The 56,554-nt window shown below is 59.4% G+C and carries 55 protein-coding genes and 1 tRNA gene (1 of these 56 cut by a window edge); 29 read left to right on the plus strand and 27 right to left on the minus strand.

Features of this window, described 5'->3' with window-relative positions:
- Nucleotides 1–332: 332 nt before the first annotated feature.
- The 3 genes from VK574_RS12040 to VK574_RS12050 all read right to left on the minus strand — a co-directional run bounded on the left by VK574_RS12040 (nt 333) and on the right by VK574_RS12050 (nt 2,599).
- Nucleotides 333–1,841 (minus strand): DUF3987 domain-containing protein, encoded by a 1,509-nt coding sequence (locus VK574_RS12040; protein ID WP_472800104.1) that lies wholly within the window; start codon nt 1,839–1,841, stop codon nt 333–335.
- Between the two features lie 199 nt (nt 1,842–2,040).
- Nucleotides 2,041–2,117 (minus strand) — tRNA-Pro (locus VK574_RS12045).
- 209 nt (nt 2,118–2,326) lie between these two features.
- On the minus strand, nt 2,327–2,599 hold the full coding sequence (locus VK574_RS12050) for an oxidative damage protection protein (protein WP_472800105.1): 273 nt from the start codon (nt 2,597–2,599) through the stop codon (nt 2,327–2,329).
- Nucleotides 2,600–2,702: 103 nt separating this feature from the next.
- On the opposite strand from VK574_RS12050, the gene VK574_RS12055 reads away from it, so the two are divergent.
- From VK574_RS12055 to VK574_RS12065, 3 genes are all read left to right on the plus strand, one after another.
- Complete coding sequence (locus VK574_RS12055; protein ID WP_472800106.1) at nt 2,703–3,398, plus strand: SOS response-associated peptidase; 696 nt, start codon at nt 2,703–2,705, stop codon at nt 3,396–3,398.
- A 198-nt stretch (nt 3,399–3,596) separates the two neighbouring features.
- The gene (locus tag VK574_RS12060; protein ID WP_472800107.1) at nt 3,597–3,956 is read left to right on the plus strand and encodes a magnetosome magnetite crystal formation protein family; all 360 of its coding nucleotides are present in this window, start codon (nt 3,597–3,599) and stop codon (nt 3,954–3,956) included.
- Between the two features lie 134 nt (nt 3,957–4,090).
- Complete coding sequence (locus VK574_RS12065) at nt 4,091–4,456, plus strand: DUF4870 domain-containing protein (RefSeq protein ID WP_472800108.1); 366 nt, start codon at nt 4,091–4,093, stop codon at nt 4,454–4,456.
- A gap of 40 nt (nt 4,457–4,496) precedes the next feature.
- On the opposite strand, the gene VK574_RS12070 is transcribed toward VK574_RS12065, so the two are convergent.
- The 3 genes from VK574_RS12070 to VK574_RS12080 form a co-directional block, all read right to left on the minus strand.
- A complete protein-coding gene (locus VK574_RS12070) occupies nt 4,497–7,049 on the minus strand; it encodes a ribonuclease R family protein (RefSeq protein ID WP_472800109.1) in 2,553 nt (850 codons plus the stop codon).
- A 150-nt stretch (nt 7,050–7,199) separates the two neighbouring features.
- Complete coding sequence (locus VK574_RS12075) at nt 7,200–9,191, minus strand: DUF3857 domain-containing protein (protein ID WP_472800110.1); 1,992 nt, start codon at nt 9,189–9,191, stop codon at nt 7,200–7,202.
- A 2-nt stretch (nt 9,192–9,193) separates the two neighbouring features.
- Entirely contained in the window at nt 9,194–11,167 is a 1,974-nt protein-coding gene (locus VK574_RS12080) for a DUF3857 domain-containing protein (RefSeq protein WP_472800111.1), read from the minus strand.
- Nucleotides 11,168–11,390: 223 nt separating this feature from the next.
- Here VK574_RS12080 and VK574_RS12085 point away from each other — a divergent pair, with 223 nt between their 5' ends.
- Nucleotides 11,391–13,745 (plus strand): glycoside hydrolase family 31 protein, encoded by a 2,355-nt coding sequence (locus tag VK574_RS12085; protein WP_472800112.1) that lies wholly within the window; start codon nt 11,391–11,393, stop codon nt 13,743–13,745.
- 27 nt (nt 13,746–13,772) lie between these two features.
- Here the strand turns inward: VK574_RS12085 and VK574_RS12090 are convergent, their stop codons facing one another.
- Nucleotides 13,773–14,393 carry a Maf family protein gene (locus VK574_RS12090; RefSeq protein ID WP_472800113.1) on the minus strand — a complete coding sequence of 207 codons (621 nt, stop codon included), beginning with the start codon at nt 14,391–14,393 and terminating at the stop codon, nt 13,773–13,775.
- An 87-nt stretch (nt 14,394–14,480) separates the two neighbouring features.
- Between VK574_RS12090 and VK574_RS12095 the strand changes: the two genes are divergently transcribed.
- Nucleotides 14,481–15,290: a hypothetical protein gene (locus VK574_RS12095; RefSeq protein ID WP_472800114.1), complete on the plus strand. Its 810-nt coding sequence runs from the start codon at nt 14,481–14,483 to the stop codon at nt 15,288–15,290.
- A 27-nt stretch (nt 15,291–15,317) separates the two neighbouring features.
- On the opposite strand, the gene VK574_RS12100 is transcribed toward VK574_RS12095, so the two are convergent.
- The gene (locus VK574_RS12100; protein WP_472800115.1) at nt 15,318–16,274 is read right to left on the minus strand and encodes an isoaspartyl peptidase/L-asparaginase; all 957 of its coding nucleotides are present in this window, start codon (nt 16,272–16,274) and stop codon (nt 15,318–15,320) included.
- A 453-nt stretch (nt 16,275–16,727) separates the two neighbouring features.
- Here VK574_RS12100 and VK574_RS12105 point away from each other — a divergent pair, with 453 nt between their 5' ends.
- From VK574_RS12105 to purK, 5 genes are all read left to right on the plus strand, one after another.
- Nucleotides 16,728–17,066: a hypothetical protein gene (locus VK574_RS12105; protein ID WP_472800116.1), complete on the plus strand. Its 339-nt coding sequence runs from the start codon at nt 16,728–16,730 to the stop codon at nt 17,064–17,066.
- A 155-nt stretch (nt 17,067–17,221) separates the two neighbouring features.
- On the plus strand, nt 17,222–17,623 hold the full coding sequence (locus tag VK574_RS12110; RefSeq protein WP_472800117.1) for a hypothetical protein: 402 nt from the start codon (nt 17,222–17,224) through the stop codon (nt 17,621–17,623).
- Between the two features lie 122 nt (nt 17,624–17,745).
- Nucleotides 17,746–17,967: a hypothetical protein gene (locus VK574_RS12115; protein ID WP_472800118.1), complete on the plus strand. Its 222-nt coding sequence runs from the start codon at nt 17,746–17,748 to the stop codon at nt 17,965–17,967.
- 75 nt (nt 17,968–18,042) lie between these two features.
- Nucleotides 18,043–18,531 (plus strand): 5-(carboxyamino)imidazole ribonucleotide mutase, encoded by a 489-nt coding sequence (purE, locus tag VK574_RS12120; protein WP_472800119.1) that lies wholly within the window; start codon nt 18,043–18,045, stop codon nt 18,529–18,531.
- Complete coding sequence (gene purK, locus VK574_RS12125) at nt 18,531–19,718, plus strand: 5-(carboxyamino)imidazole ribonucleotide synthase (RefSeq protein WP_472800120.1); 1,188 nt, start codon at nt 18,531–18,533, stop codon at nt 19,716–19,718. The genes purE and purK overlap by 1 nt, the downstream gene beginning before the upstream one ends.
- A gap of 174 nt (nt 19,719–19,892) precedes the next feature.
- On the opposite strand, the gene VK574_RS12130 is transcribed toward purK, so the two are convergent.
- The 3 genes from VK574_RS12130 to VK574_RS12140 all read right to left on the minus strand — a co-directional run bounded on the left by VK574_RS12130 (nt 19,893) and on the right by VK574_RS12140 (nt 23,805).
- Nucleotides 19,893–20,258 (minus strand): cupin domain-containing protein, encoded by a 366-nt coding sequence (locus VK574_RS12130; protein WP_472800121.1) that lies wholly within the window; start codon nt 20,256–20,258, stop codon nt 19,893–19,895.
- An 8-nt stretch (nt 20,259–20,266) separates the two neighbouring features.
- Nucleotides 20,267–22,093: a translational GTPase TypA gene (gene typA / locus VK574_RS12135; RefSeq protein WP_472800122.1), complete on the minus strand. Its 1,827-nt coding sequence runs from the start codon at nt 22,091–22,093 to the stop codon at nt 20,267–20,269.
- A gap of 290 nt (nt 22,094–22,383) precedes the next feature.
- Nucleotides 22,384–23,805 carry a cellulose binding domain-containing protein gene (locus VK574_RS12140; protein ID WP_472800123.1) on the minus strand — a complete coding sequence of 474 codons (1,422 nt, stop codon included), beginning with the start codon at nt 23,803–23,805 and terminating at the stop codon, nt 22,384–22,386.
- A 421-nt stretch (nt 23,806–24,226) separates the two neighbouring features.
- Between VK574_RS12140 and VK574_RS12145 the strand changes: the two genes are divergently transcribed.
- Nucleotides 24,227–25,309, plus strand: a complete 1,083-nt coding sequence (locus VK574_RS12145) for a ComEC/Rec2 family competence protein (protein WP_472800124.1) — start codon at nt 24,227–24,229, stop codon at nt 25,307–25,309.
- Between the two features lie 51 nt (nt 25,310–25,360).
- A complete protein-coding gene (locus tag VK574_RS12150) occupies nt 25,361–25,681 on the plus strand; it encodes a cupin domain-containing protein (protein WP_472800125.1) in 321 nt (106 codons plus the stop codon).
- Between the two features lie 32 nt (nt 25,682–25,713).
- On the opposite strand, the gene VK574_RS12155 is transcribed toward VK574_RS12150, so the two are convergent.
- The 3 genes from VK574_RS12155 to VK574_RS12165 form a co-directional block, all read right to left on the minus strand.
- Nucleotides 25,714–26,391, minus strand: coding sequence for a DUF4142 domain-containing protein (locus tag VK574_RS12155; RefSeq protein ID WP_472800126.1), 678 nt, complete (start codon nt 26,389–26,391; stop codon nt 25,714–25,716).
- Between the two features lie 239 nt (nt 26,392–26,630).
- Complete coding sequence (locus VK574_RS12160) at nt 26,631–27,152, minus strand: GNAT family N-acetyltransferase (protein ID WP_472800127.1); 522 nt, start codon at nt 27,150–27,152, stop codon at nt 26,631–26,633.
- On the minus strand, nt 27,152–28,456 hold the full coding sequence (locus VK574_RS12165; RefSeq protein WP_472800128.1) for a glycosyltransferase: 1,305 nt from the start codon (nt 28,454–28,456) through the stop codon (nt 27,152–27,154). The genes VK574_RS12160 and VK574_RS12165 overlap by 1 nt, the downstream gene beginning before the upstream one ends.
- A gap of 155 nt (nt 28,457–28,611) precedes the next feature.
- Between VK574_RS12165 and VK574_RS12170 the strand changes: the two genes are divergently transcribed.
- Nucleotides 28,612–29,301, plus strand: coding sequence for a response regulator transcription factor (locus VK574_RS12170; RefSeq protein WP_472800129.1), 690 nt, complete (start codon nt 28,612–28,614; stop codon nt 29,299–29,301).
- Nucleotides 29,298–30,725 carry a sensor histidine kinase gene (locus tag VK574_RS12175; protein WP_472800130.1) on the plus strand — a complete coding sequence of 476 codons (1,428 nt, stop codon included), beginning with the start codon at nt 29,298–29,300 and terminating at the stop codon, nt 30,723–30,725. The genes VK574_RS12170 and VK574_RS12175 overlap by 4 nt, the downstream gene beginning before the upstream one ends.
- A 318-nt stretch (nt 30,726–31,043) precedes the next feature.
- Here VK574_RS12175 and VK574_RS12180 read toward each other — a convergent pair whose 3' ends face one another.
- Both VK574_RS12180 and VK574_RS12185 read right to left on the minus strand, forming a co-directional pair.
- Complete coding sequence (locus tag VK574_RS12180) at nt 31,044–32,147, minus strand: ankyrin repeat domain-containing protein (RefSeq protein WP_472800131.1); 1,104 nt, start codon at nt 32,145–32,147, stop codon at nt 31,044–31,046.
- Between the two features lie 213 nt (nt 32,148–32,360).
- Nucleotides 32,361–35,699: a caspase family protein gene (locus tag VK574_RS12185; protein ID WP_472800132.1), complete on the minus strand. Its 3,339-nt coding sequence runs from the start codon at nt 35,697–35,699 to the stop codon at nt 32,361–32,363.
- A 197-nt stretch (nt 35,700–35,896) separates the two neighbouring features.
- Between VK574_RS12185 and VK574_RS12190 the strand changes: the two genes are divergently transcribed.
- From VK574_RS12190 to VK574_RS12210, 5 genes are all read left to right on the plus strand, one after another.
- Nucleotides 35,897–36,937: a YncE family protein gene (locus VK574_RS12190; protein ID WP_472800133.1), complete on the plus strand. Its 1,041-nt coding sequence runs from the start codon at nt 35,897–35,899 to the stop codon at nt 36,935–36,937.
- A 178-nt stretch (nt 36,938–37,115) separates the two neighbouring features.
- On the plus strand, nt 37,116–37,448 hold the full coding sequence (locus VK574_RS12195; RefSeq protein WP_472800134.1) for a hypothetical protein: 333 nt from the start codon (nt 37,116–37,118) through the stop codon (nt 37,446–37,448).
- Between the two features lie 28 nt (nt 37,449–37,476).
- Nucleotides 37,477–37,692, plus strand: a complete 216-nt coding sequence (locus VK574_RS12200; protein WP_472800135.1) for a hypothetical protein — start codon at nt 37,477–37,479, stop codon at nt 37,690–37,692.
- 68 nt (nt 37,693–37,760) lie between these two features.
- On the plus strand, nt 37,761–38,456 hold the full coding sequence (locus VK574_RS12205) for a DsbA family protein (protein WP_472800136.1): 696 nt from the start codon (nt 37,761–37,763) through the stop codon (nt 38,454–38,456).
- Nucleotides 38,457–38,535: 79 nt separating this feature from the next.
- Complete coding sequence (locus tag VK574_RS12210; protein ID WP_472800137.1) at nt 38,536–38,928, plus strand: SRPBCC family protein; 393 nt, start codon at nt 38,536–38,538, stop codon at nt 38,926–38,928.
- Nucleotides 38,929–39,100: 172 nt separating this feature from the next.
- Here the strand turns inward: VK574_RS12210 and VK574_RS12215 are convergent, their stop codons facing one another.
- Nucleotides 39,101–40,060, minus strand: a complete 960-nt coding sequence (locus VK574_RS12215) for a radical SAM protein (protein ID WP_472800138.1) — start codon at nt 40,058–40,060, stop codon at nt 39,101–39,103.
- 172 nt (nt 40,061–40,232) lie between these two features.
- Between VK574_RS12215 and VK574_RS12220 the strand changes: the two genes are divergently transcribed.
- On the plus strand, nt 40,233–40,826 hold the full coding sequence (locus VK574_RS12220) for an REP-associated tyrosine transposase (RefSeq protein WP_472800139.1): 594 nt from the start codon (nt 40,233–40,235) through the stop codon (nt 40,824–40,826).
- Between the two features lie 12 nt (nt 40,827–40,838).
- Here VK574_RS12220 and VK574_RS12225 read toward each other — a convergent pair whose 3' ends face one another.
- The 6 genes from VK574_RS12225 to VK574_RS12250 all read right to left on the minus strand — a co-directional run bounded on the left by VK574_RS12225 (nt 40,839) and on the right by VK574_RS12250 (nt 46,188).
- Nucleotides 40,839–41,822, minus strand: a complete 984-nt coding sequence (locus VK574_RS12225; protein WP_472800140.1) for a hypothetical protein — start codon at nt 41,820–41,822, stop codon at nt 40,839–40,841.
- Nucleotides 41,823–42,260: 438 nt separating this feature from the next.
- Nucleotides 42,261–43,088 (minus strand): hypothetical protein, encoded by an 828-nt coding sequence (locus tag VK574_RS12230; RefSeq protein WP_472800141.1) that lies wholly within the window; start codon nt 43,086–43,088, stop codon nt 42,261–42,263.
- A 658-nt stretch (nt 43,089–43,746) separates the two neighbouring features.
- Nucleotides 43,747–44,028 carry a transposase gene (locus tag VK574_RS12235; protein WP_472800142.1) on the minus strand — a complete coding sequence of 94 codons (282 nt, stop codon included), beginning with the start codon at nt 44,026–44,028 and terminating at the stop codon, nt 43,747–43,749.
- A gap of 21 nt (nt 44,029–44,049) precedes the next feature.
- On the minus strand, nt 44,050–44,265 hold the full coding sequence (locus tag VK574_RS12240) for a transposase (protein ID WP_472800143.1): 216 nt from the start codon (nt 44,263–44,265) through the stop codon (nt 44,050–44,052).
- A 162-nt stretch (nt 44,266–44,427) separates the two neighbouring features.
- Nucleotides 44,428–44,823, minus strand: a complete 396-nt coding sequence (locus VK574_RS12245) for a hypothetical protein (RefSeq protein ID WP_472800144.1) — start codon at nt 44,821–44,823, stop codon at nt 44,428–44,430.
- A 936-nt stretch (nt 44,824–45,759) separates the two neighbouring features.
- Nucleotides 45,760–46,188 (minus strand): peptidase inhibitor family I36 protein, encoded by a 429-nt coding sequence (locus VK574_RS12250; protein ID WP_472800145.1) that lies wholly within the window; start codon nt 46,186–46,188, stop codon nt 45,760–45,762.
- A 257-nt stretch (nt 46,189–46,445) separates the two neighbouring features.
- Here VK574_RS12250 and VK574_RS12255 point away from each other — a divergent pair, with 257 nt between their 5' ends.
- From VK574_RS12255 to VK574_RS12275, 5 genes are all read left to right on the plus strand, one after another.
- The gene (locus tag VK574_RS12255; protein WP_472800146.1) at nt 46,446–47,258 is read left to right on the plus strand and encodes a GlcG/HbpS family heme-binding protein; all 813 of its coding nucleotides are present in this window, start codon (nt 46,446–46,448) and stop codon (nt 47,256–47,258) included.
- A gap of 524 nt (nt 47,259–47,782) precedes the next feature.
- On the plus strand, nt 47,783–48,199 hold the full coding sequence (locus VK574_RS12260; protein WP_472800147.1) for a hypothetical protein: 417 nt from the start codon (nt 47,783–47,785) through the stop codon (nt 48,197–48,199).
- Nucleotides 48,200–48,319: 120 nt separating this feature from the next.
- Nucleotides 48,320–48,937 carry a DUF4126 domain-containing protein gene (locus VK574_RS12265; protein WP_472800148.1) on the plus strand — a complete coding sequence of 206 codons (618 nt, stop codon included), beginning with the start codon at nt 48,320–48,322 and terminating at the stop codon, nt 48,935–48,937.
- Between the two features lie 236 nt (nt 48,938–49,173).
- Nucleotides 49,174–49,623 carry a hypothetical protein gene (locus VK574_RS12270; protein ID WP_472800149.1) on the plus strand — a complete coding sequence of 150 codons (450 nt, stop codon included), beginning with the start codon at nt 49,174–49,176 and terminating at the stop codon, nt 49,621–49,623.
- Nucleotides 49,624–49,735: 112 nt separating this feature from the next.
- A complete protein-coding gene (locus VK574_RS12275) occupies nt 49,736–50,389 on the plus strand; it encodes an RNA polymerase sigma factor (RefSeq protein WP_472800150.1) in 654 nt (217 codons plus the stop codon).
- A 68-nt stretch (nt 50,390–50,457) separates the two neighbouring features.
- Here VK574_RS12275 and VK574_RS12280 read toward each other — a convergent pair whose 3' ends face one another.
- Nucleotides 50,458–51,330 carry a DoxX family protein gene (locus tag VK574_RS12280; protein ID WP_472800151.1) on the minus strand — a complete coding sequence of 291 codons (873 nt, stop codon included), beginning with the start codon at nt 51,328–51,330 and terminating at the stop codon, nt 50,458–50,460.
- Nucleotides 51,331–51,489: 159 nt separating this feature from the next.
- On the opposite strand from VK574_RS12280, the gene VK574_RS12285 reads away from it, so the two are divergent.
- Complete coding sequence (locus VK574_RS12285) at nt 51,490–52,023, plus strand: DinB family protein (RefSeq protein ID WP_472800152.1); 534 nt, start codon at nt 51,490–51,492, stop codon at nt 52,021–52,023.
- Between the two features lie 13 nt (nt 52,024–52,036).
- Here VK574_RS12285 and VK574_RS12290 read toward each other — a convergent pair whose 3' ends face one another.
- Nucleotides 52,037–52,606 carry a hypothetical protein gene (locus VK574_RS12290; RefSeq protein WP_472800153.1) on the minus strand — a complete coding sequence of 190 codons (570 nt, stop codon included), beginning with the start codon at nt 52,604–52,606 and terminating at the stop codon, nt 52,037–52,039.
- Between the two features lie 351 nt (nt 52,607–52,957).
- Between VK574_RS12290 and VK574_RS12295 the strand changes: the two genes are divergently transcribed.
- Together VK574_RS12295 and VK574_RS12300 are read left to right on the plus strand one after the other, a co-directional pair.
- Nucleotides 52,958–54,010: a PLP-dependent cysteine synthase family protein gene (locus tag VK574_RS12295; protein ID WP_472800154.1), complete on the plus strand. Its 1,053-nt coding sequence runs from the start codon at nt 52,958–52,960 to the stop codon at nt 54,008–54,010.
- 46 nt (nt 54,011–54,056) lie between these two features.
- Complete coding sequence (locus VK574_RS12300) at nt 54,057–54,782, plus strand: YfbM family protein (RefSeq protein ID WP_472800155.1); 726 nt, start codon at nt 54,057–54,059, stop codon at nt 54,780–54,782.
- Nucleotides 54,783–54,799: 17 nt separating this feature from the next.
- On the opposite strand, the gene VK574_RS12305 is transcribed toward VK574_RS12300, so the two are convergent.
- Entirely contained in the window at nt 54,800–55,351 is a 552-nt protein-coding gene (locus tag VK574_RS12305; protein ID WP_472800156.1) for a hypothetical protein, read from the minus strand.
- Nucleotides 55,352–55,455: 104 nt separating this feature from the next.
- Between VK574_RS12305 and VK574_RS12310 the strand changes: the two genes are divergently transcribed.
- Entirely contained in the window at nt 55,456–55,917 is a 462-nt protein-coding gene (locus VK574_RS12310) for a MarR family winged helix-turn-helix transcriptional regulator (protein ID WP_472800157.1), read from the plus strand.
- 73 nt (nt 55,918–55,990) lie between these two features.
- Here VK574_RS12310 and VK574_RS12315 read toward each other — a convergent pair whose 3' ends face one another.
- Nucleotides 55,991–56,554 carry the 3' portion of a PDZ domain-containing protein gene (locus VK574_RS12315; RefSeq protein ID WP_472800158.1) on the minus strand. It continues 741 nt past the right edge of the window, so only the last 564 of its 1,305 coding nucleotides appear in the window; its start codon lies off the right edge, out of view; its stop codon occupies nt 55,991–55,993.

The raw sequence follows: 56,554 nt of genomic DNA on the forward strand, positions 1-56,554 counted from the left end.
CCTGGAACCTCGCTCCCTCACTCCAGACCCACTCTTCTCAGGCTGCCTAAGACACACTCAACAAGTGCCCACTAACAAATTAGGTGGACACCTGAGAACACACTCTACAGCGCCGTCAAGAGGGCGTCGGCGTACGCTTACTTTTTATCTGCTTTCCCGTCATGTATTAGCATTGCTCTCGTATGTATATGTATATATTTATCAATTACTTACGGTTAACAACGCCGGACAATATAGGGTGCATTTGTCGGCACCTCTCCAACCCGCTTATTCCAAGCCATTTAGCTCTCCAAAGGTGCCGCAAAGGTGCCGACAGTTTCGATATTTTTCATTTATCCATTTTGTTTCAACAGCTTAACTACCTTTGTCTTCTGCCCCGCTTTGGTTGCTTCATCTACGACAGCGATGCGCCCGTCACGCCTCAACCCCGCAATTGCACGCTCCCAAACGGCCGTCCCCGCCCGCGATGCGCCAACAGCCTTTTGCAGCTCCCGGTGTGCCAATGAACGTTTTTGTCGCATGACCTTCATAATGCGGGCTTCCCATTGCGCCTCACGCGTCTCACCTTCAGCCGGGCGATAAAAGTCGCGCATCCTAGCTTGAAAGTCCGCCACTTTGATACCTGCATCAACGTCAGACTCTAGGATGTTCGCGTGACCGCGCAACCACGCCAGATGTAGAGCCACTCGCATTGCGTGTGTATTTAACCGGGCGGCTGGTATATCCTCGTTTTTCAGCTCTTCCGATATTCGAGCAAACCACTTCTTTAGGATCTCCCGCCCATCGGGTGAAAGTGGAATCCGAGCCGGGGTCCGTTCTAGCGCCGAGATGCGCGGTAGGAATCGCCGTTGCATCTCCCCGAAGTCGTATTCAGGCAGTCCGGCTACCGTGCGCTCGTTCTCTGTGCCAATGATGTTGAGCCGTGAGAATAGTCCGCTGCCAACTGATGATGCGCGGGCGAAAATGTTGTCCCATTCCGTCTTGGGGATGCCGCCTAAGATGGAATAAAGCAATCGCCCGGATTTTGCAGAGCGTTCATTGGTTGCGGTTGTGGTGAATGAATCACGGTCATACAACTCCAGAATGGCCGTCTCCAGCCCGCGTCCCGAATTTTCGTTTGCAAAGTTGGCGAACAAGCCGCCTATCTCTTCTTGGATTGTGATGAACCTTGGCAGCTCCCTCCACGTCTCCAGTGGGCTGCGCGCCGATTCACCTTTCTCCAGTTTGCGTGGCTTCGTGGCTTGGATTAACCCCGGCGCACTAGCAGGGCTGACAACATGCGCGCCGATGTACCGGGACGGCCAACACCAATTCTGCGGATCATGGGAATCGTCCCACAGCAAGGGCCGCTCGGATGTGCGTGTCTGACTATCGAAGTCACCTTCCACGAATCGCCGCGCGGCTGTAATCGCCGTTCCCTTGCCGGAGCCTGGCGGCCCAATCAGCACGGTATAGGCGCGGGCGTTTACGCCTTGATAGTCCGTGGACAGTTGTCCGCCGACCACGCTGCCCACCACGGTTCGGAGTGCTTCCGAGAAAAACCGCTTTGGGATGAAGTTCCCGTCTGTGCAGTAGTCAGCAAACTCCCCGTACGGCGTCCCCTTCCACACACTGTCGGGATACACCGGGCGTGCCGTGGTTCCGACCACTTCAAATTCGTCAGCGTCTATCGCTTGAACCTTGGAGCCGAGGACAACCACCGGGTCCGCGCCTGGCTCCGGCTTAAATTCTCCATTAAGCCGCAACATCTCAGCCTTGAGGACCGCTGTATCCCGCTTGGCTGCCTTGCACGTGCCGTGTGAGCACTCAAAGGCAATCTTGCCATCAAGGATGCCAAGCACAGAACTGCTGTCAGCCCCGTCGCCCGAACGGTGCTCCCATGGGCACTTGATTCCCAACCACCAACCGTTTGGCGCTCGCTTTTCATAGTCCCGAAGTGCAATCTTGTTGTGGTCCGCGTATTCACCCTTGCGGAAATTGAGTACTCGCCTTACAATTTCGCTCTGGAAGGTAACCCGCGTAAACTGCTGATCCTATTAATGGTCGGGACGGGCAGATTTGAACTGCCGACCCCTCGCACCCCAAGCGAGTGCTCTACCAGGCTGAGCCACGTCCCGACACAGTCGAGCCGGCTCGGGTGAGCCGGCCCATGGGGTTCTGATTTAGTTTACACCAGCATGCGGTTCGGGAGGGCTGGGCATTCCGTGCGGCGGAAACTCGATTCGTCGTCGAATTCAGGAGTCGCCCGATCTGACGTTCCTGTTTCCTGGTCCGCGACGCGTGGCTGAAGCTCTACAACTTCCCTGGATGCCTATCTACCTCGAACTTAATGGGAAGGGGGGACAAACTCCTGCGGCAGCGCGGAGCCCTCGCCAAAGAAGAACTGTTCCATCTGCTCCACCAGGAACTCCTGCGCCTGCGGAGTCCACGGTTGCAGACGGTACTCGTTCAGCAGCATCTTCTGGCGGTCGACCCACTCGCCCCATGCCGCTTTGGAAACATTCTTATAAATCTTCTGGCCGAATTCCGAGTCGAAGGGCGGCTCGTCAAGGCCCTCCATTTCTTTCTTGTTGCGAACACAAAAAACCATATGCGCCATCGTTCCTGCTCCTGACTCCATTGTATTGGATCGTGCACTCAACCCGTTGGCTGGACCGTTTTGCGCTTGGCTTGAGGGACGGGGCGCAAGCTATTCTCAAGCCATGTGCGGCCGGTTTGCTCGTCGATCTACGCAAGAAGTGCTCGCCGACTGGTTCGGAGTAGAGCCGGAGGACATGCCTTTTTTTGCGCCCACGTACAACGCGGCGCCGCAGAGCACGCAGCCCGTGGTACGTCTCAATACCGATTCGGGCAAGCCCGAGTTTGCGCTGATGCGCTGGGGGCTTGTTCCCTACTGGGCCAAGGATTCCAAGATCGGCTACTCCACGATTAACGCCCGGGCCGAAGAGGTTGCGGCGAAGCCCCTTTACCGCGAGGCTTTCAAGAAACGCCGGTGCCTTGTTCCCGCGGATGCTTTCTACGAATGGAAGCAGATCGGCGCGAAGACGAAGCTGCCATTTGCCTTCGGGATGCAGAGTGGCGAACCATACGCATTCGCTGGGCTATGGGAGCGATGGAGGCCGAAAGAGGGGGAGCCGCTGGAGACGTTCACCATCCTGACCACCGATCCCAACGAATTGACAGAGCAGGTGCACAACCGCATGCCGGTGATCCTGAATCCGCGCGACTACTCCCGATGGATGGAGCCCGGCGATTCGTCGCGTCCTCCACTCGATCTGCTGCGTCCCTATCCCGCTGAGGAGATGCGCTCCTGGCCAGTGAGCACACGCGTGGGAAATGTGCGCAACGACGATGCCGAGTTGATGACGGAGTGCGCGCCCGAAAAGCAACTTTTCTAATGGCATCACGGATTACCGACGTGCGGGCAATGCGATGATTCTGATTGACTTTCGCACACGGCGGCGCTTTTCTTTAAATCAATCCTGTTTGATTTTGTAAGACCCGCAACCTCGGTCGGCCGATCCCCATCCCCGGCCGCCAAAAAAAGACCAAGGCGGAAATCGGGTAGACCTACGGGAGGCAGGAAAGGATTTCCAATGACCGTCGCGACACGATCCGGCATCTCAGACAATGCAGCCGGTGCAATTTCTTACTTCACGTTTCTCCCCGCCATCGCCTTTCTGCTTCTTCCGTCCTATAAGAGCAGCGCGTACATCCGTTTTCACGCGTGGCAGTCCGTTCTGCTGTGTGTGACCGCCTTCGTTTTCGATATCGTTATGGGCTCCATCGCCCTTCTGACTCTGTTTCTTGGGACCGTTGCCCTGGCCTACATCCTCAGAACGTTGTCGTTGCTCTGGCTGGTGCTATGGCTGGTTTGCGTTATTCAGGCAGCAAACGGCAAACGGTTCAGGATTCCCCTTCTCGGGAGTATTGCCGAAAAGCTTGCGATGAAGTAGTCTTTATTCCCACCACGGAAAATGTGACGCGGTGAGCAGTATCCCCGTGGCTCTCTAGCTGTCTTTCTCCCAATATTCGCTCTTTTCTCCGCAGTTCCGGGTATCTTCCAGGTCTAAAGCGAAGGAGCAGAACCATGTCCGATTCTCCGCAGTACACTCCCGTTCCCCCGCAGGCCGCGCAGAGCGGCTTATCTGATACCGCGGCCGGAGCGATCGCCTATATCACCATTATTCCGGCGATCGTCTTCCTGCTCGTGGAGCCTTACAACAAGAATTCCTTTGTGCGCTTTCACTCGTGGCAGTGCATCTTTCTCGGCATCACCGCAATTGCCATTCAGATCGTCCTCGGGATTATCCCGGTCATCGGCTGGATCCTTCTCCCGTTTGCCTCACTGGGCATCCTGATCGTGTGGATCATTGCCCTGATGAAGGCATTGAAGGGCGAGAGATATCAGCTTCCGATTATCGGCAAGTACGCCGCGCAGCAAGCAGGCGCCTAAGCCTGATGCTCGGGTGATTGCGCAAACGCGCGATCGCCTCTCAGCGTCGCTTTTGCTTGTGGATATGGCGGGGTATTCTCTTCGACCCGGAAGCAGTACTTTCCTTTCGCCGATTCTTCTTGGATTTCGGCGGCGGCTTGGACTGCTTCTTGCCGGTCAGCGGGATGCCTTCTTCCACGATGGAAAACTGCAGCCGTCGCTCCTGCGCGAGAATGCGATCGAGGATGACCTGGACACGATCACCGGCGCGGAAGCGGCGGCCCGAGCGCTCGCCGATAATCTCGTGCGTGTTTTCGCGCCAGGTGTAGCGGTCGTCGCGCAACGTGTCGATGGGGACGAGGCCCTCTACAAAGAGATCGGTGAGCTCGACGAAGAGGCCGTACTTCGTGGGGTTGAGCACCAATGCGGCAAATTCCTCTCCCAGGCGATCCTCCATGAAGCGAACCTTCTTCCACTCCACCAATTCGCGTTCGGCTTCGGCGGCGCGGCGCTCGGCCTGGCTTGACTCCTCGGCGATTTGCGCGAGTTCAGCTTCGGGAATCGGTGGTTCTCCGTTGAATCCTTCGCCATGCGCGTGCTTCTTCGCCCGATGAATGACGATGCCCAGGCCTTCGTGCGGGTGCGTCCATGGCGACCCGTGGCGTCCTTCGGCAACTTCGGCTCGGCCATCGACACCGTCCCGCAGCAGCGCCTTGGTGATGCGATGAACGATGAGGTCGGGATAGCGGCGGATGGGCGAAGTGAAATGCGTATAGGTGGGTGCAGCCAGCGCGAAGTGGCCCTCATTGATCTCGGAGTAACGCGCCTGCCTAAGCGAGCGAAGCATGAGGTAGCTGAGAATCCGCTCCTCGGGCTTGCCTTCGATGCGCGCGGCAAGCTTTTGATACATCTTCGGAGTAACGGCGATATCTTCGGGGACTTCGTGGGTGCGGACCTGGCGACCGCTGCGTTGAGCATCCCGTCGATCGCCGCGTGTCTGGATGCGTTTGACGGGGAGTGCACCGAGTCCGAGGGAGTAGCCGAAGCCTGCGGCGAGCTCCTCGAATTGCACGACGCGGCGCGGCTCAGGCTTCTCGTGAATGCGGTAGAGCGAAGGGACGCCGAGGTCTTCAAGCCACGTGGCGACGCATTCGTTGGCGGCGAGCATGAATTCTTCGATGAGCCGGTTGGCCCAGGTTCGCTCGGATTTGGTGACGCCGCGCATCTGGCCGTTTTCGTCGAACTCGATGACTGGCTCGGGCAGATCGAAGTCGATGCTTCCGCGCTCTTCCCGGCGCTTGTTCATCAATCCGGCAAGATAGCGCATGCGCTCGAATTCGGGGACAAGCTGCGCGTACTGCGTTCGTGTCTCGGCATCGCCCTCAAGGATTGCGTGGACGTCGGTGTATGTCATGCGCTCGGCGGAACGGATGACGCCTTCGATAATCTCAAAGCTCTCGATGCGGCCAGCGGAGCTGAGCTGCATGATGCAGCTGAGAACCAGGCGATCTTCTTTGGGGCGAAGACTGCAGATGCCGGTGGAAAGCTCATGGGGGAGCATGGGGATCGCGCGATCGGGAAAGTAGACGCTGGTGCCGCGCAGGCGCGCTTCGAGATCGAGATCCGTTCCGGAGCCTACATACTCGGCGACATCGGCGATATGCACCTGAAGTTCGTATCCGCCGTCGGCGCGTTCGCGCACCAGAACCGCATCGTCAAAGTCTCTGGCGGTTTCACCGTCGATGGTCACGATGGGGAGGCCGCGACAGTCGCGGCGGCGATTGGCTTCAACCTCATCGAGGAAGGCGACGTCGCGGGCTTCAGCTAGCACCTTCTCGGGGAACACGCGAGGAAGCTGGTGCTTGCGGATCATCATTTCGACGTCGACGCCGAAGTCGTCGGGATCGCCAAGCACTTCGATCACACGGCCAATGGGCGGACGCGTTGGCGTGGGCCAGCTGGTGATTTCGACATCGACGACGAGGCCTTCGAAATCATCGTGGTGCGCAGCGGTTGCGGTTTCGCTGCCGAGGACGCGGTGGGGCGTTTCCTGATCCTCGGGCCCGGGCAGCGCTTGTCCGAATGGGATCACGATGTGCTGCGTCATCCGTTCGTCGAAGGGGACGACCTTGTCGCCCATCTCGCGATCGGACTTTGCATAGTGAAAGATGCCGACGACCGTGGGATTGCGCCGTTCGAGAATGCGGGCAATGCGGCCGAGACGGCGCCCGTCGGCGCGCGGAGGGGCAAGTTCCACCAGAACCTGGTCGCCCTGCATGGCGCCGTTAATCTCATCGGGCGGGATGAAGACGTCCTCTTCTTTTTGAGAGCCTTGGCGAGCATTGGGACGCACAAAGCCGTAACCGTCGCGATGGAGATCGAGGCGGCCGGCCATGAGATTGTCGCGCGTGCCGGCGCCGACTCTTTTCGGAATACTCCAGTGCTCCCGATCGGCTTTGATCAGGTCTCCCCGCGCCGTCATGCGGGCAAGCTGCTCGAGCAGCAGGCGACGTTCGCGGCCGCCGCCAAGGCCAAGCTCGCGCACCAGTTGCTTGTATCCGGCTTTGCCGCCGGCGGAGCGTGCGATCTGCGCCAGCAGGTCACGATCGGTCATAGCTTTAGAGTAGGACAACCGAGCGGCTTTTGCCTTCCACAGTTCCGAGCGCAAAGCATTCGCCGGCTTCCGCAGTCGCTGCATATGCCGCAAAAGAACAGGCCGCGCGTATCGAGCCGCACGGCCTGCATCCCCCCAGGGTAAATTCGCTTACTGCTTTTTCAGGACCGCTGTTCCCTTCTCGTCCCGCAGAATGGCGCTTTCGAGCTTGCGGAAATCCGCAGCTCGCTCCGCAGGAAGCTCGACCTGGCGCACAACATATTCGCGTTCGTAGTGGAGATCGTCGCCTTTCGTGGTGATGTTCGAGTGATAGCTGGCAAAATCGAGATCGAGGTCCACGGGATCCGGCGTTTCATCCACCACATAACCGGGTGGAAGTTTGATATCGAAGCTATCGTGCCAGCGCCCGGTCGCATTCAGGTCGATGGGCACAGTGCGCGGTTTGTCATTGAAGGCCATAGCATGAGAGCCCACCACCCGCGGCCGAACCAGCAGTAGCGACCCGGCCTGGTGAGCGTATTGGGCGGCGGTCAGCTTGTATTCCACCTCGAGCGGCTTGTCGAGTTCAGAAGGCTGCATGAACTGAAACGAATTCAGCACCACCCCGGGCACGTCGTGGGAGACGTCGGTCTCAAGCGACGCACGCCTTTCCTTCTCATCGGAATACTTGAGGATCATACGAAGGTCGGCGCCCTCGGGGCCGCTGTGGGTCGTTTCGACCTCGCCGGTGAGAGTGCCATCGGCGGCCAGGGCGAATTCGCCTTTGCGCACGGTGCCATTAGCTTCAGGCGGCAGGATTGGCAATTCAATCACCTGACTGGCAGAGCCGGCAGCGAGTGTTCCATAGCCGCCCTGCAGGTACGAGGGCAGATTGCCGACAGGTGTGCGTTCGTTAGTGGGGTCGAAGATGAGGTAGCGCTTGCCATCGTGCGCCTTCACGATCGCAATCAGGCGCGGATCGTTCACGTCTGCCGGCACTTCGATCGCAGTGATCATGTGATCGCCGTAGAGCGATGGATCGCCAGGATCGACGATGCCGCGGCGGTCATCCACCGGAACGTAAAATGCGTTGATGCCGGCGACGCGCAGCATGGCGATCAGCAAGGTCGTTTTGTCTTTGCAGTCGCCGTACCGGTTGCGAAAAATATCGGTGGCGTGATTCGCCTGCAATCCACCAATGCCGCGTTCGACGATGAAGTAGCGGATGTTTTTCTGGATCGAATCGGTGATGCGGCTGAGCCTGGTGTAGAAATCCGGCGAGCCCGCAAGCAGGGTCTGCGTATAGGACGTGATCTCAGGCGAGGGCGTGGGCCGGTCAGCCTCGAGCGTCGTCACCCATTGGCCGATTGCCTTCCATTCATTGTCGGTTCCATCCACTGCCGCATCGCCCCATTGCACGCTCATGCGCGCAGCGAGTGCTCCCCAGTCAGGATGTGACGGTATATCGCGGAGATCAAGCGCGGGCATGTCCTTCAGTTCCCAGCGCCAGTGGCCTGGTGCGACCTCCACCGCGGGAACTGATTTGAAGCTGTGCCATGACTGGGAATGCGGATGTCCCGGCGGCAAATCCACTTCCAGTGCCTGAAACACTACAGGGATTCCGTTCTGAATTCGCCAGATCTTCTCCTGAATGTAGGGTTCGAGAACTTCTTCCGATTCGCAGACGATTGTGGCACCCACATCGACAGCAGGCGGATGAGCAACGCGCGCCTTGTAAGTCGAGAGCATGATGGGAACGCTGGTATCACCTACCTCCGCGAAATCGGTATCCTGCGCCATATATTGTTTTTCGTCGGCGGCAATAGTCCACACGCGAAAATAGTTGACCTTTTCATCGACGTCGTAACCCAGTTCGCAGGTGTTATGCCGTCCTTGTGGTTTCAGAACCCGGATCGCTTCACGCTCCCGCTCGATCGCACGGCCATTTGCATCGACTGTATCCACGTACTCGTCGTAAAGGATCAGCGCGGATGCGTCCTTCGCATAGTCAGGCGTTGGAGTCTTATTGGCTGCGATGGCCCAGTCCGGCAGGGGCTGATTCTTGTTGAAAATACCCGCTGACCCCGATGCGGGAGCAACCGCAAGAAGCAGGGCAACCAAAACGGGCTGCAGACGAACACCGGTCCCTGGCCTGATTCGCATGATCAATTCCCTTTGGCGACCTGCGCGTGAGTAAGCACCAGTTGCTCTTGATCGGCAGTAGCAACCTTCTGATAGAAGTCATGAAGATCGCCATAATCCTTTGAGGGAAGAATGGAGAAATTGAAGGCCACAGTACGGATCACAGTCACGTCGCTCCCCGTGGCACTGGTCTTCACCTTGAAAACCGCATGGGAGGGCCAGGAGATATCGGCAGCCTGTGGCAGGGTCTCAACTGAGAATCCAGCCGGCAAATGGTAAGTGACCTGGTCGCTTTCCATCTTCGGATAATGGACATCGACCAGCGTGGTGCGCTTGTCCTGCGCCACGAAGGGATGGCGCGCGTGAGCCTGGAAGAAGAGTCCGGGCAGGAAGTAGCGTTTACCCGTCGCGGTGCCAATGTTTCCCGTTATGTCGACCATGGCGATCAGATTTGAGTTGAAATCAGGAAGCGCAACGAAATGATTGAAATCGGCCTGGACCCCATCGGGGAGATAGCCGCGAATGGCCTCGTTGAACTGCTTCTTTACTTCGCTTTCGTCATTTTGAATCGAGAGTTGACGCCAATACAGAGCTTCCTGACCCGTCAAAATGAAGCGCGTGATTCCCTTGACGCCTCCGGAGTCATCGATTTGGAGGTCGGCGATGCGGTCGAAAGCGGTCGCGGTATATGCCCCCAATGGGGTAGTTCCCGCGTTCGGGCCAGCGTCGGTAAGTCGAACACCCGATGCGAAAGTATGCTTCCAGTGAAGCAGCCCGAAAGGACACATCTTCTGGCCCGGATCGAGGTAAACATCTTTGCCGTTCAGAACGACAATCGCAATGTAATCATCAAGCTGGCTCAAGGTGAGGTAGTTGGGATCGAATATAGCCCGATTCCGGTTGACTACCTGCATGGGATAAACATGCAATCCGGCGGCGCGCGCCAGGGCAACATATAAAAGCGCTAGATCGTCAGACGAGCCACTCTTTTGGAGCCACACATCCTCGGCATTCTTGATTGCTTTCAGCTTCTCAGTCTTCCGCTCCGCACTCGATTTTTCGCGCGTGAAATCGGTATTGTCCAGCTTCATCACTGCGTCATATAGCTTTCGCGCCTTCTGCTCCTCGGAATCACCGGAACCGACGAGCTCTGCAACCGCATTCTTCAGAGTCTTGTCTGGGTCGGCAAATCGATCCGTCTCCTTGACCCAGCGCTTACCCTCTTTCTGCCAGAACTCGCCTCCACTTGAGTATGGGGAGTAGTAAAACTCGGCTCGCCAGTTGATGGAATTCATCGGCGGCATCCAATCATCCGTTGGGATGGGCGGAACATCCTCCACGTCGAGGGTGTAACGGCCAGAGACATCGTGCTTCATCTTGGAGCCATCGCTCAGGATCAAGGCATACATCAGGTTGTTGGCCAGATTGCCGCGGGAGTCCGTAATGTATTGAAGATCTTTGGAGGGTTCGAACTGATAGTGCGCCTTGTGGACAAAATAAGGCCGCTGGATCTGCCACGTTGGTGAAGAAACGGTGCTGTCTTCGTAGCGAATCTGCAATCGATACTCGAGAATGCTGCCGACTTCCACGTTCGGCAACGTAAACACCATTGAATTGACCTGGTAATCCTTGGTCTTGATATCGGTCAGGTCGGATGGTTTGGCTGTGAGGGGAATCACCGTCCCATCGCGATGAATGGTGCGGCCCTGGATGTCAGTCACCTTGAAGCCACGGCGTTCGTACGGCGTACGCACGGTCGCCAGTTCCTTGCCCTTTTCCGTGAGAACTTTAATGCGCACGTAGTCGCTGTGGTAGTGGAGATTATCGTCTGTCTTCTCTTCGCGATAGAGATATACAGCATCGGCGCCCGGCGCCTTCGGGTCGGAGGTCATCTCCAACTCTTCCTTGGAGGGTGCCTGGAATTGTGCGGAGAGGAGGGTAGGAAATACACAGGTCACACAGCAGAGCGTAACCAGCAGGGCGCTTTTCGACCGCATCGGTTGAATCCTTGATGAGAATTGATGGAAGTGTAGCGCATTATTGATGTGCCTACCCGCCGATGTTTGACACATTTGGGCTATTTTCAATTCATTCGAAATGCTTAACCCCTGTTCATACCGCGGCTTTCCCGGCCCCAGCCCTGCCTGAAGAAGCGGTTGCCGCAGCCCGGCGTTACACTTGATGCGTTTGGATCCTGCGCGAAAAAGGAAAACGTATTCAATGAGCAATCGTCGGTGGGCAGAGGCATTTCTTTTGGTGTGTGCAGCGACATGGGCACCGCTCGGGGCCGTGGCACAGTGGAATCCGCCGAATCCGGTGCTGAGCTTTGACAAGCTGTCCAACGGCGTCGAAATACATCAGAAGAACGGAGTGCTGAAGCTCGAAGTGGATGCGCCGGATGTGCTGCATGTCAGTTACTCGCCGCTCGACGCCTCCTCAGAAGTTCGTGCCTCCGATCACGTCGTTATCAAACAGGATTGGCCGGCAGCTTCGTTTGATGTCACCGACAATGAAAAAGCCATCACGCTGACCACCGGCAAGCTGAAGGCCGTGGTGGAACGCGAATCGGGCGCACTGCACTATGTAGGCGCGGATGGCAAGCAACTGACCACCGAAGGCTATCGCTCCCTGAGGCCGGTCGAGGTCAACGGCGAGAAGACCTATCACGCCGAAGTATTCTTCCCTATCTATGGATCGCCTGAAGGCCTTTACGGACTTGGGCAACACCAGGCCGGCGTGTGGAACTACCGTGGCGAGACAGTCGACCTTTCGCAGGAGAATACGCAGATTGCAATTCCGCTGCTAGTCTCGACCAACGGATACGGCATCTTCTGGAACAACTCCTCGCGCAGCCGCGTGAATAACCGATTCATTCATTCGCTCTACATCAGCGGCGAAGTCGCGGATCGCATCGATTACTACTTTATTTACGGGCCGGAAGCCGACCAGATCATCGGGAAGTACCGCGAGTTGACGGGCGAAGTGCCGCTCTTCGGGCGCTGGGCTTATGGCTTCTGGCAATGCAAGAACAAATATCAGGCGCAAGCAGAGATTGAGGGCGTTGCGGCGAAGTATCGCGCGTTGCATATCCCGGTCGACAACATCGTGCAGGACTGGTTCTGGTGGGTCACGATGGGCGAGATGAAATGGAACCCTCACTACCCCGACCCGCAGGCCATGATTGACAAGCTGCATGACGAGCATTTCCATCTGATGGTGTCGGTGTGGCCATTCTTCCGACCGGGAACCAGTGTCTACGACCAATTCGACAAGAACGGCTGGTTCATTGCGAAAACTTTGACAGGCGGTTTTCATCCCGTGGGCCAGGCGCTCTACGATCCGACGAACCCGCCTGCCCGCGCGGAGTATTGGAACAATATCAATACCGCACTCTTTCAGAAAGGCGTGGACGCGTGGTGGCTCGATACCGATGAGCCTGAGACGGAGGGCAGCGAAGACAACCTTCTCGTCGACCACAAGTTGTACATTGGCTCTGGCGCGCGGTTTGCGAATGTTTATCCGCTGTTTCACACCGAGGGTGTCTCGGAGGGCCAGCAGAAAGCGTCGGACAAGAAACGCGTCTTCATCCTTTCGCGTTCAGCCTATGCCGGAACACAGCGCCTGGGCGTGACGGCATGGTCCGGCGACGTGCTCAGCGACTGGACAACATTTGCGCGGCAGATTCCGGCCGGGCTGAATTTTTCCATCTCCGGCATGCCTTATTGGACGACGGACATCGGCGGGTTTATCTCGGGCGGCAACTTGAACGATCCCAAGTTCCGCGAGTTGTTTGTGCGCTGGTTCCAGTTCGGCACATTTTCGCCGATCTTCCGCGTACACGGCACTCGCTATCCCGATGAGAACGAACTTTGGTCGTATGGGCCGGACGCGCAGAAGATCCTGGTGGATTATGACAACCTGCGCTATCGCCTGCTGCCTTATATCTACTCCGAGGCATGGCAGGTGACGAACAATCACGGCACCCTGATGCGGCCGCTCGTCATGGACTGGCGCAATGACGTGGAAGCGCAGAATACGGGCGATGAATATTTGTTCGGGCCGGCGATCCTGGTGAGTCCGGTGACGACGCAGGGAGCAACAAAGCGCACAGTGTATCTGCCGAAGGCGACCTGGTACGACTTCTGGACCGGCGCCAAGGTCGAGGGCGAGAAGCGAATCGAAGCGGATGCGCCGCTCGCGAAGCTGCCCCTGTTTGTGCGCGCCGGCTCGATCATTCCCATGGGTCCGACGATGGAATGGTCAACCGAAAAACCTGCTGACCCGATTGAGGTTCGCGTCTACCCTGGAACGGACGGCGACTTCACGCTCTACGAGGATGAGAATGACAACTACGACTATGCCAAGGGCCAACATGCAACCATACCGTTGCACTGGGATGACGCGGCGAAGACGTTGACTTTTGGTGCGCGTGAGGGAAGCTTTCCGGGGATGCTCGAGAAGCACACCTTCAACGTGGTCGTGGTTGGTGAGGGAAAAGGCGTCGGCATTGGGGACGGCGCTGGGCAGGCACACGCGGTGATCTATAAGGGTGATCGGGTGGAGACAAAGCTCTAAAGCCGCCTAGGCAACAGCCTTCAGCTATCAGCTTTCTGCTTGTTCGAGCATCGTGGCTACAAGCGCCAGCGGCAAGCCGACGACGTTGTAGTAGCAGCCTTCGACGCGGGGAATCCACTTGGCGGCGAGGCCCTGAATTCCGTAGGCGCCGGCTTTGTCCATGGGCTCCCCAGTGGCGACATAGGCGGCGATCTCTTCGTCGCTCAGCGTTCGAAATTGCACACCTGTGACTTCCGCGGCAACTTCAACCCCCTTTGCGGTTGCAATCGCGACGCCGGTTATCACGCGATGTGTTTGGCCCGAGAGCATCCGCAGCATGCGCGCCGCATCGGGGGCATCTTCAGGCTTGGCGAGAATGTGGCTATCGAGCGTGACGGTCGTGTCGGCGCCGAGGACGATGAGGGATTGAGAATCGGAGCTTGTCCTTTCCCAGGTCTCAGAGTCGAGACCTGGGGCACCCACCTTCGAGAACTGGTTATAGACGGCTTGCGCCTTGTCGCGCGCAAGGCGGACGACGTAGGCAGTCGCCTCTTCCCCGAGCCGCAGATCTTCATTCACATGCGCCGGGTGCACCTCAAATGTATATCCCGCCTGCGTGAGCAGTTCGCGGCGGCGGGGCGAGGCGGAGGCGAGAATTAGATGGGGCATGTCGGCTTCTCTAGGGTATCGCGGCGCTCTGCCCGCAATGGAATGTTGAGTGCATTTGCGGGAATTGCATGTACGATCAGGAGCGCGATGATTTTTGCGAATCTTGAATTAGCAAGACGGCTGGAAGCGGCGGAGGCCTATGCCTGCGCCCAGTTCGCAGAGGCTCGCCTGCGGATCCATCCCGCCAGCACGTCTGCGTGGATGAAGTATGCGGGGACAACGGTTGTCTTCGATGGAATCGACGCGCCAACGACGCAGACTTTCGGGCTCGGCTTGTTCGAGGCGCTCACACCGGCGGCGCTGGACGAGATCGAGCAATTCTTTCGCGAACGCGGCACGGAAGTCATGCACGAGGTGTCTCCATTGGCAGGAGCTGCAGTACTCGACCTGCTGTGCGCGCGCGGCTATCGGCCCTTCGAGATCAGCAACGTGCTGTATCGTGCGGTCGAGACGCCAGCAGCGATTCATGCGGACGGCATCCGCGTTCGCGTGGTCGGAGCAGACGAAGCGCAGCTGTGGAGCGACATCAACGCCCGTGGCTGGACGCATGAGCATCCTGAGTTCGAGGGCTTCGTTCGGGAATCGGGTGTTCTTGTCGCAGCGCGCGAAGGAAGCCCATGCTTTCTGGCGGAGTTCAACGGCACGCCGGGGGCTGCTGGCGCACTCACGCTGCATCAAGGCGTCGCCCTGTTCGGGGGTGCAGCTACGGTGCCGGAGATGCGGTGCCGCGGATTGCAGGGAGCACTGCTGCAGGAGCGCATGCGCTATGCCGCCGAGCATGGATGCGATCTTGCGATGATGGTGGCGGAGGCGGGAAGCAACTCGCAGCGCAACGCCGAACGCAAGGGCTTTCGCGTGGCGTACACGCGGCTGAAGTGGAAACTGGTGCGACAGTAAGCGCAGGCTTCGTCTTCCCTATTCCCTCTAAATCTTCAGCCCCGTCTCCAGCCCGTTTGCCGTTGCCAGGCCCCAGGCCATCGCCGGCGTGTTGTGAGCAATGCCGAATCTTCCGTCGGGGCCGAGGAGGATTATGCCGCCATGACCGCCGAGGCGGTTGTGCAGGTATGAGATTGCTTCGCGCGCGGCGAACTCGGGTGCGGTGCCGGCGGCAACGCGGTCGGTGGCCCACTTGCCCAGCACCAGCTTCATGATGGGTTCGCCCCATCCGGTGAGCGAAACCGCCGCCGACATGTTGTCAGCGTAGCAACCGCAGCCAATCAGCGACGAGTCGCCGACGCGGCCGGGAGTCTTATTCAACGTGCCGCCTGTCGATGTGGCGGCGGCGATGTTTCCATGCGTGTCCAGTGCAACGGCTCCAACGGTATCGTGCGAAGCGTCGATTACACGCGGTAGGGCCGTCTCCGGGCCCTTGTCGTCTTCGAGTCCTGAAAATGTAGCATCGACAAGCCCAGCAGCCTCGCGCTCCCGCGCGACCTTGAGCCGTTCGCGCTCACGATCGAGCACGAGTTCCGCGTTTTCGATGAGCGCCATGCCGTGCGATTGCGCAAATTCCTCGGCGCCGGCGCCAACGAAGTAGACATGAGGGCTCTGCTCCAGCACTAGCCGTGCCGCCTGGATGGGATTGCGCAGCCGCTCCACGCAGGCGACTCCGCCGGCCTTCATGCGCCCGCCATCCATGAGAAGTGCGTCGAGTTGCACGCGGCCGTCGGAAGTGAGGAAACTGCCGCGGCCCGCGTCGAAGGTGGGATCATCCTCAAGCACGGTGACGGCAGCTTCAACGGCGTCGATCGCCGCGCCGCCCCGGGTCAGAATCCTATAGCCGGCTTCGAGCGCGTTGCGCACCCCGTTTTCGTGGGCCGCGGCAGCATCGTTGGGGATGGCCCAGGCTCCGCCATGAACCAGCAAGGTTGGTGTCCGCATCACCCGGTTATGTTAGCCGATCGAAGCCGGTTCACTGAATGAGCTCAATCACAAGTGGAGAAGTCGGGCGAAGTTGCCGCGCCGATTTTTGTTGTCAAGAGCAGGCCACTGCGTGAACTGACCTAAGTTTATGAATCCATTGCGGAAAAAACATTGCCGACATTTGCAGGTAATTATCGGACTTTCCGTTAAGCTTTAAGCATCACTCGCAATCATGCACAAACGGGAGCCGCGACGGCTCCCCTATTTCTTTCGAGCTCCTTCCGCGGCGAACTTGCCGCAGAGAGGAATCTGAACCTCGAGAACATTCGATGCACATGGCCGCCGAACCCGTAAAAGACGGGGGTAGCGGCGTTGCGTCCAATTGGCAGCGAGATGAGCCCGTAAGGCTGCTCGTAATCTCTGTGGTTTGCAGGCTCCAAAAATGGAAGGCCGTCCGGGAAAGTCGGACAGATGAACGCAGTAAGACCTAAGCTTGTCGCAATTGAGAAGAAAGTGACGATTGTACCGAAGCCAAAGCGCAAACGGGGCGCAGCGAAGATGCGGGAGGCGGCCGACAAGATCGTTGGCCGCGATTGCAAACCGATCGTCGAGGCGCTCTCATCGAATTGCAAAAAGGGCCAGATGCTTAGTGCCAAGTTCCTGTATGGTCTGGCACAACTGGCCGAAGCATCGGGCGAAGGTGAGAGCGCACGCAAATTCCGCAGTATCGCCACGGAATGGGCCAATTCGCCTGAATGGAAGAGCGAATTGGAAGCCGAGACTCCAGCCGAGGAAGAGGAGGCGGACTAGAAATCCGCATCGACTTCCGCTTGCCAGTCAGCGGGTCTTATATCAACGATAACCTTGAATGGGTCATGCCCATCAGCCGCACGTAGATGCTTCATCGCGCAGTGCTGGCGGTCATGGCCCGTGTTGCACCACGGGTAAAAAAGGACGAATCACGCATGAGCCTCCTTCGAATTGAATTCATTCGCACCGTCAAAGTCCTGGGAATGTGCCTCGCTTGCATGGCGACAGCTGTTGCGGCCTTGGCGCAATCCGTCAGCACCACGACGGTGCAGGGCACGGTATATCTGGCCGACGGCTCGCCTGGAACAGGCACGCTGCAATTGAGTTGGCCCGCGTTCACCACCGCATCCGGCAACGCTATCGCTGCCGGCAAGATCACGGCGACCGTCGGCGCAGATGGATTCGTGAGTGTGAACCTGGCGCCCAACCTGGGCTCATTGCCGGCAGGGCTTTACTACACGGCGATTTATCACATGAGCGACGGCACCACCAGTTCCGAGTACCGACGGAGCGAATCCCCCGAATTATTCCGAATTCTCAGCAGCGCTGATCTTTAACTTGCCGCTCGGCGTTTGATAGTGAGCACTATTCACCCGGCAGGGCTCATGAGTGAAGACTGAGTACTAACAACTCTGAACTAAGAACTGCCAACTGCGAAGTGCATGGAGTGCCGATGCGCATGATGAATGAATTCGAAGCACAGGTACTCAGCGACCTGACAGTGTTGAAGACGCAGATGACCGGCCTCATGGGCGATGGAAACGGGGGACGCCTCGCTGAACTCGAACGCCGCATGGAGCGCCATGAACAAAACTGGCAACGTGCCAAGGGATTCCTGGCTGCCTTTAGCGTGCTGCTCGCCGTGGTTGAAGTAGCCGTCGAAGCGTGGCACCGGCATTAGTAGCCTGAATACCAACGACCTCAAGTCAGTGAGCCAGGTTACAGCAATCATCGCAGCGCCCCTTATAATCACCCCATGAGCGAGAAGCCATTAGTCGGCGTGGTGATGGGCAGCAAAAGCGATTACGAGGTGCTGTCCGCAGCCGTTGAAATCTTGCAGGCGCTTGAAATTCCGCACGAGGCCCGCATCGTCAGCGCGCACCGCACGCCTGACTGGCTCTTCAAATATGCTGAAACAGCGCGCGAGCGCGGCCTCCGCGTCATCATCGCGGGAGCAGGCGGCGCGGCGCACTTGCCGGGCATGCTGGCATCAAAGACGCTTGTACCGGTGCTCGGCGTTCCGGTGCCCGCTACGCAGCTCAATGGCCTCGATTCCCTGCTCTCGATCGTGCAAATGCCGAAGGGTGTTCCCGTTGGCACGCTTGCCATCGGCAAACCCGGCGCCGCCAATGCCGCGTTGCTCGCGGCCGAGATTCTCGCGGCAACCGACTCCGCACTCTACGACCGCCTGGCCGCCTGGCGCGCCGCACGAACTGAGGAAGTCATGAAGCAGGAGTTGCCTTAGTGCCTGACGAGTCTCCGCTGAAGAAGAAATCACCGGTGATCGAGCCCGGCGGCCTGATCGGCATTCTTGGCGGAGGCCAGCTTGGCCGCATGACCGCTATGGCCGCACGCACCATGGGTTATCGGGTGCGCGTCATGGACCCCGAAGCCAAGTGCCCAGCAAGCTTTGTTGCGGACCAGACCATCGTGGGCAATTGGGACGACGTTGCCGCCGCACAAAAGCTGGCGAAGGGCGCCGATGCCGTCACGCTGGAGATCGAGCAGATTGGCGTGGAAGCCCTGAGTGAAGTTGCCCTCATGGCGCCGCTGCGTCCGGGCGTCGAACCCATCCGCATCATCCAGGACAAGATCCTCCAAAAGACGTGGCTCGCCGAGAACGGATTCCCGATCGGCCCGTTCCGCATCATCCGCAATGAAGATGAACTGCATCATGCCGTGAAAGTCCTCGCCGGACGCATCTTCCTCAAGATCGGCCGCGGCGGATACGACGGCCGCGGCCAGGCGCGCATCGGCATGGAAGCCTTGCTGAACAAGCAAATCGTTACAGACGCATGGAACAGTGTCGGCGAGAACTCATCTGTCGCCGAACAGGCGCTCGACCTCGTGACTGAGATCAGCGTTATGGCCGCGCGCAGTCCTTCGGGCGAGGTGCGCACCTATCCCGCTGCCCGCAATCACCACGAAAATCAGATCCTCGCATGGAGCGTGCTGCCTTCCGGCATCGCGCCAGAGATCGAGTCCCGCGCCGAAAAAATGGCGGCGTCCATCATCGAGAAGCTCGGCATTGAAGGTTTGCTTTGCGTGGAGATGTTCATCACGCGCCAGGGCCGCCTGCTGGTCAATGAGCTTGCCCCGCGCCCGCACAATAGCTATCACCAGAGCGAACGCGCCTGCGTCACCAGCCAGTTTGAGCAACTTGTGCGAACGACGTGCAATTTGCCCCTCGGGGACACGTCGCTGATTACTCCGGCCGCGATTGTTAATCTGCTCGGCGACATCTGGCTCACCTCGGCGCCCAACCTTCCCGCCGCGCTTGAGGTTCCCGGCGTGCGCCTGCATCTGTATGAAAAGCGCGCCGCGAAGATGGGCCGCAAGATGGGGCATCTCTCAGCAACAGGCGCGACGCCAGAGGAAGCACTGGAGCGCGTGCTGGAAGCGAAGCAGCGGATGCTGGTGCCAGCGCGCTAGTGCCTGTCCACCGTGGTCATCCCTCAATGCCCGGTCCCCTTAACTTCGCGATAGGAATTGCGGTGTCATTCTGAGCGAACGGGGCCCCGAACGTTTTTCAGTTCGGGGGTCGTGAGCGAAGAATCTGTTTTCTTGCACTTCCAGACTTATTCCAATAACTTCTGGGACACAAATCTAGACCCACACGTCGTTCGCCGCCATCCGCTCGCCACCTTCTTCACCGGTGTTACGCACGCCCCGCGGCTCAATGAGCATCAGCTTCACTTCGCGCTCGGCATACGGCTTGTGCTCCACGCCCCTGGGAACGACAAACATCTCGCCCGATCCGATCTCGACCGCGCCATCGCGAAAATCAATCCGCAAATTGCCTTCGATCACGATGAAGGTTTCGTCAGTGTCCTTGTGGTCGTGCCAGATGAAATCGCCATGGAGCTTGACGATCTTGAACTGATAGTCATTCATCTCGGCAATGACTTTGGGCTGCCACTGTTCTGCGAACAGCCCAAATTTCTCGTAAAGATTGATCGCCTTGTAGCTCATCTGGGCACCTACGAACTAAATTGCTCAGCCTTCTCCCAGCGCTTGGGCCGCTTGTTCTGCTGCAGAATCTTCTTGCGCAGGCGCAGTGACTTCGGCGTGATCTCCACCAGTTCATCATCGGCAATGAACTCAATCGCCTGCTCCAGGTTCAGCGTCTTGTACGGCACCAGGCGAATCGCATCGTCGGCGCTGGATGCGCGCATGTTGGTCAGCTTCTTTTCGCGCACCACGTTCACGTCGAGATCGTTGTCGCGCGAGTGCTCACCCACAACCATCCCTTCGTACACCTCCACGCCCGCACCAACAAACAGAATGCCGCGCTCCTGCAATCCGTTCAGGGAATAGGTCGTCGTCAATCCCTGGCGGTCGGCGATAAGCGCGCCCGTGGGCCGCTGCGGAATCTCGCCCTGGTACGGAATGTATCCATCGAACAGCGAGTTCATGACAATTGTGCCGCGCGTCTCGGTCAGCATCTCGCTGCGCAGGCCGATCAGCCCGCGGCTGGGTACGCGGAAATCCATGCGCACGCGGCCCGAGCCGTGATTGTGCATCCTGGTCATCTCGCCCTTGCGCGGCCCAAGCTTTTCGATTACCACGCCCGTGTGCTGCTCTGGGACATCGATGGTGAGGTGTTCAACCGGCTCCATGCGTGTGCCTTCCACAACCTTCGTCACGATCTCGGGTCGTCCGGCTAACAGTTCGAATCCCTCGCGGCGCATCATCTCGATCAGAATCGCAAGCTGCAGTTCACCGCGCCCAAGCACCTTGAAAGTATCGGGCGAACCCGCCTCTTCCACGCGGATCGACACATTTGTCAGCAACTCTTTTTCAAGCCGCTCGCGCAGGTTACGGCTCGTCACATACGTGCCTTCCTTCCCCGCGAAAGGTGAATTGTTCACGCTGAAGGTGATTGCTATGGTTGGCTCGTCGATAATGATGAGCGGCAGCGGCGCGGGCGATTCGAGCGAAGTGATGGTCTCGCCGATGGTGATGCCCTCCACGCCCGCGACAGCAACAATGTCGCCCATGGTTGTCTCGGTTGTCTCGGTGCGCTTCAACCCCGAGAAAGTGAACAGCTTGGTGATGCGCGTCTTCATCAGCGATCCGTCGCGCTTCGAAATGTTCACGTCATCGCCCGCATGCAGCGTTCCCTGAAAGACGCGGCAGATAGCAATGCGTCCGAAGTAGTCAGAGTAGTCAAGGTTCGTCACGAGAATCTGCAACGGTGCGTCGATATCGCCCGTGGCAGCAGGGATCGTGGAAACGATCGTCTCAAACAGCGGCTGCAGGTTTTCTCCCGGCTTGGCCAGATCGAGCGTGGCCGTACCCGCCTTCGCCACCGCATAGAGCACCGGAAAATCCAGCTGCGACTCTTCAGCATCGAGATCGATAAAAAGATCGTAGATCTCGTTCAGCACTTCCTGCGGACGCGCATCGGGGCGGTCGATCTTGTTGATCACGACGATCGGCTTGAGTTTCGCTTCCAGTGCCTTGGCCAATACATAGCGGGTCTGCGGCAACGGACCTTCAGCGGCATCCACCAGCAGCATTACGCCGTCCACCATCTTCAGAGCGCGTTCCACCTCGCCGCCGAAATCTGCGTGGCCCGGTGTGTCGACAATATTGATCTTGCCGCCTTCAAAGTTTACGGCCGTGTTCTTGGCGAGAATGGTAATGCCACGCTCCCGCTCCAGGTCGTTCGAATCCATCACGCGCTCGGCCACCTGCTCGTTGGCGCGGAAGGTGCCGGATTGGCGAAGCATGGCGTCAACAAGGGTCGTCTTACCGTGGTCAACGTGGGCGATGATGGCGATATTGCGTATCGTCTGGCTCACAGGCGTAGTGTTCCTTTTCTTCTTAGGGCAAATCTGGAATTTGCGCTCAGGTATGGCCTCAGCGGGCCATCAGGTTGGGAATGAATACAAGATGAATGGCCACACAGTGCGGCACTTTCTATTTTACCAGCAGTGCAGTTTGCGACTCCTCGATCCCCTCCTCGCAAGGTTTGGATCACTCTGCGAGCTTCTCGGAATAGGGCAGTCCGGCGATTAAGGGCTTGATAACAAACGGGCGAAGCGGTCCGCCATCTCCGCCCGTTGTTGTACCCCCTTTTGGTTGCTTCTGGTTATTTGCAGGCGACTCCGTTGATGGCGAAGGACGTGGGCACTGCGTTGGAGTTACTCCATGAGCCCGTGAAACCAACGCCGTTATAGCTGCCGCCGGCGGGAATGCTTCCGTTGTAGCCAAGGTTTCTCACCATCACTGTCGAGCCGCTCTGGGTTGCCGAGCCGTTCCAGAGGTTGCCGACCGTTTGTCCGTTGGCAAATGTCCAGGCCAGGGTCCAGTTCGAAAGCGCGGTCGATCCAGTGTTCTCAATTGTCAGCGCTGCCTGGAAGCCGCCCGGCCACTGGTTCGTGATCGCGTAATTCACGTGACAGCCAGTGGCGCCGCCGCTTGACGCAGCGGAAGTAGTCGCGCCGCTTTGCGACGAAGGCCCCGACGTACCCGAAGCATCCACCGCCTTCACCGCGTAGAAGTAGGTGGTGGACGGCGAAAGCCCACTGTCAGAGAAACTGGTTGCGGTTATGCCGCTCGCAACCTGGTTGCCGGCAGACGGAGTGAATCCGCTGGTGGTGCTTCGATAGCCGCTATAGGAGCTGATGGCGCAGTTTGCCGGAGCGGTATCGGCGGTCCAGCTCACGTTGATCACGCTTGAGCTCGCAGTCGTAGCACGCACTCCGCTGGGCGCAGACGGAACAGAACCGCAGCTTCCGCCACCGCCCGTCCTGGCTGCGGCACTGACCGAGAATCCCGACATGCCAAGCCCCTCGCCGCCCGTCCAGATCTCAAATCCGTATTCGACGTCGATCAACCACCACGACGGCTGCATGCTGCCACGCGACACGGCGTCTGAGAAGAACGGCAACAGGTTCAGATTCGTCACAGACGTGACCGGCGCAGTCGCCACGTACGAGACGACCTTCCAGGAACTCTGATTCCCGGTCCATACCTCGTACTGCGCGCCGTTGATGGTTGCCGTGGCCACCTTGCTGCCAAATGGCTCGATCGAGCCGTCATGGTTCAGCCAGATCATGACCTCGGTGCCGTTCGGCTGCCCCGATGTTGTTGAGGTCTGGTTGAACCAGATATCGTAGGCCGCATCGTTGTTGTAGCCCGAAGGCTGCACAATGCTCACAGTCGATGTCGCCGAAGCGATGTTGCTCTCCTGAATCGGAAACGGATTCGAGCTGGTGCAGTTGCCCCAGTGGCATCCGCGGTAGATGGACGTGTAGGTTGCCGGCGCTCCGTTGGTGGCGAGGTCAAAATTCGCCGTAGTAATGTTGAAGCCGATTCCGTTGATCGACGCGCACTCCCGGAGTGACGAGTTCCACTCGTTCATCTGAAAGTGATACAAGCCTCCATCGAGGGCCATTACATTCGAGGGCGAGCACGTTGACTGGGCGGTGGCCTTCCCGGGGATGGCCAGGAAGATGAGAAACGCGACGAGACATGTCGCCGCTCTAACGAGCTTCCTTTCGAGCATCATCAATTTACTCCTGAGCGCAGAGCGAGACGTCGACCAACCCGCCTGCGGGTTCGGGCACCGGGGCAAGCCAAGTGCAGTCCGCGGTTCTTCCTCCGGCATTTTCGCCGGGGAATCGTCCGTGATCGGCAACGGAATGCGAGGAAAGGTGGGCTGAACCCGTACTCGGACGATCTGGCACGTCCGGCCCTGAATGGAGTGAGACTCAACCAGGTAGATCGCGGTCGTTGCGCATCTCGGGGATGCCGACAGACCCTGGTCGTTCCCAAATCGTCGTTTTGTTTGCCGTCAGTATAGCAATAAACCCTGCGTCACAAGCCGAATCCATCCACGCACCCTGCGATTCCGAACCAGGTCCTGGAGGGGGACCTGGGTGCGCGTCGGGTTCCCCGCAGTTCGTTCCAGCGTTTACACTCATCGGCAAATGAAACGTGCCGTTTCTCTCCGCCTCTGCCGCCCCTCGCTGCTATCGATCACAAGTCTCGCCATCGCCTTGATGTTCGGTTGCACTCTCCTGCCGCATTCGGCTGCCGCACAGTCCACGCGCCCGGGCAATATCGACCTCACCCTCTACGCCATCGATGTGGAAGGCGGCCAGGCCACGCTGATTGTTGCGCCCTCCGGCGGATCGATGCTCGTCGATACCGGCTGGGGCGGCAACAACGGCCGGGACGCCGGACGCATCATGGAGGCGATGAAAGATGCGGGCATCACGAAGATCGACAAGGTGCTCATCACCCACTTCCATACCGACCACGTGGGCGGCGTCCCGAATCTCGTCGAGCGCGTCAAGGTGGGCGAGTTTCTCGATCACGGCGTGAACCGCGAAGACTCCGACATCACGCGTAAGGACTACGCGGCCTACATCAAGGCCATCGGCAACACTCCGCGCCGCACCCTGCATCCCGGCGACCTCATCGACATCCCCGGCCTCAACACCACCACAATTACCGCCGACGGCGAACACATCAAATCCGTAGCAGGCATCAAGCCGGCTCCCAACCCCTATTGCGCCAATGAACCCAAGTGGGAACTCGATACAACCGAGAATCCCCGCTCAACCGGCATCCTCATTCGCTTCGGTCTCTTCAGCTTTCTCGATCTCGGCGATCTCACCAAGGCGAAGGAAGTCCCACTGGTCTGCCCCAACAATCCCCTCGGCCACGTGAGCCTCTACCTGGTCGACCATCACGGCATGAATCTCTCCAACTCCCGCGCGCTCGTCGATGCTATCCATCCGCGCGTCGCCATCATGGACAACGGCGCGCACAAGGCAGGCAGCCCCGAAGCGTGGCAAACCGTGCACGACAGCCCCGGCCTGCTTGACCTGTGGATGCTGCACACAGCCGAAGGCTCCGATGCCGCACACAACAGCGCCTATCCGCTCATCGCAAACCTCAAAGGCGACAGCGACGGCCACTACATCAAGGTGGTCGCGGTCGGCGATGGCAGCTTCAGCGTCACCAACGCGCGCACCGGCCAAACGAAGAAGTATCCGCGCGAATAAAACGACGAACGAAATCCTTCCGTCTCAACTGCTTTATTGACGAGGTGCCCCATGCCATTCGTGAACATCGAAAGCCTTCCAGCCAAAGAGCGTTTACCTGGCTGGCACGGGCGCTACTTCCACTCCGACGGCATGACCTTCGCTCATTACGACTTTGTGAGCGGCGCATCCATTCACGAGCACTTTCACAGCCAGGAAGAAGTCTACGAAGTCATCGAAGGCGAATTGGAGTTAACGATCGATGGTGAGACGCGCGTCGTGCGCCCGGGCGTAGTGGCGATCGTGCCCCCGGGCGCGCGGCACTCCGTCAAGGCTCTCAGCGACGGCCGTGCAATCATCGTTGATACTCCGCGACGTCCCGAATTCGAATGAAGTACACCTGAACCGTCGCTGCCAGGCCGCTGTTACTGGTTGCTCGACATATCCTTTGAGCCTTCCACGGCCACGTTGTGGGTCTTCGCGATCTGCTCAATCAGTTGAAGATGCTGCGAGATGATGTTTGAACCCTGCGCGGCTATCTGCTTCACATTCTGATCCTGGGCAACCTGCGCTTCGTCTCTGAATTCCTTCAGATCCTGCTGATGATCCTTCACTATCATCGTGATGTATTCGCGGTCGAAATCCTGACCTGAAAGTCCCTGCAATTTGGCGATTTCTTTCTTGTCCTTTTTTGAAGGGCCCTTCGGTTCGGAAACACCAAGCTGCTGTGCAACCGGCTTGAACCATTTGTCGGCCATCTGGCCGTGATCGGCCACCATCTTCTGCGCGAACTGCTTCACATCGTTGCTCTGGGATTTCTGTTGCGCCAATTGCCCGAGCTGCACTTCAGTCTCGCCGCCTTCGAGCGCTTTGGTCACAAAGGCCTTCTCGGCAAAGTCCTGGCCGGTTGGTGCGGTTCCCGGATAGGCGCCCGGCCCCATTCCCGTATTTCCTGCAGCGGGATTAGTGGGAGTAGTCGGTTGCTGGCTTGGCATGGTCGGTTGCTGCGGGCTTCCCGGAGCCTGCGCGAGGACTGCAACCCCGGACAGTAAAACCGTTCCCGCACTGAGACACAGCGTGTAAGCTATTCGTTTTAATTGCATAAAACCCCTCCTGTTGCTACGGGCATGCGATTCCGCAGAAACGCCGTCCACCCGCACCCATGCGATGCACCTCGCTTCCAGTCCGGTTGCTCTGCCGAAGTTTGCACACCGGCGATGGAACTGCAACCATGCGAACGGTTTTCGATGGTGCAAACAGACTGTTCTAACGGATTCGATTTCTCTGACACCCGAGCGACAGGCTTCGGGGAGACGTGCAGTCCCGCTCCTGGAGTCGTCGCTTACGCGGATGACGCGAACGAGAAGACGTCCCAAAGCTCACCCGCCTTCTCCACGGAAGTCAAACTCATCGCATCTCCCGCAAACTCGGCGATAGCGCGCTGCCAAAACCCGTGCGCCGTTTGATTCGCCCGCATCACGCGCACCTGCCAGGGCCCCGGGAATTGCCGCCACACCCAGTGAGCAGCTTCTCTCCCAACTCCGCGTCTGCGATATCCGCGAAGGACAAAAAACTCGGCCATATCCCAGGCTGCATTGTTCCCGGATGAAATCCTGTGCACCAGAACGAATCCGGCAAGCTTTCCACCCACCCTGATGAGAAACGGGCAGCGGCCCGGTTCGCTCCAATAGAGGGGGAGATCCGGATAACCAAACCGGCCATCGGGGCCAGGCTCGACTGCGTGAAATTCGCTGAAGTCGTGCGCGTACATCTCAAACAGGTTCGCAATGATGGGCATCTCTTCCATTGTTGCCGGAAGTATTTCAGGATGCCCGAACGAAACTGGAGTGCTGACATTCGTCATCAAGTTTCAATGGGCGAGGGTTGCGCTTGCCGCGCCTTCGCGTACAAGCCTTCCAGCGCATCGCATGCTGTTTTCACACCGTCTTCACCGCGTAATTGGTCGGCAACCACACGCGCTTTCTCCGCAAAACCAGGATCATCCAGCATCTTGCGCAGCTTGCTCGTGACTTCTTTCGGCGTGTAGCTTGACTTCTGAATCACCGTGGCCACGCCAAGCCGTTTCATGCGGCGCGCATTGTCGGGTTGATCGTGCGAGTAAGGCATGATCAGCATCGGCTTGCCCGCACGCAGGCACTGCCCCACAGTTCCCACCCCGCCCTGGTGCACTACCAGCGACGCGCGCGAAAACAGCGCGGAATAGGGTGCATATTGAGCCACGCAAATTGAGTCTGGCAGGTTCTCCTTCATTCTGTTGCGCGGATCGGTGCCAATCAGCAGCACCGCGCGTTTTTCCAGTTCGATCGCGGCCTTTGCCGAAACCTCGTAGAAATCTCCAGCAGCCAGCACCGCGGCCGATCCCAGCGTAAACACGATAGGCGGCTCTCCACCTGCGACAAATTCTTCGAGGTGCGGCGGCAGCTTCGCATTCCCCGCGTCCGCATCGTAGTAGGCGAATCCAGTTATGAGCGTGTTAGGCGGCCAGTCCTTTTGCTCCACGCCCAGCACGCGCGAAAACAGCGCCAGCACCAGGTTGGGCGAATGCTTCGCATCAAACAGTGGATTCTCGCCGCGCGGCAATCCCAGTTCCTGCCTCAGCGCATAAATCGGCTCGGGCCACTTGCGGCTCGCAAACCGGGCCACGCGCTTGATGACCCGCCCGAACCCCGGCACCTTCTTGTCGGCCTTCGCCAGCCTGGGATACGGCGGCAGCACCGGCGGATCGAATGCCGAAAAAAATGACAGCGGCGCCAGCAGGTAACTCGCCCACTTGATCCCCGTCATCTCCGCCACGATCGGCCCTGCATAGTTCAGCTCACCCAGCAGCAGCAGATCGGCGCGCGCCGGTTTCGTCGCTGCGTCCATGAAGTCGTCATAGGTTTGTCGCAGCGATGGAAACAGGAAATCTCGCAGCCCGTGCTCAGTCCCATGCTTGATGTCGTACACCATCTCCACCAGCACGTTGTTGGTCGGGTCAATGTCCGGCCGGATGGCGTGGAACTCGAGGCCAAGCGGTGCAATCTTCGGCCGGTAGACCTCGGGCACCGCCATCACCGGCGTGTGGCCTCGGCGCTTCAATTCCAGCGCAAGGGCGATCAGCGGATTCGTATCGCCATACGTCCCGATATTTGAGAGAACGATGCGCAATTGTTAGATCCGCAACTCGGAGTGGAGACGCAACGATAAGAGTAATGCATCCGGCGTGAAATTGACGCTTACCAATGCGCCTGACACTTGGATCGCACGCTGCTTCAGCCTCATTTAATCTTGCTGCAACGATAATTGCAGAGGAGAACGAACCCATGCGTGTCCTGCTCGTCGAAGACGAAGTCCGGCTGGCCGACAATCTTTCCGCCGCCCTGCGCGACGGCCCCGGCTTTGCTGTCGATTGGGCAGCCGACGGCGAAGCCGGTGACGATGCGACGCGCAATCTCTGCTACGACCTCGTTATTCTCGACCTGATGCTGCCCAAGCTCGACGGCTACGGTGTTCTCCGCCGCATGCGCGCCCGCAAAGATGCGACCCCTGTTCTCATCCTCACCGCGAAAGAAGGCAAGGATGCCATCGTTCAGTTGTTGAACGCCGGCGCAGACGACTACCTCGCCAAGCCCTTCGACCTCGGCGAACTCCTGGCCCGCGCAAAAGCCCTTATCCGCCGCGGCAAGGGTGCAGCCCATCCCACCCTCAACGCGCGCGGCGTCACCCTCAACACGCTCGAGCAGACCGTCCACCGCAACGGCACGCTTGTCGATCTTTCGCCCACCGAGTACCACATCCTCGAATACCTGCTGCACCATCCACGCAAGGTCGTCAGCAAGCAGGAACTCCTCGAACACCTCTACGACTACAACTGGGAGCATCACTCCAACGTCATCGAAGCACATGTGTCGAACCTGCGCAAGAAGCTCGACACCGCAGTGCCCGATGCCGATCCTGTAATCGAAACGCTGCGTGGTCGCGGTTATCGCCTCTCGCCCGAGCCCTCGTCATGACGCGCCGTTCCGCATTCGGAAAAACCAGCATCGCCTTCCGCCTCATCGCTGCCGTCATGCTGGTTGAGCTTGTCTCCGCGGCGCTGGTCATCGCGGTGGCATGGGGCTTCGAGCGCCACAACCACTTCCGCTCCTTCGAAGTCATGCTCCACGGCCGCGCCGACTCCGTACTGGGCGCTGTGCAGGACGCTGAAGACGTAGGCGACAACGTCATGCTCGACCTGGCCGACCTGCATGTCCCGCCCGAAGATGTCTACGAGGTGTGGGACGGGCGCGGCCATCTACTCGGCCGCTCGCCAAACTGGCAGGGGAGCGCCGGCATGCACGCGCCCGATCACAATGGCTTCTTCCGCGCCAAGCTTCGCGATCACGACTACCAGCTGCTTTTCATGCGCGGCACCCGCATCGTCGATCCGGGCGAACCCGGAGGTGGGCATCTTCGTTTCGTCACCATCCTCTACGGCGCGCCCACCGAGCGCGTGTGGAACGCAATCTACGGTGCGGTCGAATTCTATGCAGCCGGCATGCTGCTGCTGGTGTTGATGACCGGCCCGCTGATTGCCTGGGTGCTGCATCGCGGACTCGAGCCTCTGCGCCAGCTAGCATCGATGGCGGGGCGCGTCTCGGCCCATTCGTGGGAGTTCTCGCCACCCGCCTCCGCGCGCGAAACCGCCGAGCTGGCTCCGCTCACGCAGGCACTCGAAAGCGCGCTGCAACGCCTCGAACGCTCCTTCACGCAGCAGCGCGCGTTTGTTTCCGACGCCGCACACGAACTCAAAACTGCCGTCGCTGTCGTCAAGTCTTCGCTGCAACTGGTGGGCATGCGTCCGCGCACGCCTGAGGAGTACCAGGCCGGCAACGAACGCGCGCTCGCAGACACAGAACGCATCGAGGATCTCGTTGCCAAGATGCTCGTCCTCGCCCGCGTGGAGAGCGGCGCAATCAATGCCACGTCCGCAGCCACATCCGACCTCAACCAGTGCGTCTGCACCACTGTCAGTCAACTGGAGACTTTTGCCACCATCCGCGAGGTTGCAGTCGCAGTTCACGACCTACCCGCCACCGCGTGGATTGTTCCCCTCATCCCCGATGACTGTGCGCTCGTCGTCTCCAACCTGCTGATGAACGCAATTCAGCACAGCCCTCTGCATTCGCAGGTTGAGGTGCGCCTGCGCGCGCTCGACGGCTCTGCCGAATTCACCGTTCAAGATTGTGGCGACGGCATCGACCCCGCCGCTTTGCCACATGTCTTCGATCGTTTCTACCGCGGCGATCCTTCGCGCGCCCGCGCCACCGGCGGCGCCGGCCTCGGCCTGGCTATCTGCAAAGCTGCAGTTGAAAAAGCCGGAGGCACCATCACGCTGGCAAGCGAGCCGGGACGCGGCACAACAGCGACGGTCCGCCTGCCAGTCAGCCAACGCTAAAGTGGTGTTTCAAGACTTTGTATTCGAGAAACATTGTGACCCTGATCGGCCTTTGACGCGTTCTAAGCGTCAAACGCGGTCGAAGGATTTGCTCTGAAAATTCCACGATCGATGGCAGGACCCGGACCACAAAGTTCCCGGAGGGAACGCAGGAAAATAGCCCAGGGTGCAGCGCAGCGGAACCCTGGGATAGCAAACAGCATGAGTCCCAGTCCCGTAGGGACGTCCGAATTCAGCCGTGTGACGCGATCCGCCATGATTGGCCGCGGCTGCAATTCGAAATTTGTTCACGAGCGTTGAAAAGGGCAGTTGTGCACGTCATGACGGTTCCCGCCTCGTCTCCCGCGCCCGAAGATAAGATTCCACTTCCGTTCTTCCTTCATGCCGCGCCCAGTCGGCCGGCGTGCCCCGCCACAATAGGTCCTTGGTATCCACGCTCGCACCGCGCTCGATAAGCAATCGCACCAGCTCCTCGTGACCGATCAATGCTGCCTGGTGCAATGGTGTGGTGTGCGAATGGCCTCCAAGCGGGTTGTAGCGATTGGGATCCTCGCCTGCGTCGAGAAGCAATCGGACAATTTCAATATGTCCAACCTGGCTTGCCACGGCCAGAGCCAGATGTCTCTCCGCACTGCTCGCCGTACGCAACAGTCGGCGCGCATCTTCAACACGATCCAGCACCGCCGCCGTCGCCAGATCGATACGCGCGCCGCGCGCAATCAGGGCTGTCACCGTCTGAAAATAGCCATGGAGACCAGCGGCATGGATTGCGCTGTCCGCATCGGCCCCGTGGTCGCAGAGCAGATCGATCAGCTTGAGCTGAACGCCACACTCATACGGCACGCTTCCCGTCGCCACCAGCGCCAGGGTTACGTCACGCGAAGCTTGATCCGGCCCGGCATCGAGAATCACCTGCGCGACCTCAACAATATTCTTCGGCAAAGTCCCATGCCGAATCGGATTCTCCGCGATGAACTCCAGCAGCGCTGCACTGTGAAAGTAGTTTCCGCTTTCGAATTCAACATGCTGAAGCACCAGCTTTGGATGCCGCTTCAAATGCTCACGCAATCCCGCTGTGTCTCCCGCGTCCAGCAAATCCACGGCACGACGGAACTCTGCGTCCTCAATCCGTTCATGGTGCCGCAGCTTCAACTTCGCCGCCAGTTCCGGCGACTCCACATGTGCCTTCAACCGCGCCCAGCTTTTGAAGCCGTACTCGCGCGCGATGGTGAATTGCGCATCGCTCAGCTGCAACACGGCAGCGAAGATTTCCGCGTCCGTAGTCTGCCTGAAGCGCGGGTTGAATTCGCGGATGCGCTGTGCAACGCCGAGATCGTGGGCAGCATGGCCCTTGAGCAGATCCTTGGCTTGATATTTGAGGTGGTTAAGGTCGGGTTCAGAAGGGAATTGTTTTGCCGGCATGACGAACTTCCTCTCATACGCCCAGGTCCGCATGTTGAGGGCTGAAAGTCAGTTCGCAAATCAAATTGTAAGAAAAGGTGGACTTCTGTCCTTTCCGCGGACCGGATGCGCCCTTCAACGCTCCGATGAGAGTACCACGAAAGCGGGGCCGCAGTCAGCGGCAACGAAGCGTCGCCGGCGAACATAACTGTGAGGGCGCGGTGTGTCGAGGAATCACTTCTCCTGAAGAACAAACGTATCCTGCGAAGAGAAATCAAACACGGCAGGAATCTGGTCCGACTTCAGATTGGAAGACGGCGCGCCGATCGGAATCAGCCCCCGCACGGTCCGCACCTCGCCGGTCACGCGGAACTTCGGCACTTCGTTGGCCGCGTATCCCAGCCACTCTCCAATGGTGATCTTGTGGTCGATCGGCCTCCAGTCTGCCTTGTTCTCCACCAACCCCTCCTCGGTCAGTGCGTAGCTCAGTAGACCCTGGTGCAGCGAGTCGGATTCGTGAGCCGCCTGGTTCGATTGACTGGCAGCGAGAATGCGGATTCGCTTGTCGTAGGCAAGCTGACCCAGGCCGTGGCTTCCCATCGGCCCGGGCTTGAAGTCGTTGGCCTCCACGCTGCTGGCCGACTGGCATGAGTCGAGCACAAACGTCATTTCACCGGCATCGATGGGCCGCAACCACTCCGCCAACTCATCGGCGGAGATCGCGCTCCTCAGCATCGCATCGTCCACCGCCGCACAGCTGCCTTCTACGTCGGACGGAAGAATATAAAACTGTCCGTTCTTGTCGCTGTATCCATGGCCTGAGAAGCTCAAGAACAGTACGTCGTCCGGCGTGGCCGCTGCGGCAATCTGCTTGAGGGCTTCACGAATCTTCTCCTTGGTCGCGCTGTTTTCGGCAGTCGTGGAAATCAGCCGCACCGCACGAACATCGAGCCCGCGCCCGGCCAGCCTGTCCGAAAGCACCTTGCTCAATTCGTTGGCATCCGTCACAGAGCCGTTCAGGTCGCATCCCTGCGCGTGGTAGTGGTTCACGCCGATCTGCAATAGGTAGCCGTGCGGCTTCACCGGCGACAGCGCTTCGTAGGAAATGTCCTTCTGCGCTGTCGGGCTCTTGATCCGTTCCTTGTTGAATGCGTATGCCGTGAACCTCACGCCCTGCGCCGACATCGGCATGCGAATGTTGCGGAAGGTGAAGTCCCCATCCGCAAGCGGATGATCGAGCGGCGTGTTCGCCACCAGCTGGCCGTTGCGAAAGAGACGCAGATCCTGCAACCCGCTCTCGGTGCCCGATTCATCCTTGCGGCTGGCCGCATGCACCACCACGTCCACCCGCGCTTGATCCGCCGGCGAAACGCTGATCGCGGTAATCTTCACGTCCGGCTGCACCCGGTCCTTGATTTCACCGATGGACCGCAGCGGCGGCAAACTCTCGCCGTTCAGAATGCGCGGCAAAAGGCGCGGGGTGTAGTAGTCGCGCATGAAGATTTCGAGCGGCAGAGCGCGCATCGGATCGCTGTCGATGATCCACGCAAGCGGCGCGCCTCCGTCGAGATCACTGGTGTCGAAGCGGCCGTCAGCTCCGATAACGGCCCAGCCGCGGTCGAACGAGACCAGGCTTGCAAGCTGCTTGCCCGTCGCAGGATCCCAGATGCGCGTTGTCGCGTCTTCGCTCGCCGACAGTACAAATTGTCCGCCATTCAGAAATGCAACAGTGTGAATTTCGCTGGCATGGCCCGTGTAGTTGCGCAGTTCTTTTCCCGTCGCAGCATCCCACAAACGGGCGGTTCCATCCATGCTTCCCGTCAAAACGAACGTCCCGTCAGGAGAGAAGGCTACCGAAGCCACCGCTCCCGAGTGGCCAACTAAGCGGCGGATCTCGCTTCCGGACGCGGCGTCCCACAACCGGGCGTTCTTGTCCACTCCGCCGGTCAGCACGAATCTTCCGTCAGGGGAGAATGCGATTGCATCGATGCCATCCGAAATGTACTGGCCGCCTTCGGGGGTTTTGATTTTTTGGCCACCGCCCGGCGTGCTCTCGAAACGACGAACCTCGGCGCCGCTTGCGACATCCCAGAGAATTGCCGGATTCGAAGCGTCAGCGGTCAGCAGGAAACGGCCGTCGGGAGAAAAGAGCACCGTGCTCGAGACACCATTGCCGGATTTTCCGGGAGGGCCGAAGCTGCGGATTTTTGCACGCGTAGCAGTGTCCCACAGCGCGGCCGCTCCGTCGCCCGCCGTCGCAACATATCGGCCATCGGGCGAGAATACCGCTGCCGTTCCCATACCGCCTCCCGAGAAGAACCGCGAGGGCATGTCATTGTCGAGGTTGGCCGTTGCCGTTCCACCTCCGCCCATGATCAGCTGGCGGCCATCGGGAGAGAAAGCAACCGAGCCCAGCAGAACGATCGTCTGCGGTTTGATGCGGCGCAGTTCGGCGCCGGTTTGCAAGTCCCATAACTGCGCCATTCTGAATTGCGATGTAACGAGAAGACGGCCATCCGGAGAGATCGATGCAGCCCCGACAGCGGCAGCGTGGCTCGTGTATCGCCGCACTTGCTCGCCGTTCTCGGTGGTCCATTGCACAAGAGCATCGTTGGCCGTCGCCGCGAATACAGAATGGCCATCCGGTGAAAATGCAGCAACCTCCACACCGGATTGGGAAAAGTGACGAAGCTGATTGCCCGTTGCTGCGTCCCACAACCTCGGGCCGTCAATGTGTCCGGTCAGAACAAACCGGCCGTCGCGCGAGAATTGCACCGAGCTGATGAAATCGTTCCGGCTGGTGCCAATGAAGCGGCGCAATTCCCGGCCGGTTTGCGCATCCCACGTGCGGGCCGTTTTATCGTAGCTTCCCGTAATCACGTAGCGGCCGTTCTGAGAGAAAGCAACGGCTTCGATGGCTTCGGTATGCCCAACGAACCGGCGTATCTCTGATCCCGTCGCCGCATTCCACAGACGCACCGTGAAATCGGGATCACCCGTCTGGTCGTCCATTGCCATGTCGGCGGGCATATCAATTTTTCCGCTGCCGGTTAGTACAAAACGTCCATCCGGAGAAAATGCGACAGCATAGATGCTCTGAGTGTGTCCGACAAAACGCATGACCTCCGTTCCTGTTGCCACTGACCACAATCGCGCAATGTGATCGCCGCAGCCCGTGAGCACGAAGCGTCCGTCGGGAGAAAAGATCGCAGAATGCACCATCTTCGGATGCGCAAAACGCTTCAGCTCTTTACCCGTTGTGGGATCCCAGAGGCGCGCGGTGCTGTCGATACTGCCCGTGAGCAGGGTGCGGCCATCGGGCGAAAAGGCAACCGAACTCACTCCGTTGCTGTGCCCTGTGATGCGCCGCAACTCCATTCCTGTGGCCGTGTCCCACAGGAGCGCAGTCTGGTCGCCGCTTCCGGTTGCCATGAAGCGCCCATCGGGTGTGAACGCAATGGCGCCAACCGGAGCCGAATGCCCGAGCTGCACATACAGGTGCGCGTCGGCCGCGAAGAGCGCAGAAGCGCCGGAAACGACACAGGTGAGAAGGAATGCAGGGACGAGCCGCATCGTGGCTTTCTCCTTCGCCCTTTTCGAATGATCTCGATGTTACAGAATGCGGCTCGAGCAGCGTGTGTATTTCCGGCAAATGCAAATGCTTTTCTAAAACCTTCAGCATCCCTTAATACCCCCGTGGAACAATGCTTGCGCCGGCCAATCTCCCCAGAGTTGCCCACCTGATTTGCCGAGTTCACGCGGAGCCGAACATGCACAACCAACGTTGTCTCCCAGCCTTTGCGCGCGCCTTTTTTGCCGCCGCTCTCTCCCTCCCTTTTCTCGCCGCAACACCCGCCACGCCGGCACAAGGTCCTTATAAAGTTCTCGATCAATGGAAACTCGCCGACGCCGGCGGATGGGACTACCTGCTGGTCGACTCCGATGCCCATCGCGTCTACATCACGCGCGGTGATCATGTGGACGCCGTTGACACCACGGACGGCAAACTCCTCGGCACCATCAGCGGCCTGCATGGCACGCACGGTGTGGCGCTCGATCCCGATGGCAAGATTGGCTACATCTCCGATGGCGGAGGCAACGCGGTCGTCGTCTTCGATCGCACCAACTTCTCCACCGTCGCCACCATCCCCGCAGGCACCAATCCCGACGCTATCATCTATGAACCCGACACCAAGTCCGTATGGGCGTTCAACGGCCGCAGCAAGAACATCACGGTGATCGACGCCGCATCGCGCAAGGTCGTTGCCACCATCGATGTGCCCGGCAAGCCCGAGTTCGCCGCATCCGATGGCAAGGGCAGCGTGTACAACAACCTTGAAGACAAGAGCGAAGTGCTCAAGATCGACGCGCGTGCGCACACCATCACCGCAACATGGCCCGCAGGCTGCGAATCGCCCTCCGGCCTCGCTCTCGACATCGACGGCAATCGTCTCTTCCCCGTCTGCGATGGCAACAAGATGAGTGTGATAGACGCCTCGAGCGGCAAGATCCTCGCGACTCCTTCCATTGGTGATGGCCCCGACGCCGCCGGCTGGAACGCCAAAGACAAGCTGGCCTTTGCCTCTAGCGGCGATGGCATTCTTTCTGTCGTCGACGCCACCACCTACAAGACCATCCAGTCGCTGCCCACCAAGCGCCGCGCGCGCACCATGGCCTACGATGCGGCCACCGACCGCGTCTACCTCGTCACGGCCGACTTCGGACCGCCTCCCGCCGCCACGGCCGAGAATCCTCGTCCCCGCCCGCCAATGATCCCCGGCACCTTCGAGATCATCGTCGTCGGCCGCTAGCATCCTGAGTCTGAAATTTTCTATAACCGGCGGTGTCATTCTGAGTGAACGTGACCCCAAACGTACTTCAGTTTGGCGGTGGTGAGCGAAGAATCTGCTTTTGTTGTCATTCCACCTCAACGCCGCCGGGCCAACCCCGGCGGCGTTTTCGCCATCCGCTTCCCATGAGGTCCGCCCAGTGAGATCGATCCTGAAGACCGCCCTGCTCGCGGCTCTACTCCTTGAGACCGTCAACTTCTGGATCATCGGCTATCCCACTGCGGGCGGCTCCCTCACAATGGCCAGCCAGAACGCCGCCATCGCATTGCAATGGGATCTGCTCCACCTGCCCGGCCTCATCGCCATCGATCGCATCCTCTATCTCCGCGAGCATGCGCATGCCTGCTCTGCAATCTTTCTCCTCGCCGGATACGTAGACACCGCCATCGTCCTCGCCGGCCTCATCTGGACCGTGCGACTGGTGCTCCACCCCCTCCGCAAGCTATCCTCCCCCATGAAGCACGCTCTCTGACTAAAGCTCTGAACTACAAACTGTCTCTATGAAATTTGCCCTCGCCATTCTCGTCCTCGTCGTCTTTGCCCTGTCCTTCGTGGCCGACTACAAATGGCGTCGGTGGATGAACAACGCCGCACCGATCACGACGCAGCACAAACTTCCGGCTCAGACCATCTCCACAAATCCCCGTAATCCCCGAAAGTTACCGGCGCCCGCTCGCACCCGTATCCGCCGCGCCATGCCTCGTCTTCCAAAGTAGGATTCCAGTCTGCAACTTTCTTCCTTTCCAGCCGTTACAATGGGTATAAGGGAGTCGTCCAAGACACCATGCCACGTAACCTTGCCCACGCCCTTCGCTTCCCTTCGCTTCGCACCGCTGTATGGATGGGCCTCGCCACCGTGCTGCTCGCGGCGTCGCCCCTGGCGCGCGCCCAGTTTTCGGCACCGCCCACCACGCCCGTGCACGACCCGTCAGCTCTCAGGCCGCCCGTCGGTGCCCACGTCGCCATCGTTGAATTTGAAGACATGGAGTGCCCCGACTGCGCCAATGCCAATCCGCTGCTCCGCGAGGCCGCGGCCAAATACGGCATTCCCTGGGTCCGCCACGACTTCCCTCTGCCGTTTCATGCCTGGAGCTTTCAGGCCGCTGTGAATGCCCGCTGGTTCGACACCAAAACCAAAAAGCTCGGCGACGAGTACCGCGACGCCGTCTTTGCCAACCAGCCCTCCATCTCCAACCTTGACGTGCTGCGCCAGTTCACTGAGAACTTCGCCAAGACCCGCAATATCGCGTTGCCCTTTGCCCTCGATCCTCAGGGCAAGCTGGCCGCCGAGGTCAAGGCCGATTACGCACTCGGTCAGCGCATCGGCATCGAACACACCCCGACCATCTGGATCACCACCGCCAACGGCAAGGGCGCGCCCTTCGTCGAAGTCGTCGACCGCACCAAGCTTTACCAACTCATCGATCAGGCCGTAGCCGACACCCGATCGGCGCCTGTGAAAGCAACAGCACACAAATAACGTTCTCGTAGTATCGGGCCCCATTTCCCATGTCAGACTTTCGCCATGTCGTTGAAATTCGAGTTTCGCCTGCGCGAACGTGCTGCTCGATGTCGAGCACTGGCCCGACTGGACCACTTCCGTCAGCAAAATTCAGCGCATGGATATCGGTCCCCTCACCCTGGGCAGCCGCACCCGCATATGGCAGCCAAAACTCATGCCCGCTGTCTGGCAGGTCACCTCGCTCGACGAAAAGCGCCACATCTTTGCCTGGACTACCCACACCTTCGGCATCAAGATCGTTGGCCGCCACCAGGTGGACACCATCGGCCCGCGCAGCCGCGTCACCCTCTCCCTCACCTACACCGGCGTCATCGGAGCCGTCCTGGCCCGCGCCTACCGCGACCTCAACTGGGACTACCTGGCCCGCGAAGCCAATGGCCTCCGCGGCCACTGCGAAGCCCCGGTAGTTCAGCACGCGCAAGCGCGGTGAGTGGACAGTGGACAGTGGACAGTGGACAGTGGACAGTGGACAGTGGACAGTGGACAGTGGACAGTGAGCGAATCTAAGTCCAGTCTGGCGTGAATGCAACAAGTTTCTACAAGAAAAAAGGGGGCGTGAGCCCCCGTCTTTTCTGATCACTGTGCACTGTTCACTGGCGACTTCAGTCGCCCGTCTGTATATTCACCAGTTCGCCCGCGCCGCCCGGCGACACTGTGCTGGTCTGCGGAGCCCGCCAGTGGTCGATGTGGCTGATGCGATGCACGCAGCCGATGGTGCAATTCGGCGCGCAGCTTTTCGCCGTCAAAAACTCCCGCTTCACATCCGCGGTCGTGTACTGTGCAATCGGCACGCCCGGATAGCCGCGCTGCTGCGAGCAGTAATGCACCAGGCCGTCCTCGCAGATATAGAGATAGCGCGAACCCGCGCGGCAGCGCCAGTCGTTCGACTCGCCTTTCACAATCGCTTCCTGAAACATGTCGAACTGCGCGTAGTTGGTCTTCTTCCGGTTCGTCATCTCGAAGTAGACTCGCGCCTCTTCCGGCTTCAGCGGCTTCAACTGCCCGTCGCCATCGTGGATAATCCCGATCGTCGACTCGAACCCCAGCTCCAGCGCCCGCCTGCCAATCACCAGCGCGTCATTGGGATCGCGAAAGCCTCCGCCCACCACCGAGTTGATGTTCACGTGGAACTCGGCATGCTCGGCCAGCATCTGCAGCTTCTTGTCCAGAACCTTCAGGCTCTTCTTCGAAATCTCGTCGGGCTCCAGGTTATCGATCGAGATCTGCATGTGATCGAGGCCCGCGCGATTCAGCCGTTCGATTCTCTCGACATTCAGCAGGTAGCCATTCGTGATCATCCCCGCGATGGCGCCCGTCTTGCGCATGCGCACGATGATGTCGTCGAGCTGCGGATGGGTCAGCGGCTCGCCGCCCGAGATGCCGATCATGGCCGTCCCCAGCCGCCCCAGGTGGTCGATCCGCCGCAGCATCTCGTCCAGCGGAACAGGCTCGGAAACCTTGTCGTACTCGTTGCAGTAAGCGCAGGAAAGATTGCAGAACCGCGCCGGAACTATCTGCGCCAGAACAGGATGCGCAGTAGAAGCCAGCGCCCGCGCCACCATAGCGTACTCCCGCGCCTTGCGCCGAGCCGCAATGAACCGCCCACGAGCCGTAGATCTCCGGGAAACACCCATTCTTACTATTGAAACATACTGCCAGAAGGGCGGGCAGCCCAGTCCTCGGTCACCCCAAATCTGGGTGCCCCAGGTCTCGCTTCTGAGACCTGGGAGGGATGTGAGCCCCACCACCGACTCTCCAACCGTCCATTCCATAACTCTGGTCCTAATGACCAGGGGCCTCCATCGGTATCAACAAACGGGAAACTTCCACTTCATCACCTTCAGTTGCTATCGCCGCAGACCGTACCTCAAAAGCGCAGCAAGACGGCGCCTCTTCGAGTCCGCCCTCGAACGAATCCGCAAACGTTACGGCTTCGTCGTCCTCGGCTACATTGTGATGCCTGAGCATGTTCATCTGCTCGTGAACGAACCGAAGAATGGCACTCTCGATCGCGCAATTCAAGCCCTCAAGCTATCTGTCACGGTGCGTCAGAAACAGAGGCCGTTCTGGCAACCCCGCTATTACGACTTCAACGTCTGGAATCCCGAGAAGACGACGGAGAAGCTGCGCTACATGCACAGGAATCCAGTGAAACGTGGCCTGGTTACGAAACCCGCTGATTGGGAGTGGTCCAGTTTTCGTCACTACATGACGGGTTCAGAAGGAACGGTCCAGATCGGTTCGTTCTGGACCGCCACGAAACGCGGAAACCAACTCCCGAAAACCCAGGTCTCAAACGCGAGACCTGGGGCACCCAGTTCGCTGTAGGGATGACGCGCCCTACTTCGTCGCCCGAGTCCACACCACCGACAACACGCCCTCGCTGTATGCTTGCCCGTTCTGCCCCGGCTTGAAAATTCCGGTCTGCTCTTCGTGACCCTGCAGGGTAAATTGCCAGCAGACTTTCGTTGCCTCGTTCCGCGTCGGCTTGCAGGTCGCCCACTGGCCGCACTGCCGGTCGCCCGCCAGTTGAAACCTGTTCGACTTGATCACGTACCCCCTCGCTGGATCCCCCGAGCACAGGTCGTATGCCGCGCTGAAGTTCTTCCCCGCACCGCTCATCTGCGGCCCCGACCGATAGATGTCGGTCACGTCCGGCAACGCCGGAGCCACCCCTGCAGCAGCTGTCAGCGCTGCGGGCGGCTTCACCAGCTCCACCGCTTTCGCACTCAACTGCACGTGCTCCGCGATCTGCCCGATCGGTGGATGAATTTTGAAGATCGCAGCTCCGAACTTCTGGGAAAGACCGTGCCCGGCAGGGGTTGCAGCCGCTTGTGCCGGCTGCTCCGCCGGAGTTGCAGGTTGCCCGGCAGGTTGAGGTGCAGATTGAGGTGCAGGCTGCGCTGCGGGTTGCGCGTCCGACGGTGGCGCCGGGGCGGGCGCCGCGGCGGCTTGTTGTGTCTCCGCCTTTCGCAGCAACACATTCACAGGGTTCGAATAGCGCCTCAGAAACAGCGGAGGCGCCGAAACAATCTCATACGGCGGATCGACCACGATCTGCTTCTGCTCGGTCCAGTGCGGCACCACATCTTTCCAGTATGCCCGGCCGCCTTCGTCCGTCGTCTCCGTCGACACAACCGGCAGGGCAAGCACCGCCCCCACCGCGGGACGATTCGCGCCTGCCGCATCGATGTATTGAGCGTCCACCTCAAGGTCAAACGGCGCAACAAACCTCTCCCACATGCTCGTCGCGATCGCACCCGCAAGCGTGGTCAACGTCGCCAGGCCGATTCCGATCACCGTCTTTTTGAGCTTGCTTGCCATGGGTGTTCGTTATGCATAGTGAAGATAACCGACAACCGTTTCCCATTATCAAAAAAATTCCCGGCGGGTGGCCCACCCAAGCTTTTCAAACCTAACCCAACCCAAAACCTGGGTGCCCCATCCTTGACCCTCTTTTGGTCAAGGGTGGGAAAGCACGACCCTCCGAAGTTCGCGTCTTCGCGCCGTCCACTCCGACTCGATCTCCACCACTCCTTCGAGTCCGCAAGCATAATACCGAAAACTTGACCATGCACAGTCTTCAGGGCTCGAAACCAGACCGCGCTTCACCGGATTCCGGTGCATGTAGCGCAGCTTCTCCGTTGTCTTCTCGGGATTGTGGCGGGTGGCCCAGGTCCCGGACTCCAAACCCACGCACTAGCGATGGGTGCCCCAGGTGCCGTTTTGGGCACCTGGGAAAGCACGAGCCTCAATTCATCTCTACGGTTGGCCGTAGATTTCGGTCGCGGCTTTGGCCCAGCCCGCGTCCACGTAGCTCTCCTTCGCATTCACGACGAAGAGGTTGGTCTGCACTGACTCGATGCAGGAGGCGGCCAGTTCGCCCGCGTGCTTCATATTGGCCTCGCCCTGTGCCGCGAAGAATGCCTTGCCGTCTGCCAATCCTTTATCCGCTTCGCCGAGCGTGCGCATGGGATTGATGATGACCCAGAGGCCGCCGTTGTTCTCGCCCCATTTGCTCTCGAACATGGCCCAGTGAGCGTCCGGGAATTTGCTGAAGCCGTCCACGTACATTTTCACCAGCTCGTTCCATTCCGCATCGTGGCCGGACTTGATGTGGAACGAGGTGAACTCCCAGTAACGCTGGTGGGGAACGTCGACGGACGCGTGCAGGCTCATCTCGGGGTGGTAAATAAACGCCTGGCTGTCGTAGCGGGTCAGCAGTTCACCATCTGCGAGGTTGGCTGCGTCCATGGCTGCTGCGAACTTGGCATTGGCGTTCTGCGCTTCCTGGTCCTTGCCGAAGGCCTCGAGGGAATCGTAGCCAAACATGAAAAGGGCGCGCGATGGGCCGGAAAGCGAGTCCATGGCGATGTAGTGGGTGGGCCACTTGGCATCGTTGGAGGCCTTGATGAAGTTGCCTTCCGACTTGATGTGGATCGCGCCCGATTTGCCTGGCTTGAGGTACTCGCGTTGGATGACCAGGACATTGGGCGGCGCTCCTGGGCCAGAATCCTGCGCGATGGCGAGGGCGGCGGATGCGACGAAGAAACTCGAGAGTGCAAGGGAAAAGATGGTGCGGTCTTTCATGGTGCAAGCCCTCCTGAGGCTAATGAGCGGGCGAACAAAAGCAGTGCCGGCCTGGGGAAAGAGCAGCGCAGAACAAGGCGGACGCTGGTGCGCGGTTATAGGTTGGAGAGTGAGAACGATCCAGGTTATCGAACCCGGCCGTGCATTCCGAGGGGGAGTGGACCCGGCGTCACACGGGAGGGCGAGAAAACACTCGCGACTGAAAATGGTACTCCTGGAGACGTGGCGCCATCGTCGGCGCGGCAGAGGTCAATTGTCAATCGAAATACAAGTTCAATAAACCGGGTACCGGGTGGCCCACCCAAGTCGGTGGTATCCCATCCTTGCGGAGCAAGAGTTGGAAATCAGGAACCTTCGCCCGGGTCGCACGTTGCTATCCTCTCCTCACCAAAAGGACGCAGCGCAGGCGGGTGGCCCAGGTCTCGCTTTCGAGGCCTGGGAGATTGTGAGGCGGGTCGCCCAGGTCTCAATCACCAAAAATCTGGGTGCCCCATCCTTGACCCTCTTTTGGTCAAGGGTGGGATAGCACGACCCTTCTCTCATTTATGAGTCAGACTGTCTGTGAATCGATAGAATCCGTGAGCGATCAGCATGCGATCCCACCCTTCGCAAAGTGCGCGAAGGATGGGGCACCCAGATTCGTGGCGAATCAGAAGATTCACACGTGCGCGGTTGTGCTCAATCGCAGCTCCCGGCTTCTCGCCGTCCACTCCGACTCAATCTCCACCGTCCCCACCAACCCGGTCGCGTAATGCCGAAAACTCGACCAAATCCAATCTTCTGGCTTCGAAACCAGCCCCCTCTTCACGGGATTCCGGTGCATGTAGCGCAGTTTCTCCGTTGTCTTCTCGGGATTGTGCACGTTGAAGTCGTAGTAGCGCCGCTGCCAGAACTGCCTCTCGCCCGGCTGCTTCAGCAATCGCGAAGTGCGCTGCTTCAAAACCTGTATTGCCGTTGCGAGTTAGCTGACTTTCGGTTCGCTCACGAGAAGATCAACGTGCTCCGGCATCAGCACATACCCGGCCACAACGAATTCATAGTGCAATCGTGTCTTTTCCAGTTGCGCTTCGAATACTGAATATCCTCGCCGCGCGAGAAGCGGGAGGCGATGGAAACAGCTGAACGTGACGAAGTGAAAACAACCGGCCTTCTGAATTCGAACGAGGCGTGTTGGCATGGACGAATCAGTTTAGTTCCGGAGCGGAAATCCTGCTATCCCACCCTTGCTCCGCAAGGATGGGGCACCCGGCTATGATCTCCTCACCAAAAGGACGCAGCGCGGCCAGCAACCACAAAAAAACGAGCAGGGCCGCGCTCGTACGCGACCCTGCCGAGACACCTACTTCTTAAGTGGACGCTTGCTGTGGTCGTGGCCGTGGGATGCTGCGATTTCGTGAGTCGGCGCACCCTTTTCCTGGCGCACCGCATAGAAGCACCCCGTGCCGGGACTTGATCCGGCTACAGGGTAGCCCATGATCCCGTCCAACGCATTACGCGTCACGTTGGCCGTGTAAACCAGGTCCTCCGCAACGATAGGAGGTTCACCCTTGTCTGCTTTGAAATTCCATGCGACTAAACCCTCAACCTGAATCCAGCGGCCCCCGCCGAACTCGTAAGTCCAGCTCCCATCGGCGTGGAAGGTCCACACTGTTGACGCATTGCTTACCGGAGGACCAGAACAGCCCCAGGCGACAAATCCGGTCCAGGTTCCGACGATGCTAGTTGCAGTTGACATAAGCACTCTCGCTTTCTACACAGATTTCAATCCCTCTCGAATTTGAGTGCACTCATGCTTATAGTGAAATCCAGGCGATCGCCGTTTCACATACAATCCTCCCGAAGCCCGTCATCCTCTCCCTGAACGAAAGACACTGCAGGTGCGCGGGTGGTGGCCCACCCAGGCATTTCAAACCAACCCCACCCACAAATCTGGGTGCCCCATCCTTGACCCTCTTTTGGTCAAGAGTGGGAAAGCACGACCTCTCGCAGTTCGCGCCTCCGCGCCGTCCAGCCCCAGCAATCCCCCGAAACCCAGCGGTGTCATTCTGAACGAACGGGGCCCCGAAGAGCGTCAGCTCTTATGGGGTAGGTTCGGGGGTGGGGAGTGAAGAATCTGCTTTTCAAAACCTCGGCCCCGAAGATGGACGGGGCTAACTCCGCCAGCACCGCTAACCTGTCAACCCCCTCCCAGCCAAAATCTCCGCCAACTCCCTCATTCCATTCGCAAAAAACTTCCCGCCATTTTGCAGGGAATTATCCCTTCTCGGCGCACAATGGAATCGTGATTGAAAACCACCAGCTCCGCGAACGTGCGCCACGCGCACGCTAACCCCGCGAACGCCGCATGGCGCCGCTAAGTCCAATCCGCAGAAACCTCTACAGCGAACCTCAATCCACGCAGACCTATAGCGCCACCCCCTCTCGGTAACCCGATGAATCCAGGAGACCTACCTGGAGAGAGGGGATAATAGGGGGTGGTCAGGAGTCATGTCCATGTTCAACGGATGCCGGCATATTCTCACCAGCGGACACAAGTGCAAGTCCCCTGAGCGGGTGGCCCGCCCAGGGTTTTCAACCTAACCAGACCAGGAATGCGGGCGCCCCATCCCTGAAGCGCATTCTGCTTCAAGGGTGGATGGTTCGATTCCTCGGAGTTCCCGCCACTTCCAACTCAGTTCCGGCGGTCGCGGTCCTGATCGCCGTGGCCGCGGTCCCAGTCGTCGTGGGCGCGCACCACGGCAAGCGCCGAGATACGGTCGTTCCACGTCCGCGACGGGTCTCTTTGCAGCCTGAAGTTCTTCAGGTTGTCCACATCCCGTTCCACGCGCATCCTGTCGCCGGCAAAATTCGCGTCGGCGAACATCCGCACTACCGCGCCACTAAACACGCGAATCGAAGAGATCCTGTCATTGAAGCCCGGCGGCATCGTTGGCCACCGCTCCCCCACCTTCAGGCAGAAGTAGTCGCCGACGAAACCCGCCTCCCGATAGAAGCAAGCACCCATTTTTGGCGGATGGGGTCTGCCCCATTGCTGCGCGATCGCAGGCAGGGTTGTGAAGCACAGCAGAGCAAGAGTGATAAGCGAGAGTTTCGAACGCATGTCGTCTCCAGTAAGCAGAAATTTCAGACCCCGGAAGCTTGTCCCACAATCCTTCCCCCGGGACAGCCACGAATTCTACCACCTGGATGACCTTCCCTCCGGAAAAGCATTTTCGCCCACCTTCCTCATATTCCAGATTTGCGACACCCGCTTTGCCGTGCTAGGTTGGGGGAACTTTCGGAAGGCTGCCCGGCAACGCTCGGCAGCGCACGCTTCCGAAGCGCAAGGAGGCACGATCCCCCATGACTCGAAGCACCATGACTCGACGGACCCAACGGACCAGACCAATCATCGTATCGCTAGCCATGTTCGCACTCGGCGCGACCCTTCCCGCTTTCGCGCAAGCCGGTCACAGCAACGCGGCCGGCGCGGCTGCCGCGTGCAAGCTTCTCCCCACATACAGCCAACTGAAAGCTGCCCTCGCTGCGGCGCGCGCCGAGGCCAACGGCGGCTTCAACCTGGATATGTGGGGCACCGTCGTCAATCGCGATGGAGTGGTCTGCGCTGTCGCTTTCACCGGCGCCGATCGCGGCAGCCAGTGGCCGGGCAGCCGCGCCATTTCCGCACAGAAGGCGAATACTGCAAATGCCTTTAGCCTGCCGAAACTGTCGCTTTCGACCGCCGACCTCTTCAGCGCCGTTCAGCCGGGAGGCTCGCTCTTCGGACTGCAGGCCAGCAACCCCGTTGACGTTTCGGTTGCCTACCGCGGCGACGCTGAAGACTACGGCACCGCGAAAGACCCGATGGTCGGCGGACGCATCGGCGGAGTGAATGTCTTTGGCGGCGGCCTCGCGCTCTACAACGCGCAGGGTGTGCTCGTGGGATCGATCGGCGTCAGCGGCGACTCCTCGTGCGCAGACCACAACATTGCCTGGCGCACGCGCAACACCCTCAAGCTCGACCATGTTCCCGGAGGCGTCGGCCCCGACAAAACCCGGCCCGACAACATTGTCTACGACATCACCGCCGCGCCCGGATTGGCCCTCGGCGTCAGCGCATCCGGCTGGGGCCATCCCGCCTGCAGCCCCACCGCGACCACCATCGCCGGACAATTGCCGCCGGTCCAGTAAGGAAAGTGCAGTAAGAAAATCGGAAGACGGCGGGCCCACCCATCCCTGGTTCCCTCATTCCCCGTTTCCCTCGCCGCTGGCGTGGCAGAGACTCTGTCGATGGAAGTCCCCGCCTCGCCCGCGACGCCCAGCCCGGCCGCTCCACTCAGCAGCCAGGACGCGAATACCCGGTCAGTTGTCGCCACGCGGCGCCCGCTCCTCATCCGCGCTTATGCGAAACGCGCCCAGGCGATGAGTTCGAGTCGAGCGGGACCGCCAGAGCTTGTCTGTTCCGGTTTCGCAATGGATGGTGACGTTCGACCCCCAAACGTTTCAAACAATCTGCAAAAAAGTTACGAGATCTGCCGAAGAATCACCGATCCGCCGGGTGGTCCACGCTTTTCGAAAACGACCCCGGGGCTGAGAAGGTGTGCCCATCCTTCAAGCGCATGTGTGGTCTCTATAGCTCAGACGGCGATCTTCGAACCCGCTACGGTCAGTTTGTGGAGATACCGTTTGGCATCCCTGCAAGCTTAAGGAGAACTATGAAGGATTTGAAGTTTGTTGTGCTATCGGCTATTGCTGGATGCTGCATGTTGGCAGCCGCCCCCAAAGCAATGGCTCAAATTGCGGTTGAGATCGGCACGGCTCCCGAGTGTCCCTACGGTTACTATGACTCCGCACCCTATGCCTGTGCCCCCTACGGCTACTACGGCACGGAATGGTTCAACGGCGGCGTGTTCGTTGGCGCAGGTCCGTGGTTCCATGGCTCTGAAGATTTCCGCGGCCACGTCGATAATCGTTTCCATCCCGACAACGGCTATGTCGGCAAGATGCCCGAACGCGGCGAGAAGGCCGAGCCCAACAATCATCTCGACAAGAACGAAAACTTCAAGGGCAACGAAACGCGCGATGGCCGCGGTCATAAAGATGCCGACCGCAAACCTGAAGAAAAGCACTAGCCTGCTTTTCGCGTCCGTGCAGACTCCCGATGGCGCTATCTTCGGGAGTCTGCGCGGACAAGTGTTTGACGCGCAAAAGTCAGGACGCTGATTTGAGTGGGCCGGCCCTATACTGGCGGGATGAAACTCCCACTCCTCGGCACACTTCCCGGCCAGGAACTTGTCGCGCTGATTGTGGCAGTTTCGTTCGCCGCCGGGCTCAACGTCTATGCCACTGTGGCAACCCTCGGCCTGCTCGCACATGCTGGTGCGCTCGCGCTGCCTGACTCGTTGCATCTGCTGGAAAGCTGGTGGGTCATCGGCGTCAGCATGGCGCTTTTTGCCGTCGAGTTCTTCGCCGACAAGGTGCCCGCCTTCGACCTCATCTGGAATGCGCTGCACACTTTCATCCGGGTCCCGGTTGCCGCCCTGCTGGCTTGGCGCGCAACAGCGACGCTCTCTCCCGGCGAGCAGCTTGCCGCCACGCTGCTCGGCGGCCTCATCGCCCTTGCCGCTCACGGCGGCAAGACCGCAGCCCGCGCCGCCGTCACCCCCTCGCCCGAGCCCTTCTCGAACATCGGCCTCAGCCTCGGCGAAGATGTGCTGGCGATCTCGCTGACATGGCTGTCGACCCTGCATCCCTACATCGGAGGCGGCATAGCCCTGGCCTTTGTCGTAGCCGTCATCCTGCTGATCCGCTGGGTTTGGCAGGCTTTGCGGGCTCTCTTCCGCGGAGCGGAACATGCCGTCGCAGGTTGATCGCGTTTCTTTGAGAATCGCCGCCTCGAAAACTTTTTCCCGTTTGTGACTCACCATTGTCACTAACTTATGACCCAGGTAAAACTTAGCTGGTTTCTCAGATTGGCGCCAACTCCGCCGATGCCTGGCGAACTTCGACGATTACTCCCCGGATGAGAATTTTGCAGCGAAATGAAATCGGCCCGAGTCTATACTGGTAGAACCTTTGCTGCACCGTTCGAGGAGCCAAGGACATCGTGCACGACGAACTTCCTATCGCGGCCGGGCCTGAGGCGCAGGATCAGCGTCAGAAGCTGATGGTTGCGCGTGAGTCGAAAATGGATGCCGCCGTAAGGCAGTTTTTCCGGCCTTACGTTCTTGCGTTTCTCGCGTTGGCTATCGCGGTCGGCGGCAACGGATACGGCTACAAGCTCGCACAATACTTCCACCACCCCGAGGTTTCAAAGGCCTCGGCCACCCGCATGTGGGTGGACCATCGTGACGATTCCTCCATCACGGTCTCGCACCAGCAAACGCGGCCCCAGCGGATTTCCTCTTTTGAGCTGTTCCTCGTTTTCGCTCCTCAGATTCCGCGCCTCACGCGCGACCACGCTCTCACCACGCCGGCCCCGGCGCGCGCAGCGTTCGTCATCTCTTCGCATATCCCCTTCCGGGCTCCTCCTCAAATCCAATCTTCCATGGCGTAGTCGGCAGTACCGGCCCGTGTTCTAGCCAACCCATCAGGCCGCATGTATTGCCTTTGGCTTTTCATTCCAACTGAATGAACTCGAAATGCCTACCCGATAGGAGCGGGTGCATATGCCAATTGCCTTGAGTGCAATGGAAGTGGAAACGGACGCGCCGATGAGCGAATGCCCGGTGGGCGAAGGCAGGATCCGGGAGTTTCTCGAAGCGGCCGAGCGGCGCCGCCCGCAGCTGTTGCGGATGGCCCGGCGCTTGACCAATAGCAACGAAGACGCCGAAGACATTCTTCAGGAAGCGTTCATGAAAGCCTACAAAGCTCTCGCGAAGTTCCGCGGCGAATCGCAGATGTCGAGCTGGCTCGGCGCGATTGTACAAAACACGGCGCATGAACATCTGCGCAGCCGCCGCAACCGCGTTTTCGTCTCGATTGAGTACCTCAACCGGGAGGACAACGAAGTCGTGGAGCTTGACCTGCCTGACCCCGGCAAGAATCCCGAGGAGACGTGGCAGAGCAGGGAGATAGAGACCATCCTGCGCGAAGAAGTGAAGAAGCTGGGACTCGTTTGTCGTCGCGCCATCGAAATGTGCGTGCTCGAAGAGCATCCCCAGTTGGCGGCAGCCAGCGCGCTCAACCTGAGCGTGGCCACCATGAAGTCGCGGGTCTTTCGCGGCAAGCGCCTTCTGGGACGCGCAGTTTCACGGCGGCTGGGTGCGCAGCATGGAGCTCTCGCGATGGCAGCCGATCGCCGGGTAAGTTGCGAGATGTAGGCGGATCACTCGGCCCGCCACCGAAGCTGGTCACCCTGAACTTCTTTTGAGCGCCGTGAGAACGGCGCTCATTTTTCTACGGCGGCCACGGGCTTCGGTGAAACATTCTGCGCGACCGCCCACGCAGCGGCGGCAATGATCCACGAAATGAAGAAGGCCGTAAAAGGCAGCCGCCTATCGGATTGGCCGAAGACAGCCTGAAGATTCTGCGCAGACATCACGCAGGCCGGCAGCCAGAGGAGAAGCGTGTAGATGGAAATCTGCGCGGCTTCAGCCCATGCAGCCACACGCGGCAACACGTTGAAGAGCACGCCAAGCCCGCTCGCGATCTGTCCCGCGCCGGTGAGCCGCGCCCATCCCGCGCCATACGGCAGCCATGCCGGAACAAAGTGCGCCGTGGCCTGCAGGTACACAAAATGCGAAAGCCCAATTGGCGGCAGCGACGCAGCGAAGAGCATACGAGCGGCTCGCAGGCCGCGCTCTCCAGCAGCGAAAGCGAAAAGCGAACCCTGGGGCAGATCGGCAAGCTGGGCAAACAGCGTCCAGCCGCCGGAAAGAAGAAGCGTAAGTTCGCCGAGGCCGAGCCAGACTCCTTCCACTTGCGGAGCGACCACGATGGCCGGCAGCTTCAGCGAAGCCCAGAGAATGAGCCCTGGAAAGAGAATCCGCACGGCCCATGCGCGCGTGCGGCGGAAGAGCATGCCGCAGCCGACGCCCAATTCGAGCAATCCGGCAAGGTACGCCAGCGCGGTGCGGCCGGGCATCCATGCAGCCACCGGCTGCCACACCATTGCGAAGTCGCCGACCACCAGCGCAATCACTCCCAGGCCGATCAAGCCGATGGCAAACAGGATCAGAGCCGGTTGCTGGCTCTGCCCGATGTCCTTGGCTGCGACAGACGGAGTAGCGAATTTGAGAGCGGGCTGCGAGCTCGTCATCATGAGAATTGGAAGCTAGCCGATTCCTGCTGTCATTCCAACCCGGATGTGACGCGCCTGCGCGGCGAAGTTCCGAACCGGTCTGCAGCAGCGACTTGCCGGATGCCCTTGCATGGCCGCAGAGTTATACTCCGAGCACTGCATCTCCCGCGAGGTTGTTCGATGAAAAAGCTTGCTCTCGTTTTGCTCCTGTCTGTTCCGCTCTTCGCCCAGACCAATGACAAGAAGCCGCCCACCACATTACGCGGTGTGCTGCTGGAGCAGCTGCGCACCACCCACGATCAGGAAGACTGGTTTGTTCCTGTGAGCATTGCCGTGGATGGGCTGACTGCGCAACAAGCGATGTGGAGCCCCAGCAAGGGAAACCACTCGGTAGGCCAGCTCGCCTATCACATCTGCTACTGGGATCAGCGCGCGCTCAACGATTTCAAAGGCGTGAAGAATGAGAAATTCGACGGCAACAACAACGAGACCTTCGACAACTTCACGGCCGCGCAGTGGGATGACCTGGTAAAGAAACTCAACCAGGTGCTGGCGGATTGGGACAAGGCGGTGAACGATGCCGACGACGCGAAGCTCGCTGCCAATGCCTCGCTCATCGCGCACGTGGGTGCGCACAATGCCTACCACGTCGGCCAGATTCTCTACGTGCGCAAATTGCAGGGCGTCTGGAATCCAGACAAAGGTGTGAAGTAAATCGACCGAGCTGTCATCGGATCACTACGGTTGCACGTCTTCGTTGTGCCTGCGTCTCGGCTGCGGCAATTTCTGCGCCGTGCCTGACGATCGTCCATATCCACCCGAAGAACGTGAGCACCAGGATTGGATAGGCATAGAACGGAAGAGGGCGCGAAATCGGCGTCAGTGGCGTCCCCCAGAAGATGTGCAGCGAAACCACTCCGAACTCGACCGCGGCAATCAGCCCGGTCAGTCGTGTCAGCAGCACGAATTCTCGTGGCACGCTGATCAGCGCAAGGCCCACGCACCAGAGCGCGGTGCCCGCTGCGAATGCCGGGACACTTGCCTCCAGAGACATGGATGTTCCGGTGAGCATGACAGCCTCTCCGATGGCGTAGACCAGGAACCCGACTGCGACCTCCATTTTGCCGGCGCGGAGATAGCTGAGTGCCAGGGTCACTGTGGCGACGATGACGCCCGCGGCATCAATAGCCCAGCAGACGGCTCGCACATTCGAGGCCGCCACCATTGATCCCGCCATTCCCAGGATTGCACCGGCCACCAGCCCTGCTACAGCCAGCACACGCAGTTCTCTTGTCATGCATTACTCCGTACGTGCACAGGGGTTGCCGCCGCGCGCGACATCACCATCGTGGCTAGTAATGAACTATAGGGGAGGGACAGGGGCCTTCCGCGAGTGTACACAAGCGACTCAGCGGATGGCACTCGTTTTTTTCAGATGCTTCAGGCGAGGCTTGCCAGGCGCAATGCTCTATCCAGCCGCTTCTCAATGCGCACGATGAGTTTGATCGATGCAGGCGCGCCGTGCAGGCGCGATTCCCGAATCTTGCTCTGTCTGGCAGATACGAGAAACGCGTGCACTTATCGCAGGAATCGTTTGCAACCCCGTCGCCTTCCGCCTGTACAATTGCGTGCATTCGGAGGTTCACGAATGAGCAAGTTTGCAAGCATTACCGAAACAGTCGGCAACACGCCGGTGGTCAAGATCAACCGTCTCGCGCCGCCGGATGTAAACCTCTATGTCAAGGTTGAAGCGTTCAACCCACTGGGGTCGGTCAAAGATCGCCTAGCGCTCGGCGTGATTGAAGAAGCGGAGCGCACCGGCAAGCTGAAGCCCGGCCAGACTGTCGTTGAAGCCACCAGCGGCAACACCGGCATCGGCCTCGCCATGGTCTGCGCGGCCAAAGGCTATCCGCTGGTAGTCACCATGGCGGAGTCGTTCAGCATCGAGCGCCGCAAGCTGATGCGTTTTCTCGGCGCGAAGGTGATCGTGACACCTGCCTCCGCGCGCGCTGTCGGCATGGTGAACAAGACCGTGGAACTGGCCGAGAAGCATGGCTGGTACTACACGCGCCAGTTTGAAAATGAAGCCAACGCCGACATGCATTCGCGCACCACGGCGCAGGAGATCCTCAACGATTTCAAAGGTGAACGTCTCGACTACTGGGTCACAGGATTCGGCACCGGCGGCACACTGAAGGGCGTCGCCCGCGTGCTGGCCAAGGAGCGCCCCGAGACAAAGATCGTGGTCTGCGAACCCGACGATGCGCCGCTGCTTTCGAGCGGCATCGAACAGGAACGGAACGCGGACGGCTCGGCGAAATCCGGCCATCCCAGTTGGAAGCCGCATCCCATGCAGGGCTGGAGCCCGGACTTCATCGCCAAGTTGGCCGGCGATGCCGTGGACTCGAAGAGAATCACCCAGATACTGCGTATCGCCAATCCCGATGCACTCAAGTGCAGCAGGGATCTCGCCAAAAAGGAAGGCATTTTCGTCGGCATCACTTCCGGCGGAACATTTGCCGGTGCGCTTCGCGTTGCCGCTGAGGCTCCAAAAGGATCGACGATCCTGTGCATGCTTCCCGACACCGGCGAACGCTATCTCAGCACGCCGCTTTTCGCGGATGTGTCCGTCGACATGACCGAAGAGGAGTGGGAGATCGCGCGTTCAACGCCGGGATGCATCCTCGAGCCGCCGAAGTAGGGCCTTCGCTCATCCTCGTTATGCGGCTGCGGCGGAGGTGACCACAATGTCGATGACGGCAGTGTTCGTTCAGGTGGATGCGGGTGAGCTTCGAAAAATCGAGGCGAACCCGGCGTTGGCCGAAGCGCTGTTTCAAACGGGCCCCGCCATGCCGATGGCTTTCGGCGAGTTGAGCAAGAAAATGGAGGAGCGGGTACGCACTTCCGGACCGCAGTTGCTGGCCGGGGTGCTTGCCGGCTTTGACCCGAGGCTTCGAGAGCAACTCGAAGCACGGCTCGGCGGCACAGCCCAGCAGTTCGCTTCGGGACAGGGCGGCGAAGCACTCCTGAAAGTGATGCAGGAGCGGCGCGAGCGCGCCATGGGCGTGATGCAGACGGCAGGCAAACAACGCCCGAAGCTTTCACTCGAGAAGGAGTGGCATGGCCTGCATTACCTGCTCTGTGGTGAGGTGGAATCCGGCGAATCGATATTGAGCAAGGTAGTGCTGGGCGGCAAGATCCTGGGCGATGACGACGAAGGATTCTCCGGATACGGCCCGGCCCGATTCTTCGAACCTCGCGAAGTTGTCGCCTCGCATGAGGCCTTGAGCCGGCCAGAACTGGAATCCGAAGCGCGCGGACGCTTCGATGCCGCGGAGATGAACAAGCTGCAAATCTATCCTGGTTGGCGAGCGGAAGACGTCGATGAGCTTCTGACCTCATTCCACAATCTGCGGGAATTCTATGCGAGCGCAACAACCGGCGGAAAGGCCATCGTCACCTGCCTGGTGTGATTCGCGCTCCGGACGATTCAGCATTTCCGTCTGAAGCGCCACTTGTCGATATATTTCCACGCGCCATCCATGTTGAGCTCTTCGTTGACGAAGGAAAATCGATCCGTGTTCTCCTTCGTCCATCGAATCCGCCATTCGCAATTCAAGCCAATCATGGTCATCATGCCGGTAAAGACAATCTGATTGTCGCTCCAGCCTTCCGGCGAACGCAGTATGCCGTAAGCGCCGCTCATCAACACGTAGATCCACTGCCGGCTGAAGGGATCGAATGTGATTTGCTGCGTTTCCCTGCCGTCGGGAGCAATCATGCAGATCCAGTTGTTCTTCTCGCAGAGCGCATATCTGCAAGTGCCGACGTCGCTGTAAGCAGGATTGGCGGCGGTCGCCGGCACTTCATTCTCGTAGTTCCACTCGCCGGCGATCCAGCGAAACTCGTCTATTCTGCATGCGCGTAGTTCCGGCAAACCAGCAACCGCCGCAGGATTGAAGACGCCGACTTGTCGGCCCGGATCATTGCGCGAGGGCCCCATCTGCATCACGCCTGAAGAGAACAATTTTTCGATCAGCATGCGCGACCTCCTTCGAAAACTCAAATCCGCCCGAGCCGGGAACAGGCCTGTGACATATTCAGATATAATACACAACTATGGTTGTGCAATCCAGAATTATTGATTTGTCCGCCTTGGACCTGGGCCATCTGGCGCTGTTTCTTGGCCTGCGCGTAAATGAGCTCGTGGTCACACGAATGACGCGGGCAGGATTCACGAATGTCCGCGAGAGCCATGGCTACCTGATCCAGCACCTGATCGAGTCGGAACGCAGCATCACCGAGTTGGCGCGACGAATGGAGGTTTCTCAGCAGGCTGCCTCGAAGTCGGTTGCGGAACTGGTTCGACTTGGGGTGCTTGAGGAGTCGCCTAACAAAGATCGCCGCGCAAAACGCATTCGTCTCTCAGCCAAAGGATGGAAGGCCGTTCATGCGTCGCGTAAAATTCGGGTCGGCATCCATGAAAACCTTTGCCGGACTGTGGGCGAACGAAGCGTCGCGCACGCAAAAAGAACTTTGATTACATGCCTCGATCAGCTCGGCGCAACAAGCCGAATCAAAGGACGGCGTCTCAGACAGCCCAGCTGACCGGACGCGGATAAATGCAGCAAGGGCGCCAACCGGAGGTTCCGGCAGCGCCCTTGGCTTTCAGTCGTCGAGATTATTCAAACTGCGGCGGAAATACCTGCTGGAACTCGCGCATCTGCTTGTTCAGTTCATCCATCTGCTTCTGGTCAAACTTGAAGCTGTCCGCGCCGAAGAACTCCTTGTTGAATTGCTCCATCTGCCGGTGAAGCTCTTCCATCTGTTTCGGGTCGACGCCGAAGTTCTGGCCCTTGAACGCGTCGCGAAATTCCTCGGTTTGTTTGCGGAATTCCTCCGCCTGCTGTGGCGTGATTTCGAAATGCATGCCACCGGACTGGTCCTGCCATTGCTTGAACTGATCCTTGAGCGCCTCGCCCTGGTCGCGCATCGATTGCACTGCGGAATCATCCAGATCGAGGTGCTGCTGCAAGTCAAGCACGACATCGGGATTGGCAAAGGCCATTAACGGGCAATCCCCATCAGCGAAGATCCCGTCGAAGTCCAGTTCGCTCTTCTTCTTCGAATCCACCTGCAGCGTCAGCGTCGTCGGCTTCTTGTCGCGAAGCACCGTGACCTGCACGGCCTTCCCCTGGTTAGTACGCATCGAACGTTCCCAGTCAGAAACGGTCGCGATGTTCTC

The organism is Occallatibacter sp., from assembly GCF_035317045.1.
Lineage (GTDB): Bacteria > Acidobacteriota > Terriglobia > Terriglobales > Acidobacteriaceae > Telmatobacter.

Excerpts from the sequence above, each read along its gene's own strand:
- VK574_RS12050 (WP_472800105.1), bottom strand. The coding sequence starts at position 2,599 with ATGGCGCATATGGTTTTTTGTGTTCGCAACAAGAAAGAAATGGAGGGC.
- VK574_RS12055 (WP_472800106.1), top strand. The coding sequence starts at position 2,703 with ATGTGCGGCCGGTTTGCTCGTCGATCTACGCAAGAAGTGCTCGCCGAC.
- VK574_RS12060 (WP_472800107.1), top strand. The coding sequence starts at position 3,597 with ATGACCGTCGCGACACGATCCGGCATCTCAGACAATGCAGCCGGTGCA.
- VK574_RS12065 (WP_472800108.1), top strand. The coding sequence starts at position 4,091 with ATGTCCGATTCTCCGCAGTACACTCCCGTTCCCCCGCAGGCCGCGCAG.
- VK574_RS12070 (WP_472800109.1), bottom strand. The coding sequence starts at position 7,049 with ATGACCGATCGTGACCTGCTGGCGCAGATCGCACGCTCCGCCGGCGGC.
- VK574_RS12075 (WP_472800110.1), bottom strand. The coding sequence starts at position 9,191 with ATGCGAATCAGGCCAGGGACCGGTGTTCGTCTGCAGCCCGTTTTGGTT.
- VK574_RS12080 (WP_472800111.1), bottom strand. The coding sequence starts at position 11,167 with ATGCGGTCGAAAAGCGCCCTGCTGGTTACGCTCTGCTGTGTGACCTGT.
- VK574_RS12085 (WP_472800112.1), top strand. The coding sequence starts at position 11,391 with ATGAGCAATCGTCGGTGGGCAGAGGCATTTCTTTTGGTGTGTGCAGCG.
- VK574_RS12090 (WP_472800113.1), bottom strand. The coding sequence starts at position 14,393 with ATGCCCCATCTAATTCTCGCCTCCGCCTCGCCCCGCCGCCGCGAACTG.
- VK574_RS12095 (WP_472800114.1), top strand. The coding sequence starts at position 14,481 with ATGATTTTTGCGAATCTTGAATTAGCAAGACGGCTGGAAGCGGCGGAG.
- VK574_RS12100 (WP_472800115.1), bottom strand. The coding sequence starts at position 16,274 with ATGCGGACACCAACCTTGCTGGTTCATGGCGGAGCCTGGGCCATCCCC.
- VK574_RS12105 (WP_472800116.1), top strand. The coding sequence starts at position 16,728 with ATGAACGCAGTAAGACCTAAGCTTGTCGCAATTGAGAAGAAAGTGACG.
- VK574_RS12110 (WP_472800117.1), top strand. The coding sequence starts at position 17,222 with ATGAGCCTCCTTCGAATTGAATTCATTCGCACCGTCAAAGTCCTGGGA.
- VK574_RS12115 (WP_472800118.1), top strand. The coding sequence starts at position 17,746 with ATGATGAATGAATTCGAAGCACAGGTACTCAGCGACCTGACAGTGTTG.
- purE (WP_472800119.1), top strand. The coding sequence starts at position 18,043 with ATGAGCGAGAAGCCATTAGTCGGCGTGGTGATGGGCAGCAAAAGCGAT.
- VK574_RS12130 (WP_472800121.1), bottom strand. The coding sequence starts at position 20,258 with ATGAGCTACAAGGCGATCAATCTTTACGAGAAATTTGGGCTGTTCGCA.
- VK574_RS12140 (WP_472800123.1), bottom strand. The coding sequence starts at position 23,805 with ATGATGCTCGAAAGGAAGCTCGTTAGAGCGGCGACATGTCTCGTCGCG.
- VK574_RS12145 (WP_472800124.1), top strand. The coding sequence starts at position 24,227 with ATGAAACGTGCCGTTTCTCTCCGCCTCTGCCGCCCCTCGCTGCTATCG.
- VK574_RS12150 (WP_472800125.1), top strand. The coding sequence starts at position 25,361 with ATGCCATTCGTGAACATCGAAAGCCTTCCAGCCAAAGAGCGTTTACCT.
- VK574_RS12155 (WP_472800126.1), bottom strand. The coding sequence starts at position 26,391 with ATGCAATTAAAACGAATAGCTTACACGCTGTGTCTCAGTGCGGGAACG.
- VK574_RS12160 (WP_472800127.1), bottom strand. The coding sequence starts at position 27,152 with ATGACGAATGTCAGCACTCCAGTTTCGTTCGGGCATCCTGAAATACTT.
- VK574_RS12170 (WP_472800129.1), top strand. The coding sequence starts at position 28,612 with ATGCGTGTCCTGCTCGTCGAAGACGAAGTCCGGCTGGCCGACAATCTT.
- VK574_RS12175 (WP_472800130.1), top strand. The coding sequence starts at position 29,298 with ATGACGCGCCGTTCCGCATTCGGAAAAACCAGCATCGCCTTCCGCCTC.
- VK574_RS12180 (WP_472800131.1), bottom strand. The coding sequence starts at position 32,147 with ATGCCGGCAAAACAATTCCCTTCTGAACCCGACCTTAACCACCTCAAA.
- VK574_RS12185 (WP_472800132.1), bottom strand. The coding sequence starts at position 35,699 with ATGCGGCTCGTCCCTGCATTCCTTCTCACCTGTGTCGTTTCCGGCGCT.
- VK574_RS12190 (WP_472800133.1), top strand. The coding sequence starts at position 35,897 with ATGCACAACCAACGTTGTCTCCCAGCCTTTGCGCGCGCCTTTTTTGCC.
- VK574_RS12200 (WP_472800135.1), top strand. The coding sequence starts at position 37,477 with ATGAAATTTGCCCTCGCCATTCTCGTCCTCGTCGTCTTTGCCCTGTCC.
- VK574_RS12205 (WP_472800136.1), top strand. The coding sequence starts at position 37,761 with ATGCCACGTAACCTTGCCCACGCCCTTCGCTTCCCTTCGCTTCGCACC.
- VK574_RS12215 (WP_472800138.1), bottom strand. The coding sequence starts at position 40,060 with ATGGTGGCGCGGGCGCTGGCTTCTACTGCGCATCCTGTTCTGGCGCAG.
- VK574_RS12225 (WP_472800140.1), bottom strand. The coding sequence starts at position 41,822 with ATGGCAAGCAAGCTCAAAAAGACGGTGATCGGAATCGGCCTGGCGACG.
- VK574_RS12230 (WP_472800141.1), bottom strand. The coding sequence starts at position 43,088 with ATGAAAGACCGCACCATCTTTTCCCTTGCACTCTCGAGTTTCTTCGTC.
- VK574_RS12240 (WP_472800143.1), bottom strand. The coding sequence starts at position 44,265 with ATGCCAACACGCCTCGTTCGAATTCAGAAGGCCGGTTGTTTTCACTTC.
- VK574_RS12245 (WP_472800144.1), bottom strand. The coding sequence starts at position 44,823 with ATGTCAACTGCAACTAGCATCGTCGGAACCTGGACCGGATTTGTCGCC.
- VK574_RS12250 (WP_472800145.1), bottom strand. The coding sequence starts at position 46,188 with ATGCGTTCGAAACTCTCGCTTATCACTCTTGCTCTGCTGTGCTTCACA.
- VK574_RS12255 (WP_472800146.1), top strand. The coding sequence starts at position 46,446 with ATGACTCGACGGACCCAACGGACCAGACCAATCATCGTATCGCTAGCC.
- VK574_RS12260 (WP_472800147.1), top strand. The coding sequence starts at position 47,783 with ATGAAGGATTTGAAGTTTGTTGTGCTATCGGCTATTGCTGGATGCTGC.
- VK574_RS12265 (WP_472800148.1), top strand. The coding sequence starts at position 48,320 with ATGAAACTCCCACTCCTCGGCACACTTCCCGGCCAGGAACTTGTCGCG.
- VK574_RS12275 (WP_472800150.1), top strand. The coding sequence starts at position 49,736 with ATGCCAATTGCCTTGAGTGCAATGGAAGTGGAAACGGACGCGCCGATG.
- VK574_RS12280 (WP_472800151.1), bottom strand. The coding sequence starts at position 51,330 with ATGATGACGAGCTCGCAGCCCGCTCTCAAATTCGCTACTCCGTCTGTC.
- VK574_RS12285 (WP_472800152.1), top strand. The coding sequence starts at position 51,490 with ATGAAAAAGCTTGCTCTCGTTTTGCTCCTGTCTGTTCCGCTCTTCGCC.
- VK574_RS12290 (WP_472800153.1), bottom strand. The coding sequence starts at position 52,606 with ATGACAAGAGAACTGCGTGTGCTGGCTGTAGCAGGGCTGGTGGCCGGT.
- VK574_RS12295 (WP_472800154.1), top strand. The coding sequence starts at position 52,958 with ATGAGCAAGTTTGCAAGCATTACCGAAACAGTCGGCAACACGCCGGTG.
- VK574_RS12300 (WP_472800155.1), top strand. The coding sequence starts at position 54,057 with ATGTCGATGACGGCAGTGTTCGTTCAGGTGGATGCGGGTGAGCTTCGA.
- VK574_RS12305 (WP_472800156.1), bottom strand. The coding sequence starts at position 55,351 with ATGCTGATCGAAAAATTGTTCTCTTCAGGCGTGATGCAGATGGGGCCC.